At 49.4% G+C, this 57,671-nt stretch carries 44 protein-coding genes, 1 other RNA gene and 1 pseudogene (1 of these 46 running past the window's edge); 26 read left to right on the top strand and 20 right to left on the bottom strand.

What is annotated here, in order from left to right; genetic code table 11:
- Together BZG76_RS15390 and BZG76_RS13980 are read left to right on the top strand one after the other, a co-directional pair.
- Positions 1–787: pseudogene (locus BZG76_RS15390) on the top strand (VWA domain-containing protein); the annotation flags it as partial.
- Positions 788–800: 13 nt separating this feature from the next.
- Positions 801–1,415 (top strand): OmpA family protein, encoded by a 615-nt coding sequence (locus BZG76_RS13980; RefSeq protein WP_077461807.1) that lies wholly within the window; start codon positions 801–803, stop codon positions 1,413–1,415.
- 101 nt (positions 1,416–1,516) lie between these two features.
- Here the strand turns inward: BZG76_RS13980 and metE are convergent, their stop codons facing one another.
- Entirely contained in the window at positions 1,517–3,787 is a 2,271-nt protein-coding gene (metE, locus tag BZG76_RS13985; protein WP_077461808.1) for a 5-methyltetrahydropteroyltriglutamate--homocysteine S-methyltransferase, read from the bottom strand.
- 102 nt (positions 3,788–3,889) lie between these two features.
- Between metE and BZG76_RS13990 the strand changes: the two genes are divergently transcribed.
- The 7 genes from BZG76_RS13990 to BZG76_RS14020 all read left to right on the top strand — a co-directional run bounded on the left by BZG76_RS13990 (position 3,890) and on the right by BZG76_RS14020 (position 18,360).
- Positions 3,890–4,786, top strand: a complete 897-nt coding sequence (locus BZG76_RS13990) for a LysR family transcriptional regulator (protein WP_077461809.1) — start codon at positions 3,890–3,892, stop codon at positions 4,784–4,786.
- Positions 4,787–5,029: 243 nt separating this feature from the next.
- Entirely contained in the window at positions 5,030–10,744 is a 5,715-nt protein-coding gene (locus tag BZG76_RS13995) for an Ig-like domain-containing protein (RefSeq protein WP_077461810.1), read from the top strand.
- Between the two features lie 62 nt (positions 10,745–10,806).
- Positions 10,807–12,972 (top strand): type I secretion system permease/ATPase, encoded by a 2,166-nt coding sequence (locus BZG76_RS14000; RefSeq protein ID WP_077461811.1) that lies wholly within the window; start codon positions 10,807–10,809, stop codon positions 12,970–12,972.
- A complete protein-coding gene (locus BZG76_RS14005) occupies positions 12,969–14,363 on the top strand; it encodes an HlyD family type I secretion periplasmic adaptor subunit (RefSeq protein WP_077461812.1) in 1,395 nt (464 codons plus the stop codon). The genes BZG76_RS14000 and BZG76_RS14005 overlap by 4 nt, the downstream gene beginning before the upstream one ends.
- A gap of 25 nt (positions 14,364–14,388) precedes the next feature.
- A complete protein-coding gene (locus BZG76_RS14010; protein WP_077461813.1) occupies positions 14,389–15,777 on the top strand; it encodes a TolC family outer membrane protein in 1,389 nt (462 codons plus the stop codon).
- Positions 15,777–16,379: an OmpA family protein gene (locus tag BZG76_RS14015; protein WP_077461814.1), complete on the top strand. Its 603-nt coding sequence runs from the start codon at positions 15,777–15,779 to the stop codon at positions 16,377–16,379. Before BZG76_RS14010 ends, BZG76_RS14015 begins: the two co-directional genes overlap by 1 nt.
- 58 nt (positions 16,380–16,437) lie before the next feature.
- Positions 16,438–18,360: a bifunctional diguanylate cyclase/phosphodiesterase gene (locus BZG76_RS14020; RefSeq protein ID WP_077461815.1), complete on the top strand. Its 1,923-nt coding sequence runs from the start codon at positions 16,438–16,440 to the stop codon at positions 18,358–18,360.
- Between the two features lie 8 nt (positions 18,361–18,368).
- Here BZG76_RS14020 and rimI read toward each other — a convergent pair whose 3' ends face one another.
- From rimI to BZG76_RS14035, 3 genes are read right to left on the bottom strand one after another with little or no spacing between them, the layout of a single operon-like run.
- A complete protein-coding gene (gene rimI / locus BZG76_RS14025; RefSeq protein ID WP_077461816.1) occupies positions 18,369–18,830 on the bottom strand; it encodes a ribosomal protein S18-alanine N-acetyltransferase in 462 nt (153 codons plus the stop codon).
- Positions 18,823–19,215, bottom strand: coding sequence for a DNA polymerase III subunit psi (locus tag BZG76_RS14030; protein ID WP_021023633.1), 393 nt, complete (start codon positions 19,213–19,215; stop codon positions 18,823–18,825). Before BZG76_RS14030 ends, rimI begins: the two co-directional genes overlap by 8 nt.
- 16 nt (positions 19,216–19,231) lie before the next feature.
- A complete protein-coding gene (locus BZG76_RS14035; protein WP_021023634.1) occupies positions 19,232–19,633 on the bottom strand; it encodes a hypothetical protein in 402 nt (133 codons plus the stop codon).
- Positions 19,634–19,966: 333 nt separating this feature from the next.
- Between BZG76_RS14035 and BZG76_RS14040 the strand changes: the two genes are divergently transcribed.
- A complete protein-coding gene (locus tag BZG76_RS14040) occupies positions 19,967–22,063 on the top strand; it encodes a sensor domain-containing protein (protein WP_077461817.1) in 2,097 nt (698 codons plus the stop codon).
- A gap of 79 nt (positions 22,064–22,142) precedes the next feature.
- Here BZG76_RS14040 and nlpI read toward each other — a convergent pair whose 3' ends face one another.
- Both nlpI and pnp read right to left on the bottom strand, forming a co-directional pair.
- Positions 22,143–23,021 (bottom strand): lipoprotein NlpI, encoded by an 879-nt coding sequence (nlpI, locus tag BZG76_RS14045; RefSeq protein ID WP_077461818.1) that lies wholly within the window; start codon positions 23,019–23,021, stop codon positions 22,143–22,145.
- A gap of 68 nt (positions 23,022–23,089) precedes the next feature.
- Positions 23,090–25,237 carry a polyribonucleotide nucleotidyltransferase gene (gene pnp, locus BZG76_RS14050; RefSeq protein WP_077461819.1) on the bottom strand — a complete coding sequence of 716 codons (2,148 nt, stop codon included), beginning with the start codon at positions 25,235–25,237 and terminating at the stop codon, positions 23,090–23,092.
- Positions 25,238–25,653: 416 nt separating this feature from the next.
- Here pnp and prfC point away from each other — a divergent pair, with 416 nt between their 5' ends.
- The 7 genes from prfC to deoB all read left to right on the top strand — a co-directional run bounded on the left by prfC (position 25,654) and on the right by deoB (position 33,764).
- A complete protein-coding gene (prfC, locus tag BZG76_RS14055) occupies positions 25,654–27,243 on the top strand; it encodes a peptide chain release factor 3 (protein WP_021023638.1) in 1,590 nt (529 codons plus the stop codon).
- A 156-nt stretch (positions 27,244–27,399) separates the two neighbouring features.
- Positions 27,400–28,170 carry a TatD family hydrolase gene (locus BZG76_RS14060; RefSeq protein WP_077461820.1) on the top strand — a complete coding sequence of 257 codons (771 nt, stop codon included), beginning with the start codon at positions 27,400–27,402 and terminating at the stop codon, positions 28,168–28,170.
- 210 nt (positions 28,171–28,380) lie between these two features.
- Positions 28,381–29,667: a NupC/NupG family nucleoside CNT transporter gene (locus tag BZG76_RS14065; RefSeq protein ID WP_077461821.1), complete on the top strand. Its 1,287-nt coding sequence runs from the start codon at positions 28,381–28,383 to the stop codon at positions 29,665–29,667.
- A gap of 133 nt (positions 29,668–29,800) precedes the next feature.
- On the top strand, positions 29,801–29,971 hold the full coding sequence (locus tag BZG76_RS14070; protein WP_021023640.1) for a XapX domain-containing protein: 171 nt from the start codon (positions 29,801–29,803) through the stop codon (positions 29,969–29,971).
- 369 nt (positions 29,972–30,340) lie between these two features.
- Positions 30,341–31,117: a deoxyribose-phosphate aldolase gene (gene deoC / locus BZG76_RS14075; protein ID WP_077461822.1), complete on the top strand. Its 777-nt coding sequence runs from the start codon at positions 30,341–30,343 to the stop codon at positions 31,115–31,117.
- An 83-nt stretch (positions 31,118–31,200) separates the two neighbouring features.
- Positions 31,201–32,532: a thymidine phosphorylase gene (gene deoA / locus BZG76_RS14080; protein ID WP_077461823.1), complete on the top strand. Its 1,332-nt coding sequence runs from the start codon at positions 31,201–31,203 to the stop codon at positions 32,530–32,532.
- A gap of 11 nt (positions 32,533–32,543) precedes the next feature.
- Entirely contained in the window at positions 32,544–33,764 is a 1,221-nt protein-coding gene (gene deoB / locus BZG76_RS14085; RefSeq protein WP_021023643.1) for a phosphopentomutase, read from the top strand.
- Between the two features lie 98 nt (positions 33,765–33,862).
- Here deoB and BZG76_RS14090 read toward each other — a convergent pair whose 3' ends face one another.
- Positions 33,863–34,456, bottom strand: coding sequence for an AhpA/YtjB family protein (locus tag BZG76_RS14090; protein ID WP_077461824.1), 594 nt, complete (start codon positions 34,454–34,456; stop codon positions 33,863–33,865).
- Between the two features lie 131 nt (positions 34,457–34,587).
- On the opposite strand from BZG76_RS14090, the gene serB reads away from it, so the two are divergent.
- Complete coding sequence (gene serB / locus BZG76_RS14095; protein ID WP_077461825.1) at positions 34,588–35,562, top strand: phosphoserine phosphatase; 975 nt, start codon at positions 34,588–34,590, stop codon at positions 35,560–35,562.
- Here the strand turns inward: serB and BZG76_RS14100 are convergent.
- Positions 35,559–37,916: a PilZ domain-containing protein gene (locus BZG76_RS14100; protein WP_077461826.1), complete on the bottom strand. Its 2,358-nt coding sequence runs from the start codon at positions 37,914–37,916 to the stop codon at positions 35,559–35,561. The genes serB and BZG76_RS14100 overlap by 4 nt on opposite strands.
- 123 nt (positions 37,917–38,039) lie before the next feature.
- On the opposite strand from BZG76_RS14100, the gene radA reads away from it, so the two are divergent.
- Positions 38,040–39,416 (top strand): DNA repair protein RadA, encoded by a 1,377-nt coding sequence (gene radA, locus BZG76_RS14105; protein ID WP_077461827.1) that lies wholly within the window; start codon positions 38,040–38,042, stop codon positions 39,414–39,416.
- Positions 39,417–39,431: 15 nt separating this feature from the next.
- Here the strand turns inward: radA and BZG76_RS14110 are convergent, their stop codons facing one another.
- From BZG76_RS14110 to ettA, 3 genes are all read right to left on the bottom strand, one after another.
- Complete coding sequence (locus tag BZG76_RS14110) at positions 39,432–40,436, bottom strand: peptidoglycan DD-metalloendopeptidase family protein (protein WP_021023648.1); 1,005 nt, start codon at positions 40,434–40,436, stop codon at positions 39,432–39,434.
- A gap of 48 nt (positions 40,437–40,484) precedes the next feature.
- Positions 40,485–40,865, bottom strand: coding sequence for a PilZ domain-containing protein (locus BZG76_RS14115; RefSeq protein WP_021023649.1), 381 nt, complete (start codon positions 40,863–40,865; stop codon positions 40,485–40,487).
- 209 nt (positions 40,866–41,074) lie between these two features.
- Entirely contained in the window at positions 41,075–42,742 is a 1,668-nt protein-coding gene (gene ettA, locus BZG76_RS14120) for an energy-dependent translational throttle protein EttA (protein ID WP_021023650.1), read from the bottom strand.
- Between the two features lie 207 nt (positions 42,743–42,949).
- Between ettA and sltY the strand changes: the two genes are divergently transcribed.
- Complete coding sequence (sltY, locus tag BZG76_RS14125; RefSeq protein ID WP_077461828.1) at positions 42,950–44,956, top strand: murein transglycosylase; 2,007 nt, start codon at positions 42,950–42,952, stop codon at positions 44,954–44,956.
- A gap of 41 nt (positions 44,957–44,997) precedes the next feature.
- A complete protein-coding gene (trpR, locus tag BZG76_RS14130) occupies positions 44,998–45,312 on the top strand; it encodes a trp operon repressor (protein WP_025744414.1) in 315 nt (104 codons plus the stop codon).
- Positions 45,313–45,383: 71 nt separating this feature from the next.
- On the opposite strand, the gene yjjX is transcribed toward trpR, so the two are convergent.
- Both yjjX and BZG76_RS14140 read right to left on the bottom strand, forming a co-directional pair.
- On the bottom strand, positions 45,384–45,899 hold the full coding sequence (gene yjjX, locus BZG76_RS14135) for an inosine/xanthosine triphosphatase (protein ID WP_077461829.1): 516 nt from the start codon (positions 45,897–45,899) through the stop codon (positions 45,384–45,386).
- A gap of 5 nt (positions 45,900–45,904) precedes the next feature.
- Positions 45,905–46,744, bottom strand: coding sequence for a sterol desaturase family protein (locus BZG76_RS14140; RefSeq protein ID WP_077461830.1), 840 nt, complete (start codon positions 46,742–46,744; stop codon positions 45,905–45,907).
- 343 nt (positions 46,745–47,087) lie between these two features.
- Between BZG76_RS14140 and BZG76_RS14145 the strand changes: the two genes are divergently transcribed.
- The 3 genes from BZG76_RS14145 to BZG76_RS14155 all read left to right on the top strand — a co-directional run bounded on the left by BZG76_RS14145 (position 47,088) and on the right by BZG76_RS14155 (position 50,856).
- Entirely contained in the window at positions 47,088–48,995 is a 1,908-nt protein-coding gene (locus BZG76_RS14145) for a S8 family serine peptidase (RefSeq protein WP_198532353.1), read from the top strand.
- A gap of 12 nt (positions 48,996–49,007) precedes the next feature.
- Positions 49,008–49,412, top strand: a complete 405-nt coding sequence (locus BZG76_RS14150) for a hypothetical protein (protein WP_077461831.1) — start codon at positions 49,008–49,010, stop codon at positions 49,410–49,412.
- A gap of 199 nt (positions 49,413–49,611) precedes the next feature.
- The gene (locus BZG76_RS14155; protein WP_077461832.1) at positions 49,612–50,856 is read left to right on the top strand and encodes a dicarboxylate/amino acid:cation symporter; all 1,245 of its coding nucleotides are present in this window, start codon (positions 49,612–49,614) and stop codon (positions 50,854–50,856) included.
- A 61-nt stretch (positions 50,857–50,917) separates the two neighbouring features.
- Here the strand turns inward: BZG76_RS14155 and BZG76_RS14160 are convergent, their stop codons facing one another.
- From BZG76_RS14160 to smpB, 5 genes are all read right to left on the bottom strand, one after another.
- Positions 50,918–51,823 carry a hypothetical protein gene (locus tag BZG76_RS14160; protein ID WP_077461833.1) on the bottom strand — a complete coding sequence of 302 codons (906 nt, stop codon included), beginning with the start codon at positions 51,821–51,823 and terminating at the stop codon, positions 50,918–50,920.
- Positions 51,824–52,389: 566 nt separating this feature from the next.
- On the bottom strand, positions 52,390–53,286 hold the full coding sequence (locus tag BZG76_RS14165) for an alanine racemase (protein ID WP_108743687.1): 897 nt from the start codon (positions 53,284–53,286) through the stop codon (positions 52,390–52,392).
- Positions 53,287–53,437: 151 nt separating this feature from the next.
- Positions 53,438–54,676: a DUF1611 domain-containing protein gene (locus tag BZG76_RS14170; protein ID WP_077461834.1), complete on the bottom strand. Its 1,239-nt coding sequence runs from the start codon at positions 54,674–54,676 to the stop codon at positions 53,438–53,440.
- Between the two features lie 195 nt (positions 54,677–54,871).
- Positions 54,872–55,238: a transfer-messenger RNA gene (gene ssrA / locus BZG76_RS14175) on the bottom strand.
- Between the two features lie 46 nt (positions 55,239–55,284).
- The gene (gene smpB / locus BZG76_RS14180; protein WP_077461835.1) at positions 55,285–55,770 is read right to left on the bottom strand and encodes an SsrA-binding protein SmpB; all 486 of its coding nucleotides are present in this window, start codon (positions 55,768–55,770) and stop codon (positions 55,285–55,287) included.
- A gap of 154 nt (positions 55,771–55,924) precedes the next feature.
- Here smpB and BZG76_RS14185 point away from each other — a divergent pair, with 154 nt between their 5' ends.
- Both BZG76_RS14185 and BZG76_RS14190 read left to right on the top strand, forming a co-directional pair.
- Positions 55,925–56,356, top strand: coding sequence for an SRPBCC family protein (locus BZG76_RS14185; protein ID WP_021024346.1), 432 nt, complete (start codon positions 55,925–55,927; stop codon positions 56,354–56,356).
- Complete coding sequence (locus BZG76_RS14190) at positions 56,349–56,696, top strand: RnfH family protein (protein WP_021024345.1); 348 nt, start codon at positions 56,349–56,351, stop codon at positions 56,694–56,696. The genes BZG76_RS14185 and BZG76_RS14190 overlap by 8 nt, the downstream gene beginning before the upstream one ends.
- A 98-nt stretch (positions 56,697–56,794) precedes the next feature.
- Here BZG76_RS14190 and bamE read toward each other — a convergent pair whose 3' ends face one another.
- Together bamE and recN are read right to left on the bottom strand one after the other, a co-directional pair.
- The gene (gene bamE, locus BZG76_RS14195) at positions 56,795–57,151 is read right to left on the bottom strand and encodes an outer membrane protein assembly factor BamE (RefSeq protein ID WP_021024344.1); all 357 of its coding nucleotides are present in this window, start codon (positions 57,149–57,151) and stop codon (positions 56,795–56,797) included.
- A 242-nt stretch (positions 57,152–57,393) separates the two neighbouring features.
- A protein-coding gene (gene recN, locus BZG76_RS14200; protein ID WP_077461836.1) for a DNA repair protein RecN crosses the window boundary here: on the bottom strand, positions 57,394–57,671 show its 3' portion. It continues 1,390 nt past the right edge of the window; 278 of the gene's 1,668 nt are visible here — the last part of the coding sequence; the start codon falls outside the window, past its right edge; it ends in the stop codon at positions 57,394–57,396.

The raw sequence follows: 57,671 nt of genomic DNA on the forward strand, positions 1-57,671 counted from the left end.
ATATAATATTTCGTATAAGAATAATAAGATTGCCATTGTTGGTTTTGACTTTTACACGAGCAGAAGGGTTAATGGCGATAGATTGTTTTATAGTCATCTAATATGTCGTAATTCTAAAACCAATAAAGATAAAACGCGTTGTGATTCAAGATACCCAGGAAACGATCATGTTGTGGGTTAWGGTGCGGATAAAAAACACATACAGATAAATGAGGGTGCGACGATTAGAGATGTTTTTGATTTAAGTTCAATTGCAAACAAATCTTTTAAAAAAAACGTCACTAATGTTTCAGTTTTTGAGGATATTACTCTTACAGATGATATGGATGAGGTTAAACGTAAGATTAGATCAACTAAGTTTAATGTTTCACAAGCTGTAGGAAGTGGCACATCATCCTATGCGGGAATAATTCGAGGGGCGCAGATCGCAAAAGAAGGTGATAACTCGAGACGATTAATAATTTTATTGTCAGATGGAGAAGATACTTTTCAAAAAACAACAAATAAGCTTATTAACCCCTCAAACCCAGGGAGCGCGCCTGAAAATTCGACGTCATTAGGGCTATGCAACAAAGTGATAAACGTATTGAATTCCCAGCAAACCCCCGAGGGGCATAATGTAACAGCTCGTATGGTGGCTGTAGGGTTTGGTTATGACATCAATAAGTTTCCACAAATGAAAAACTGTGTTGGGCAGGATAATGTGTTCAAAGCAGAGAATCGCGAAGATATAAAAAATAAAATCCTCGAGCTTATTACTGAAGAAATCGGCCATCTCGCCCCATAACAAGGAGCATTCAATGATTAAATGGATCAAAATTGCACTCGTACTGAGCCTTCCCAATATCGTGTGGGCGAATGACGCCTTATTTGATACCTACTGCGTCATGCAAGAAGGGGCGGCACGTTATCAGGTGACGACCGGTGAGGGCGTCATCGCGCGCACCTATCAGGATAATAAACTACTCGCGGTTGTCCCCCAAACCACCGCCAATCACCAGTGGCTGGTCGCACAAATTGATGAACTTGATGTGTCGCCACAGTGTGCCAGTTTTATTAAAAGTCATGCTTACTGGCAGCAAGCGCCCAATTCGCCGGTAGCGCGTGTGCATTTTGACTTCGATACGTCGCGTGTCTCTTCCCAAGGCCAAGCGATTTTGCAACGCTTAGCGCAGACGTTAGCAAAGCACCCATCACAGATCTCGGTCACCGGCCATACCGATAATATCGGCAGCGCACACTATAACCAGCAATTGTCACAACAACGAGCGGATGCGGTTGCCCCTTTTATTTCGTCGGATGGTGTCAATACAGTGACGCTAAGCGGCCAAGGTGAGTCACGGCCTGCTGCGACCAATCACACCGAGCAAGGGCGTGCTATTAATCGCCGCGCTGATATCCGTATTAGCCAATAACGTGTGAATAAAAAACGCGCCACCGGAAAAATCCGTGGCGCGTTTTTTGTTTGACGATGTTTTGGTATTCGCGCTACTGACGCAGTATCACTGACGCAGTGTCACTGACGAAGCGCTTTCGCTGCTGCAACCATATTTTCTAATGCCGGGATCACCTCATCCCACTGGCGGGTTTTTAGGCCGCAATCTGGGTTCACCCACAATCTTTCTGCAGGAATACGGGCGGCGGCTTTTTCCATTAACCCAACAATTTGCGCTTGGCTTGGCGTATTGGGGGAGTGAATGTCATACACGCCAGGGCCAATGTCATTGGGATAGTCAAAGTGATCAAATGCGTCCAACAGTTCCATATCCGAGCGAGAGGTCTCTATGGTGATCACGTCGGCGTCCATATCCGCGATGGATGCGATGATATCGTTAAACTCGGAATAACACATATGGGTATGGATTTGCGTCTCGTCACTCACGCCGTTGGCGGCAATTTTAAACGCGTTGATTGCCCAATCGAGGTAATTTTGCCACTCACTGCGACGCAAAGGTAAACCTTCACGCAGCGCCGCTTCATCTATTTGAATGATTTGAGTGCCAGCTTTCTCAAGATCCTGCACTTCTTGGCGGATCGCCAGCGCCAGTTGGTTACAGGTCTGTGATCGTGGCTGATCGTCACGCACAAATGACCAATTAAGAATGGTGACCGGTCCGGTAAGCATGCCTTTCAGCGGCTTATCAGTCAGAGATTGCGCGTACTGGGTCCATTCCACCGTCATCGCTTTAGGGCGTTCAATATCACCAAACAAAATCGGCGGCTTCACGCAGCGAGAGCCATACGATTGCACCCAGCCAAACTGACTGAACACATACCCATCCAGCTGTTCGCCAAAGTACTCCACCATATCATTACGCTCAGCCTCGCCATGCACTAACACATCGAGCCCTAACGCTTCTTGCTTTTCCACTGCATGGGCGATCTCTTTGCGCATAATGTCTTGATAGGTGGCGGCATCAATGTCGCCCTTCTTGTATTGTAAGCGCGTTTGGCGAATGGCACTGGTTTGTGGAAATGAGCCTATGGTGGTGGTTGGGAAGCGTGGCAGATTGAGCTGCTCGTGTTGCAAGCGAATGCGCTCGGCAAACGGACGCTGCCGTGTCCCTAATTGCGGTGTAATCGCTGCTAATGCGGCTTGCACCTTAGGGTTGTGTACGCGTGGTGATTGCTGACGGCTTTCGATTGCCTCACGGTTATTGTCCAGCGCGGGCTGAACGGTTTGACGGCCGTGATTAAGCGCGCGCGCGAGTACATCCAGCTCCTCGAGTTTTTGATGGGCAAAGGCGAGCCAGTTTTTTACTTCAGGGTCGAGCTTTTGTTCGCTCGCCAAATCGACCGGCACATGAAGCAAAGAGCAAGACGGCGCGAGCCAGAGGCGATCCCCCAGAGATTGATGAATCGGTTCGAGCCATTCTAACGTGGCATCAAGGTTAGTTTTCCATACATTACGACCATTAATTACACCCAGAGACAGAACGTGTTGATCGCTAAGCGCTTCACGGTATGCATCCACATCCCCTCGGCCACGAATCGCATCTAGGTGCCAGCCGTCAACGGGCAACGATTGCGCCAATGGACGATTTTCAGCTTGCTCGCCGAAGTAGCTCGCCAGCAATAACTTGACCTTGGTTTGGCTTAATGCACGATACGCGGTTTTTAGCGCCGTCTGCCATTCAGGCGCGAGCTCCGTGACTAAGATCGGTTCGTCGATTTGGACCCACTCAACGCCTTTTTCTGCCAGTTTGCTCAGCAGTGTTTGATACACGGGCAAGAGCTTATCGAGCAGATCCAGTTTGTTCGATGCATCTTTTTCTTTGCCCAGCCAAAGGTAAGTCACGGGGCCGACTAAAACTGGCTTGGTGTTTATACCGGTTATTTTGGCTTCTTCTATTTGTGTCAATAGATTTTCAGCATGAAGACTAAACGTTGTTTGCGCGGTAAATTCGGGCACGATGTAGTGATAATTGGTATCGAACCATTTGGTCATTTCACCGGCATGCACGCACTGGCAAGCACTATCGTTTGCCGAGCGGCCACGAGCGACGCGGAAGTAGTTATCCAGGGTGTTATCTTGATGGGCAGCCACACGGTCAGGGACATTGCCGACTAAAAAGCTGGTGTCGAGTACATGGTCATAAAATGAAAAGTCGCCAACGGGAGCGATGTCGAGTTCACTTTGTTGTTGCCAGTGACTGCGGCGCAGATCTTTCGCAAGATCGGTTAAGTTTTGTTGGGATGATTCGCCACGCCAGTAACGCTCGAGTGCAAATTTAAGTTCGCGCTGGGCGCCGATACGTGGAAAGCCGAGATTATGAGTTTTAGCCATCTATACGTCCTCCTTTTTGATTGAATTCAGCATAGGGCTTTCTCGTTATGAACTAAAATGGCATTATTTCATCAATCAATGAATTTTAGTCATGGAATAGACATGTTAGAACGTCACCACCTTCATATTTTGCGTGCGATCAAAGAGCAAGGGTCGCTTACCGCAGCCGCAGAGACGCTTTATCTCACCCAGTCCGCGATTAGCCATGCGATGAAAAAGCTAGAAAGCCAGCTCGGGATTAGCTTGTGGCAAAAATCCGGACGGCAGCTTCATTTCACGCGAGCGGGTGAGTACTTGCTTACGCTGTCTGAGCGTATGCTTCCTCAGTTCGAGCACGCTGAACAGCAGCTTAAACAATTTGCTCAAGGCCAGCGCGGTACATTGCGAATCGGCATGGAGTGTCACCCCTGTTATCAGTGGTTGCTTAAGGTGGTTGAGCCTTTCTTACATCAATGGCCGGATGTGGATGTTGACGTCAAACAAAAGTTCCAATTCGGTGGTTTGGGCGCATTGTTTGGCCATGAGATTGATGTGCTCGTCACGCCCGATCCCTTACTTAAACCAGGCATAGAATACGTATCCGTGTTTGATTACGAACAGGTGCTGGTGGTGAGCGGACGAAGTGCACTCGCGGCGTTTGACCATGTTGATCCTGAGCAAGTAACACAGGAAGTGCTGATTACCTACCCTGTTGATCAATCGCGTTTAGATGTCTTTACCCAGTTTTTGGCGCCGGCGCACTGTGCACCGCGCAAACACAAAACCATAGAAACAACCGATATCATGCTGCAAATGGTTGCCGCTGAGCGCGGGATCGCGGCACTCCCCAAATGGCTGGCAAAAGAGTACCAACAACGACTAAACCTTCATATCCTTCGTATAGGCCAACAAGGTATTCATAAGTCGATCCATTTGGGTGTACGCGAGGGACAAAGAGATGATTACATCCAGAACTTCATCGAAAAAGCCAGTTCAACCGTCATGCAGCGATGTGACTAAGAGATAAAACACTCAATCCCGTTAATAGTGACATTTAAGCGCATACTTTAAGGGCATGGTCTATGGGTGTAGTTTGGCGCCGTTTCAAACACCGATCTATAATTACGTATTGTCTCAATGTTGAGCCGTACAAAGTGCACATTTCGGAGTAAAATTACTTTCGAAGAAGTCTAATTCCTTAGATAATGCAAGTAATAGACTTTGAATGCACCTCACATTTTTTATGGATAAAGAGTCCCGGCTATGAAATCAATCTCGCTCTCTCGCAATGTAAACGTCGAAAGTATCCAAGGAAATGGTGTACTGCTTGTCAATGGCACGCCAACGACAGTGACCGAAGGTACGTCTTTTCCGTCTGGAACCGAGCTGGTTCTACCAGATAACAGTGAGGCTGTTATTGTACTTAGCGACGGAACGTTACTCGCCGTTGAGGCTCAGGGAGAGCAGCCCGGCGCCGTGCTCGATGGATTGCCGCAAGATGTTCAAGATGAAATAGCCGAGATTCAGCAACAAATCCTTGATGGTGAAGGCGAGATCACCATTGAAGATGACCAAGCGACCGCCGCTGGTGGTGACGCTGCAGCTGGCAGTGGCTCATGGAGTTATGTCAATGTTGAGCGTGATGGAAGCGAGACCATTGCGAGCTCAGGATTTGATACTGATTCGCTTGCAACCAACAACGGGGCGATTGGTAGCGATGCAGAAGGCGGAGCGGGGCTTGCGATTGACACCACCGCTCCCGGAATCCCTGGCGTGACCATTGTTAATGATGCTAACAACGATGGCATTATTAGTGGGCAAGAGCTTGGTGATGGGATCCAGGTATTGATCGATCTGTCCGATACCGGTGCTAATCCGGGCGATGTATTAACGATAAATGGTCAAACCTCGACGATTACCGAGCAAAATATCATAGATGGCACCGTCACCATCACACTGCCAGACACTCCTGCAGACGGAGAAACATTAACCGTAGAAGCCACCATTACCGACACCTCCGGCAACACCTCCGCGCCGGGGAGTGATCAAGCAGACATTGATACTAGCGCCGAGGCCGGCACGGTCAGCGTGAACAACATCACCAGCGATGACGTGATCAACGCGCAAGAAGCGGGCGAGACCATCACGGTCACCGGCAGCGCGAGCGGCGGCGACATCGCCGAAGGCGATACCGTTTCGATGACCATCAACGGCGAAGAGTACGAAACTACCGTGGATGAAAACGGCGAATGGAGCGTGGACGTGGCCGGCAGCGACCTGGCGGCGGACACCGAGTTCGAGGTGGTCGTGAGCTCGTCGGATGACGCGGGCAATACGGTAGAGAGCACCAAGACTTCTACGCACTTTGTTGGCCCAGTAGCGGCAGGCGATACGGCTACAGGTTTAGAAGATAGTGGCGCTATCGTTATCGATGTCTTGGCGAACGATATTGATCCCGATGGCGGAACGTTAACCATTACTAATGCGACTGTGCCAGCGGAGCAAGGTACGGTAGAAATCTTAGATGGAAAACTAGAGTTCACCCCAGCAAGTGATTTTAATGGCGAGGCCACGCTCACCTATACCGTCAGCGATGGGGTTGCTACTGATACTGCTAATGTCACTGTCACTATTGAAGCAGTGAACGATGGTGCGACCATCACAGGCGATGCGGTCGGTGCGGTGACCGAGGACGATACGCAAACGGTACTGAGCGACACAGGCACCCTGAGCATCACCGATGATGACACTGGCGAGGCGGTGTTCCAGACGGCGCCTTCCAGCATCACGGCGAGTGAAGGCGCGTTGGGTAGCTTAACCATCACGGAAGCGGGCGAGTGGACGTACAACGTCGACAACGCGGACGTGAACTACTTAGGTGAAGGCGAAACGAAAGTAGAAACCTTCACGGTGAAATCGGAAGACGGCACGACTCACGACATCGAGGTGACCATCACGGGCACCAACGACGCGCCAGTGGCACAGAACGACACATCTACGGCTGAAGAAGACACTACACAGAGTGGCAATGTACTTACCAATGATTCAGATGAAGAGGGCGACCTCACCGTCACCACCTTCACCATTAACGGCGAATCCCACGCCGCTGGTCAGTCAGTCACGATCGCTGATGTCGGTGAAATTACCATTGGCGAGAATGGTGATTATACCTTTACGCCGGTAGAGCATTGGAGTGGTGACGTACCAGCTATCACCTACACCGTTAAAGATGAATATGGAGATACCGCGGAAGCGACACTCAATATCAGTGTGACGCCGGTGGCTGATGCGCCTGAGTTATCACTAGGCGAGTTTGAACTGGACTTTGTGTCCACGAATCTTAATGTCTCAACCTGGAATTCAGTTGACGTTGGTACGCCTAATGGCGATGGCCAGGGAGTTGATTCTGAAGCTTTAGTGAGTGCGGTAAACAGTGCTGGGGAAGCAGACGGTACATCGACAACCGAAGACGTCGCCGTTGATATCGGCTCAGGTTTAGACGGTGGTCAGGCGATGCTGACGTCAGGGCTGATTTATCTAGAGGCGGGCAAAAACTATAGCTTTGGCGGCTATGCGGATGATAGTGCTGCCATCGTCATTGGTGGAGAAGTGATTGCCGAAGGGCGATATGGCAGTCAAGGTACCTCTCCAGGTGGTGTGAGTGGAAGCGGCCGATTCAGCGGCGAATTTACGCCATCAGAAAGTGGCTACTATTCGTTAGACATTTATACCCACAACCAAAATGGTCCTGGTGGCTTTGATATTGAAGTCGCCGTAGGTAGTGACTCGGCTATTGACCTAAACGCGAGCAACTTTAATCTCGCGCCAAATATCGATGCGTTGGAAGATGGAGGCTTAGGTGTTAAGGGGTATCACGGTGATGGAGACGGTGGTTACTACACGCTTAATGAGCCAGGAAAAGGGCAGGCGGGTGAGCCGATTAAGTTACCACCAATCAATGCGAGCTTGGTAGATCAAGATAACTCTGAGACGCTGAGCCTCACGTTAGGTAATGTTCCTGAAGGATCGATACTGTCCGACGGTAATCACAAGGTGATTGTCGAAAATGGCTCTGTCTCTATCAAAGATTGGGATTTGTCTAATCTTTCGATCTCGGTGCCTGAGCAATTTACGGGCAAGGTCAATCTTCAAGTGACGGCAACCAGTACAGAGAATGGCAATGGTGACACAGCGAGTGTTACGGAAGAGATTTCAGTTTCTGTGCTGCCGATCTCGAACGGTTTGTCGGTGTCTGCTTCATTGTCTGAATTGCCTGATGGCGCGCATCCAGCGGATGGACTAATTGATTATGCTGAGGCGCATAACGGTGGATCATCTGAGGACTATGCCCAAATCGTTATTGACACTAGTATCCTCGGTGGATCTGTAGAACTCACCGGTGGCGCAGGTGACGACCTCATTATAGGGGGAACGGCAGACGGCAGTTATGATCTACATGGAAAAGGCGTTACCGATTTATCCAGCGGTGATAATGTCTTTGTGTCGCGTAACCCTAATGCGACAACTGCATATTTCGGCGGTGAGGGAAATGATGTCGCCTATCTACAAGGTAGATATGACGATTATCAACTGCTACTGCCGCAAAATAATGCTGTCTTGAGCTTGTTATATCAGGGTAATGTAGGCTCGAGCCATAACTTTTATTCCGTGGAAACCATCTACTTTGCCGATGGTAAATATCAAGTAGATAACGGTGAGCTGACCAAAGTCGCGGATATTGTCCAGCTGGATGTTGATGTGACGTTGAACGACAACGATGACTCTGAAGAAATCACATCAGTGATTGTATCGGGCATCCCTGAAGGGGGCAGCGTACCAGATGGCGAGCAGCTTGATTCAGGTGACTGGCAAGTGCCGATTGATGCACTGCAGCCTAACCCAGGCTCAGATGCTGGCTTCTCGGTCACGCTTGAGTTGCCAGAGGGGGGAGCCCCTGATTTATCGGTGACCGTTGGTGCCGCTGAGGTCGATAATGGTGCGCCTGTCGATTTGCCTGAGTATGCTACTACCCAGCCGGGTATGACGAGCTTGCCGGCATCCTCTCCGAACGCTGATAATCAAGTGAGTGGTGGCTCTGGCGATGATGTCGTGATGGGAGATACCGGTGGCTTCACCATTGAAACGGTGCCGGGACAAGCTTATAACATTGCGTTGATTATCGACCGCTCAGGGAGTATGGATGAATCGATCACAGGCAGTGGTTACAGCGAGCCGAGCCGCCTTGATGTAGTAAAAGAGTCACTGACGAAATTAGTCGATTTATTAGCGAACCATGATGGTCCGGTCAACGTGAACCTTGTTGCGTTTAACAGTGAGGCGACGGGTAACAGTTTTAATTTAGAACTCGACAGTGTTGATGGATTAAAGGCGCAAATTGCGCAAATGTCGGCTGAGGGTAATACCTATTATGATGAGGGCTTTAAAGAAGCGTCTGGATGGTTTGAAAGTGTCAGCCAGGCTAACACTGAAAACCTCGCCTTCTTCCTGACTGATGGTGAACCCAATAGCAATCCGTCAAAAAACGCAGCGGCATTCGAGAAACTCGCCAACTTGGCTAGCGTGAATGCCATTGGTATTGGCGATGGGATCTCGGTGTCTACACTTGCAAATTACGACAATACAGGTGGAAATGAGTCCTTGTTCGATTTCTCATCAGGCAATCTAAATGGTGACATTCGTAGCGGGGGAATAGGCGACGAGATTGAAGTGGATCGATCGGGAAATAGATTAGTATTCACCGATAAAGATCTGAGTGGGCTCTCTGACTTCAGAGAAAATCAACCATCATGGGTCAGTGAAGAATTTTCCCTAAATCAACCCGGTTTGGTGACCTTGGACGTCGATATTTTCGGTGGCGTGGGCGAAGTTGTCGTCGACATTGTGAGTGCTGACGAACGTTCTGTTGTTGACTATAAATACAAAGATGAGGACGGGAGTATTTCGCTAAACGTTGAGCAAGCGGGAAGCTATAAACTAAGAGTATGGTATGATCATCAGTATAATGTTCTTGACAGCGATTCATCCGCATCCCTGAGCGGTTTCACATTCGAACCATTTGACGTGGATATCGTTCACTCTGGCGACGAATTAGATGTTGCGTTGCAAAGTGGAGAAACTATTCGTCATATTGCCGGTATGGGGAGTGACCAAGTCACTGGAAATGAAGGCGATGATGTGCTCTTTGGTGATTCGGTGAATACCGACAACTTACCGTGGGGTATCGACGGAAATCCAGAAAGACCTGCTGACCTACCCGATGGCGCGGGACTTGAGGGGCTGAAAGTCTTCCTTGAAGCGTCGCAGGGTCATGAGCCATCCGATATCGAGCTGTATCAGTACATTAAAGACAACCACGCGTTGTTTAATGTCGAAGGGGATATCCGCGGCGGCGACGATACCCTAGAGGGGGGAGAAGGTAATGACATCCTTTATGGTCAAGGCGGTGATGACACCCTCAGTGGTGGCCGAGGTGATGACACTCTTATTGGAGGACGAGGTGAAGACACCTTAATCGGAGGCACCGGTAGCGATAAATTCCAGTGGTCGTTGGATGATATGCCATCGTCTGCCGATGGCGATGGGACGGAAACCGATGTTATTGTCGATTTTGATAACCAAGGTGACACGCAAGACACCCTCTCGTTTGTCGAGGATTTAACCCAGCTCATCAAAGACGTGCAAGTGTCGATTTCATGGCAAACCACTGACAGTGGTGATACAGAGGCCACCTTAACGATTGGCCTTGATGCCGATGGCGATAACCAAGTGGATCAGCAGATTAACATTGAAAGCTTGAGCGTCGTTACCAACGGTGGTCAGCAAGAAGTGGTGATCAACACCTTGATTAATGGTGAGGAAGGGGAGCTACGACTCACACAAGGTGATGATAATGCCGACCTTTCAATGGGGAATAATTCAGAAGATTTAGAAATCAAAGTCGATACGGTAGACTGGTAATCACCCTCAGGCAGCGGCTATCATGTCGCTGCCTTTTGTTTTCGGTCAAAAGAGAGATGTAAGTGACTGACCCTTCAAATAATAATCAATCGGTGCAGTGGCGAATCGCAGCGGGCGAACAGCCCACCGACGATCCCTTGCTAGATTGTTTGGTATTGCTGACCGAACACTATGGCACCCCCTGCTCGGGGGATGCGTTAGTTGCGGGCTTGCCGATGACCAATGCGCTACTCACGCCCGATATGTTTCCACAAGCGGCAGGGCGCGCCGGTTTGGCCGCACGCTTGTCACGTCGCAACCTGGATAACTTAGGGCCGTTATTGCTCCCTTGCGTGTTACTGTTAGCAGACCAAAAAGCCTGTGTGCTGCGTGAGATTGATAATGAGGCAGGTACTGCCCTGATTCAGTTGCCCGAAAATGGCGGCGAGCAAACCATGCGGCTTGAAGCCCTTGAGGCGATGTATGTCGGGTATTGCTTTTTTATTAAGCGCCAGTACCGCGGTGATCAGTCGGTCGATTTACACCTGCACGACAATAAAATCCACTGGTTTTGGCAAACGGTCAAAGACGCTGCGCCTATTTATCGCGATGCGTTGCTCGCCTCGGTGTTGGTGAACCTCTTTGCTTTAGTGTCGCCGCTGTTCGTCATGAACGTCTATGACAAGATCGTTCCTAATTTGGCGTTTGAATCCTTGTGGGTGTTAGCTAGCGGCGCCACCTTGGCCTACTGTTTTGACTTTATTATGCGCAAGTTGCGCTCCTACATGATTGATATGGCCGGGAAGAAAGTCGATATTATTGTTTCGTCTCGATTGTTTGCACGGCTGATGGGTACGCCGCTGGCCAATCGTGGCGGCAGTGTGGGGGCCACGGCCAAACAGTTGGGTGAGTTCGACTCTGTGCGAGACATGCTCACCTCGGCTACGATCACCACCTTGGTTGATTTGCCGTTTGCGGTTTTCTTTATCACGATTATTTATCTAGTCGCGGGCGATCTGGCCATGGTGCCGGTCGTGGCTGGGTTACTGATCTTGGGCTACACCATCTCGGTCCAGCCCAAATTGCGCGCAGCGATTGAAGAGAGTAATAAATACGCATCTGAACGCCATGGTCATCTCATTGAAAGTTTATCGGCGTTGGAAGGCATCAAAGCCAATGGCGCCGAAGGCATCGTGCAGCGCAGTTGGCAGCAAATGACCGCGCACACGGCGAATTGGAACTTTAAAGTCAAACAAATCACCAATAACGTTTCTTACATTGCCACTTTCATCACCCAGATGATGGCGATCGCCGTGGTGATCCTGGGGGTGTATCGGGTGGCGGACGGCGATATCTCCATGGGGGGGATCATCGCGGCAGTGATGCTTTCCAGCCGAGCGGTATCACCCATGGCGCAAATGGCGAGTTTGCTCAACCGTTGGAATCAAACCAGCACCTCGCTGCGCCAACTGAATGCGATGATGGAGCAAGAGGATGAGTTTGCTGATAAAGGGCACCTTGTCAGTCGTAAACGCCTTAAAGGTGAACTCAGTGCCGACAACTTGGCCTTTAATTATCCAGAGACGGAAAAACCGGCGCTTTATCCATTGAATTTTCGCGTTCAGCCGGGTGAAGTAATCGCCATCTTAGGTAAAAATGGCTCGGGTAAAACCACGTTACTCAAACTGTTAGCCGGCCTTTTTCAGCCCAACCAAGGCAGTTTACGGTTTGATGGCGTCGATAGCCGTCAAATCCATCCTTCAGATTTGCGTCGCAACGTGGGCTATTTGGCACAAGATGTGACGCTGTTTCATGGCACTATTCGCGAAAACATTATGTTTGGTACGCGCCAAGTCACTGAGCACCAGCTGATGCGCGCCGTGCAGCTGTCAGGCGTGAGCTTGTTTACCGCGCAAGACCACGAAGGCCTAGATAAACAGGTGGGAGAGCGTGGCGAACGCCTTTCTCGCGGTCAGAGGCAGGCGGTGTCTTTAGCACGGGCGTTGCTTAATGAGCCGCCTGTGCTGGTGATGGATGAACCGACGGCGAGTTTAGACGCACACGCTGAAAACCAATTTATTAAAGCGATGGAAGTCGCAGCCAAATCACGAACACTGGTGATGGTGACCCATAACATGTCACTGCTCAACCTCGCGCAGCGGGTGATTGTGATGGACAAAGGACGCATTGTGATGGATGGTCCGCGCGACAAAGTCCTCAGTAAGCTCAACAAAGGAAATGCGTCATGAGCAAGGTCGTTAAAAAGGCCAGCCAACCCGCTGATCTCGACATGATTGACGATGTTTATGGCGCGATGATGACAGATACCCCGCTCAAGTACCGTGCGGTGGTTTGGGTTGCCTTGCTGTTGATTGCAAGCTTTATTGTATGGGCCGCGGTGGCGGAGCTGGATCGGGTCACTCGGGGCAGTGGTAAAGTCATTCCTCCTTCTCATGTCCAGCTGATCCAAAGCCTAGATGGTGGCATTTTGCAGGCGATGTATGTTGATGAAGGGCAATTGGTTGAAAAAGGAATGCCTCTCGCGCGTATTGATGCCACCCGCTTTCGTTCCGATCTGGCTCAGCAAGAGCAAGAAATTGACAGTTTGCGGGCTTCGGTCACGCGCATGTACAGTGAACTTGATAGTGTCATTCTGCAGCCACCTAGCCAGCCATGGCAGCAACAGATTGAGATTGTGCCGCGTCCCATCAGTTTTCCTGATTCACTCACCAGCCGTAAACCCCAGTTAATTGCACGGCAAAATTCGGAATATCGGAGCCGACTGGACAGTCTGCGTAATCAACTGGAGATTCAGGGACAACAAATCGTTCAGAAACGCCAAGCGTTGGAAGAAGTGGCGTCCAAGATAAAAACGCTGACTAACTCGTTATCGATTATGGATCGTGAGATCAATATCACACGTCCTTTGGTAAAAAAGAAGATTGTCTCAGAAGTGGAGCTTCTCAAACTGGAAAGACAGATCAATGATATGCAGGGTGAGCTGACCAACTTAAGACTGTCGCGGCCTAAAATTAAAGCAGCGTTAGATGAATCTATCTTAAAACGCCGTGAGGCTGCTTTGCAGTTTATTGGTGAGACACGGGCCAAGCTGAGTGAAAGCGAGGCACGGCTGTCTCGACTCACAGAGGCGACCGTCGGGGCACAAGACAAAGTGAACAAAGCCGTGATTACTTCACCTGTCGATGGCACGGTGAAAACGGTGCACATCAACACATTGGGTGGTGTCGTGGGCCCTGGGGAAGATGTGATAGAAATTGTACCCACTGAAGATCAGCTGCTCGTACAAGTGAAGATTTTGCCCAAAGACATTGCATTTTTACATCCTGGGTTACCGGCCGTTGTAAAAGTCACCGCGTATGACTTTACCCGCTATGGCGGGCTAGACGGTAAAGTGGAGCACATTAGTGCCGATACCACGCAGGATGAAGAAGGGAATAGCTTTTACCTCGTGCGAATCAGGACTGAGGCATCGCACTTAACGCGGGATGATGGCACGCCGATGCCGATTATTCCTGGCATGCTGACCTCGGTTGATATTATTACCGGCAAGCGCACGGTGTTGGATTATCTTCTCAATCCTATTTTACGGGCAAAAGAAAACGCACTACGCGAGCGCTAAATAATTACAAACAAGGAGAAACAAGATGCCGACCCTTTCGCATCTGTGTCATAAAACGCGCATAACGGCTATCGCGCTAGCCATGGGTTTGATTTCACCCGTTGCAATATCGCAAACATTGGAGCAAGCGGTGGCTCGCTCACTCGAGTCTCATCCACAAATACGTGAAGCCTTTGCGCGCTATAAAGCGCGTGAGCAATCCATAGACCAAGCCAAAGCCGGTTATTATCCCACACTGGATGCGACCGCTGGTGTGGGGCAGGAGTGGACGGACTCACCAGGCACTCGCCGTGATACCAGCACGGATGATGAAGTAGACCTAACTCGTCGTGAGCTTGGGTTATCATTACGCCAAATGCTTTTTGATGGCTTTCGTACCCAACATGAAGTGGCGCGGACACAAAACGAAGCCACGGCCGAGCAGTGGGGCTTGATTGCCACCGCAGAAGATAAAGCGTTGGAAGTGTCACGCATTTATCTGGATGTGCTCGTAGCTGAAGAGATTGTGATCCTGGCAGAAAAAAACCTAGATAACCACCAGGAAATCTACGATGCGATTGAAGAAAGCAATCAAGGTGGATTTGCCAAAGCCAGCGACTTGTCTCAGGTGACAGGACGCTTGGCGCGTGCGAACGCAAACTTAATGTCGGCGCGCAATAACCTCGCCGATGCGCGTAGTGCTTTTATGAAGGTCGTCGGTATCGCACCTGAGGATTTACACTTACCTAGACCCGACGCCGCGATGTTGCCTCAATCACTGGATGCTACCTTGGATATGGCGTTAGATAACCATCCGCGTTTGCAATCTGCACAAGCAGATATTGCGGCGGCGAATGCAGCCCGTGATGGCTCTCGTGCTGCGTATTTACCGACCATCAACATAGAAGTCGATGCTAATTGGAACGAAAACATTGGTGGCGAAGATGGTGCGGGTCCGCCGGACGTCGGTGGCGAGAATAATAATGTCCAAGCCATGGTACGCATGCGCTATAACTTATTTAATGGTGGTGCCGATCGCGCCCGAGAGCGACAAACGGCTTATCAAACTATCGAGGCACGAGAAATCAATGAGATGACCCATCGCCAAGTGGTTGAAGGGGCCACTTTAGCCTGGAACGCGCGAACCTATCTTGAACAGCAGCGTGACTTTATGCGCCAACATGTCGAAGCCGCTACCGATACCCGAGATGCCTATCGCGAAGAGTTTCGCCTCAATGCGCGGACGCTTTTGGATGTATTGGACTCGCAAAATGAGTTGTTTGAAACACGCCGTGAATACCTAAGTAAAGAAGCCGATGAGCGGTATGCACAATATCGAATATTAAACGCTACCGGGCAATTACTGGCCTCACTAAGAATCGATACGCCTGCAAGCTGGGACACGGCATCGCTGTACAGTGAGGGGAGTGAATAATGAAGCAGTTGAGTTTACTTCTTTTTACCGGGCTCATGATCAGTGGCTGTGCGCCACAGTCGGTTGATCCCATGGAAACGAAGATCACACAAAGCCGTGACCTCACCGATCAAGACAAAGATGGTGTAATTGCCGCGCGCGATCAGTGTAACGCGACGCTTGAACAAGCTCGAGTTAATAATGAAGGATGCCCGCAAGAGCGAATAGAAACCGCATCGTTCGAGCTGAATGTCCAATTTACTACGGATTCGGCCCAGGTTCGTGAGAGTCAGTATGGCGATATCCGTGATCTTGCCGAATTTATGCGCCGTTATCCTAAGGCGTCGGTACTCATTGAAGGTCATGCCAGTAAAGTGGGTGCGGCGAGCTACAATTTAGCATTGTCACAGCGACGCGCAGAGGCGATTGCGGACGTGCTCGTTAATCAGTTTTACCTTGACCGCAGTCGTGTTAGCGCGCAAGGCTTCGGTGAGACACGCCCATTAATCGATGCTGAGACAGACAGAGCCAATGAAACAAATCGTCGAGTGGTCGCGACTGTTTCTGGCGAACACGGCATAACGGAGAAACGATGGACTATTTATTCATCGGAATCAGATTAGCGGCTACGCCAATGGCCACTTCGATAGTCATTGCACGCATCGGCTGGCGAGGCGCGCAATGACACTGCATCAACGTGTGCTTTCGTTTGTTGTCGCCGCCACTGTGGTCACTGTATTGGTGACCACGGCAGTGGTATTTCAGTTGGGCGTGGAGCAACGTAAACAACAGCTGCAACAACAATCAAACTTACTCAGCAAGACGCTGGCTGAAGCGCTGCCCGCGGTACTTGAACAAAGTGATGGACAACGACTCACGCAGTTAGCTTCCCAGTTTATCAGTATGCCCCAAGTGAGTCAGATCACGATCGAGCCCATGCTATCTGGGGAACGCCAAGTATGGGAATCTGACCGCCCGGCAATGCATGTGCCGAATTGGTTTGCGACAGCGACGGGTTTAACGGTGAACACAACCTCCGTCTCGGTGAGCAACGGCTGGACACAGTTAGCGAAGCTGACCATGACGTTCGATCCTCATCAAGACATTGCTGAGTTATGGCAACGACTGGTGCGATTAGTCGGTTGGTTATTGGCTGCGGGTGTGGCCGTTATTGTCGCTGCGTCTTTTATGTTCCGCCGTGTTACCGTCCCTCTGGGGGAGCTCAGTCAGCGACTGACGTCGTTAGGACATGGTGATTTTCATCCGACGCAAGTGGCAACCAGTGTGAGTGATTTATCGGCACTGCAAAACGCCTTTAATCTTGCCGGGCAACAAGTCGCACGGATGCAGCAATCACAACAAGACGAATTGGCACGCTTGCGCGATAAACTCATGGTTGATCCGGTATCACGCTTACCGAACCGTGGCTATTTTCAGCACCAGCTGCAAAGCTTTATCAACGATGAAGTCGGTTGCAGCTTAATTCTGTTAGAGGCGGATTGGTTATCACGTTTACGTGCGCGTTACGGATATCAATACCGGGATCAATGTTGGCGATTACTAGGAGAAGCGTTAACGCAGGAGAGCTTAGCCAGCACGCATCAAGTCGTGGCAAGGTTGAGTCATAATGAAATCGCGATCTTGCTGGTTACCGATGAAGAGAAAGTATTACGGCGTTACTTACGCCAGTTATTACGGGTGATCAATCAAGAGCTAGAGAATATCTCGCTACCGGTCAATCAAGGCTTTCACTTAGGTATTGCGCAAACGCGTACCGACGAGACGATGAGCCTGATGGCGAAAGCGGATAATGCATTACAACACGCGAAGCGCCAAAACGAGGTTTACTTTTGGCCAACGGATGAACAAGTTGATAGCCGGACCCGAGAACAATGGCGGCATATTTTGCTTGATGCGTTGCACAAAAACCCATTAGCGTTTTATGCCCAACCGGTTCGTCATCGTGATAATCAATATAATTGGCATCAAGAGGTGTACGCACACCTTTGGGTGGACGATAGCTGGTTATCTGCGGGTCAGTTGCTCAACCGTATTGAGATGTATGCATTAGGCGAAGAGTTTGATATTCATGTGCTAAATAGGGTGAGTGACTACCTTAATAAAAACCCTCACAGTGACAAGCTTGCGATCAATCTCACCATCGAAAGTGTCCAAAGCCAAACATTCTATGATTGGTTAAGTCACTTTTTACTCAAAACCCATCTCGCCGATAAACTGGCGTTTGAAGTGTCAGAAAAAGCGGTGCATGCTGATCCTGAAGCTTGCAAGGCATTGTTTCGTTTAATCCGTGGTCAAGGCTTTGCCGTTGGGGTTGATCACTTTGGCCGTAATATGGATAACGTCGACTACATCAAAAATATCGAGCCTGATTATGTCAAATTGGATATCGGGTTTGGTCAGCAGTCGAGCGATGTGGATGATGTATTCATTCGCATGCTAGTCAATATTGCGCTGGGACGAGAGATCACTGTCATTGCCACTGGGATTGAACAATCAGAGCAGCACCAGTATTTTCATCAGTTAGGTTGTCAGGGCTATCAAGGCTATATTCTGCCACCGATCAGGTTAGATAGTGGTGAGTAGCCTTAGTTTCAATCGGCTATTTTTTGCATCACCCACGCATCTTCTCGTCGACCGTCGGCACACGCATAATAGTGTTTTCGGCGGCTGACGGGCTTAAAGCCATATTTTTGATACAAGACTTGCGCCGCGATGTTGCTTTCGCGTACCTCCAGCCAGATACTCTCCGCACCGGCTTCATTCAGGCGTTTGATCATCGCCTCAAGTAAAATACTTCCCCATCCTTGCCCTTGATAGGTGGGCTCAATCGCAATGTTCAATAATTCTCCCTCCCCGGCGACACAGCGCGCGTAAAAATACCCAATCAGTAATGCGTGTGGCTGCATTAAATGAAGCCCATACGCGTGGTCAAAACGGCCAGTTGGCGCCGCCAGTTGGGTATCTGACCAGGGTGAACTGTGGGCGCGCTGCTCGATTGCGCTGATGGCTGTGATGTCATCGTGCGCCAGCGGACAAAGATAATAATCAGTCATATTGGCAAATCTGCCGCCACAGATCGCGTTTGGCGGTTGGGTTATCGTGCATCTGCGCTAAGGGAATCGAATCTAAACGTCGTACGCCATCAATAATCACGTCCGGTGTGTCAATATACCAGCACCAGGTTAAGCGATGTTCACCCAGTGCCGACAACGCTGCATGCGGTAATTGACGCGCCTGCTCGGGACGCAATTTCATGCTCTTGAGTATATTGCCGAACAACCACGCATCTTTTTCACTGAGCGGCGTATCACAGACCAGCAATAATTGGCAGGCGTCTGGTAACTGAATAACTTCGTGCGTTTGGTCATAAATGGCTGGATGACGTAACTGCCAGACGTCTAGGCCCATCGCTTGTAAACGTTGAATGTCGGTTAACATCGTTTTGGCATCCGTATTAAGCGGTCGCGGCGGCTAATTGCTTATACCACCAGGTATCGTTGGTCTGTATCGGGGCAAACTCAGCGCGCGCCGCCTCAGCACTAGGCATTATTTTAAGCCGGGTATAGCCAAACTCAAAGAGGGTGGATTCCGCTTCGTCCAAGAGTGGCATTAAAAGGTCGGGGTCTGGGCTGTGCCATAACGCGATTTCTTGGCTGTTGTTATCCATTTGCGCATCAATCACCACAATATGGCCCTGGACCTCTCCCATATCGCTGGTCGCGAGCAACGACAGAGAAATAAGCCCGGCTTCACGCCATTGCTTGAGTTGGTCGGCTTGATAAGGACGCGTGATATCGTCGCGCCACCAACGATCCAGTTTAACCAAGTCGGCGGGCGCTTCTGAGCGAATAAGCATAAGACATACAGCGGTGAGTAAATGTTGTGGTCAGGATAACCGATTCCCGATCCGGTGCAATAGTGACAGTGAGTCTCGCACAGATTGTTACGCAGCTAAATGCATAAATAGCCGCCAAATTGTGTGATTTGGCAACACACTCTCGCTTTTTTGCTGATTTTGAGTGCTTTTTCTCTTTTTACCGATAAATATACGGTATATAGTGAGAAAAGCTTGAACCTATGACGTGTGCCTCATAAAGTGCTACTGACAACAAAGTTAAAAGTGTCTAATATATGAGACGCTTGTCTCGATGATGATATAATCGAGCGTGATTACCCAATGTGAGCCCCCATGCCAATATCGTCGTTAAATGATTGGTTTTACTGCTTAACCGATAACAGTCCGTTCCTTTTTGCCATTCTAGATAGTACCGATCGCTACGTGTATGCTAACCCGCGCTATTGTGAGTTGGCGGGTCTCTCCTCTGTCTCGTTAAAGGGGCTTTGTGATAAAGACACGCTAGGCGAGGCGTTTTATCAAGCGGTAAAACCGCATTATGAGAAAGCAAGACGCGGGGATGGCGCGGAAGGAGAAGTGGTGATTGCGGATGAGTATCATAGCTCAAGCTTTCATTTCAGTGTGGCACCGCTTAAAAACTATAAGGATGAGCAAGGAGAGCCTTGTGTTATTTTCCATGCAGTTGACACCTCGGAGCGTCAAATTTTAGCCAGCGCGCTGGAAGAAGCGGATGAAAAATATCATCGTTTAAGTTCGTTGATCGACGATGGCTGTTGCCTGGTGGAGGACGGTTGTATTCTCTCCGCGAACCCTGCTGCAGCGACCTTGCTAGGGGTGGCATCCGCAGACGACTTGCTCGGTGAGCCGGTGGCGAATTATTTAGCGCTTGCCGATCAAAACCATTCGGTGATAGAGCGCTTAGCGAGTGCCAATGATCGCGAGTGCATTGACGCATTGAGTAGTAAAAAAGGTGTGTCTGTGCACCTTTCTCAGTCGCCGATTCAGGTATTAGGTAAACAAGCCACTATGTTGCGCTTACACGCGCCTTATACAGAGGTGAAGCGGCTGCAACCCGCACAGCACGATGAAATAAGCAAAGTGGGCGAGCCGCAATGGGCCAATATCGATGCCTTAACAGGATTGTATAATCGCTATGGCTTTAGCAGTGAACTGGATAAACTGATCCGTGCGCAGACGCCTTTAGCCATGTTATATCTTGACGTGGATAATTTTAAAAACATCAATGACTCGCTAGGCCACCACGTGGGTGATCGGGTGTTGCAAGATATCGCACAACGTTTACGCGCACTGCTTTCCGCCGACACCATTATTGGTCATTTGGGGGGCGATGAATTTGCGGTGATCCTACCCAAACCTGCCACTGAAGACATGGTCGAGCAGTTAGCTGACAAGGTTGTTGGCGCGATTAGCCAGCCTTTTGAACTGCACTACTTTAGCAAATATTTGGCCTGTTCCCTGGGGATGGTGCGCTACCCTGAAGACGGCAAAGATGCCAGACAATTACTGCAAAATGCCGACACGGCAATGTATGAGGCGAAAGAGCAAGGCCGAAACCGTGTGGTTGAGTATAACGACAGTATGAGCAAAGAAGCGCGTATGCGTCTGTGGCTGGAAATTGAGCTGCAAAAAGCATTGCAAAGCAAAAGCCTAGAAGTCTGGTATCAGCCCAAAGTGAATGCGGGTGATTTTCGTATCAATGGCGCAGAGGCTTTGGTGCGCTGGAAGCATCCAGTGGAAGGTTACATCAGTCCAGGGCGTTTTATCCCTGTGGCTGAGCGCTGCGGCTTGATAGAGGCGCTTGGGCGCCATGTGATGCGGGAAGTGTTTCAAAATGTTCATCGTTGGCGGCAACAAGGATTATTACCGGGCCGGGTCGCGATCAATTTATCGCCTGAGCAATTTAGTAGTCCTAAGTTAATTGAACATATGGAAAAGCTATTAAAAGCAACCGGCGCCAATCCTGAAGATATTACCTTTGAACTTACCGAAAGCGCGGTAATGAGAAATGATGAGCACGCGCTGACCATGTTGAATGCGATTAAATCATTAGGGTTTGCGTTATCGATTGATGATTTCGGGACAGGGTACTCGTCGTTGTCCTATCTCGCGCGCTTTCCGCTTGATGAGCTCAAAATCGATCGCGCCTTTATCCATGAGATGGATGCGCTCAGTAAGCAGGTGACGCTGGTGGAAAGTATTATCCACCTTGGGCGAGCGATGGAGATGACGGTGGTGGCTGAGGGCGTCGAAACTCGCCAGCAAGCATCGGTGTTAACCAACTTACATTGCGACACCATTCAAGGCTATTACTTTCACGCTCCAATGCCGAAGCAAAAGTTTGAACAATTGCTGCATAAAAATAAGCCGCAACGTCAACCGCCACCGCTATTAGCGCCCACCCACCCGTGATGATTATGTGTCAGTGAAAATAAAAAAGAGCAGGAAAACCTAGCTCTTTTTAGTGGTGCATATGGGTCGCAAGCATGGGCTATGGCTGACGGTAAGCCAGGCGGTTGAGTTCAAGTAGCGCGTAACGATGCTCAACAAATTGATAGACATTGCCTGACATGGCGAGCTTATAAAGCGCGACAGCGCGATCGTTATCGCCTTGATATTGGTACCGTTTGGCGAGATAAAAATACGCTTCACACAAGCGCTCTGCTAATTGTTGGTTATCTTTGCCCTGAGCGGCTAATTGTTCAAGCAACTCGCGTTCGCTGATCACCCCCAGATACATGTCTATCAGTTGCCAGCCCCAGCCGGTTGTCTCGGCGTTTGCTTTGCGGGTTAACAATGCTTGTTGAGCTTGGGATTCACCTTGCCAATCGCGCTCCACTAAATAAAGCCAAATCAGGCGATAAGGATCGTCGCGATCTTCTTGGTAGTGATTAAGTAAGTCTTGATAGGCCAGACGATAGCGCCCGCCATAATACAGGGCAATACCGCGGTTACGTTCGGCATAACTATGGTTATCATCAAGCTCTAACGTTGAGTCAAACGCTTCGTAAGCCGCATCGTAATGGCCATTTTGAGTAAAATAGACACCGAGAATATTGAATACATCGGGTTGGTCAGGCTTTAAAGATAAAGATTGGTTGAAATCTAATCGTGCTAAGTCGCGCATGCCAAGATTATCGTGCATTAATCCACGTTCATAATGCAGTTGCGCACGTGCCTCGTTGCTTAAATCCTTTCGTGCGAGTAATTGATCGATGCGTGCCAAGTGGACTTCCTGTTGCAGTGTTGGCTGCAAGGGAACGGCCATCGGTGGGAAGGTCCACTGACTGCTACATCCTGTCAGCAACAATGACGCCATCATCAGCAATAACAGCGCCACATTGGTCAGTGGTTTATAAAAAACGGTCATGAAGGCGCATCTCCGTGTAAAAAAAAGGGGGCCTCAGCCCCCTTTATATCATGAATAACTCGATGACTCTAAGCGTCAGTACTTGGCGCTTGCTCCGCAGGTGCAGCGTCTTCTGAAGGCTTGTCTGAGCCTTTTTCAGATGCGGCCTCTTTCATGCTTAGGCGGATGCGTCCTTGGCGATCAACCTCGAGCACTTTGACGTCCACTTCTTGGCCAACTTCAAGATAATCGGTCACTTTCTCAACACGCTCATCGGCGATTTGAGAAATGTGAACCAGGCCATCTTTACCGCCAATCACAGAGACGAACGCACCGAAATCAACAATGCGCTGGACCTTACCGGTATAGATGCGGCCCACTTCTACTTCGGCGGTAAGCGCTTCGATACGAGAGATCGCATCTTTTGCCGCGTCGCCATCAGTAGCAGCAATTTTTACCGTACCATTGTCGTCGATTTCGATCGTAGTGCCGGTTTCTTCGGTCAGCTGACGGATCACCGCGCCGCCTTTACCAATCACATCACGGATCTTATCAGGATTGATGCTCATGGTATGGATACGAGGGGCAAACTCAGAGATATCATCACGGGCTGAACCAATCGCTTGATCCATGACATCCAAGATGTGCAGACGTGCGCCTTTTGCTTGGTTCAGGGCGATTTGCATGATCTCTTTGGTGATCCCTTCGATTTTAATGTCCATTTGTAGCGCAGTCACACCGTCGTCGGTACCGGCCACTTTAAAGTCCATATCACCGAGGTGATCTTCGTCACCCAAGATGTCCGAAAGAACAACAAACTCGTCGCCTTCTTTCACCAGACCCATGGCAATACCTGCAACGGATTTTTTCACCGGTACACCGGCATCCATCAGCGCAAGCGATGTACCACAGACAGATGCCATGGATGACGAACCGTTAGATTCGGTGATCTCAGACACCACACGCAATGTGTACGGGAAATCGTCCTGGCTTGGCATCACCGCAGCGATACCGCGTTTAGCGAGACGGCCATGGCCAATTTCACGGCGCTTTGGTGAGCCAACAAATCCAGTTTCACCCACACAGTATGGAGGGAAGTTGTAATGCAGCATGAAGCCTTCTTGGCGCTCACCCATGATCGAGTCAATAGTTTGCGCATCACGCTGAGTACCCAAGGTCGCCGTTACCAGCGCTTGCGTTTCACCACGGGTAAACAAGGCACTGCCGTGTGTACGTGGCAATACGCCAGTACGGACATCGAGGGCGCGAACCATGTCTTTTTCACGGCCATCAATGCGCGGTTCGCCGGCGATAATACGACCACGAACCACGGTTTTTTCTAGGTCGCCAAGCATGCCGAGGATTTCACGTTCATTGAGGCTTTCGTCTTCACTCAGCAAAGCGGCAACCACGTCTTGCTTCACCTGGCCAACTTGCTCGTAACGGGCCATTTTTTCAGTGATCTGGTATGCCTGAGCCAATGGACCTTGTGCCATTTCTGCCACACGGGTTTGTAGGGCAGCGTTAACTTCAGGTGCTTTCCAATCCCACTGAGGCGTGCCGACTTCAGCCGCGAACTCTTTAATGGCATTGATAGCGGTTTGCTGTTGCTCGTGACCAAACATCACGGCTTGCAGCATTTGCTCTTCGCTCAAGCGATCAGCTTCTGATTCAACCATCAGTACTGCGCCTTCTGTCCCTGCAACAACCAGGTCCAGCTTACTTTCGTCGAGTTGCGCTGGGCTTGGGTTAAGAACCAACTCGTCGTTGATATAACCTACGCGTGCCGAGCCAATCGGGCCGTTGAATGGGATGCCTGAAATCGCTAGGGCGGCAGAGGTACCCAGCATGGCGACAATGTCAGGGCTAACGGCTGGGTTAACAGACACAACCGTCGCAATGACTTGTACTTCGTTTTTGAACGAATCAGGGAAAAGCGGACGGATTGGGCGGTCAATTAAGCGTGCGGTGAGGGTTTCTGACTCAGATGGACGGCCTTCACGTTTGAAGAAACCACCTGGGATTTTACCTGCTGCGTACGTACGCTCTTGGTAGTTGACGGTCAGAGGGAAAAAGCTTTGGCCTTCGGCGGCTTCTTTTTTACCTACAACAGAGACGAATACCGAGGTATCGTCCATGCTAACCATGACAGCACCATTGGCTTGACGTGCCATCACGCCCGTTTCCAATGTCACAGTATGATTGCCGTATTGGAATGTTTTTACGATTGGATTCACAGATTATTTCCTTGTTGCTGAGGGATAAACCCTTTGATTTATCTCACTAATTGTCGGCTTTCAGCTGTTCACCATCGCGACTAATGAAAGCACGCTGCGCGGATGGTTGATCTTGATGGGCAGTATGCTGTCAATAGTCGCGACCTAATGGTCGACGTTGTTGACTGTTTTACAGCTGAAAGTGGCGCTAATTATACACGTGCTTGGCAGATAACGACACCACGGGGCCGTCAATTGACGACATTTGTGATGGGTTTGGCAAGCAAACTTGACCCTAACGTGTGCAGATAACCGTGCCAAGTCAGATTTGTGAATTGAAGCTGGCTACAAGATCAGCGAAAATACGCCACCTTTGTGATTTACCTCCTCAGTTGGCGCTCGATTGCCGCCTGAATCAAACAAGAAGATAACCTGCTATGTCAAATACACCGCTGCAACAGGAAGTTGATAAACGACGCACCTTTGCGATTATCTCGCACCCGGATGCGGGTAAAACTACCATTACTGAAAAAGTGCTGTTGTTCGGACGTGCGATTCAAACAGCCGGCACGGTCAAAGGGCGCGGCTCTAACCAGCATGCCAAGTCAGATTGGATGGACATGGAAAAAGAGCGTGGGATCTCGGTGACCACCTCGGTGATGCAATTTCCTTACAACGACTGCTTGGTAAACCTGCTTGATACCCCAGGGCACGAGGATTTCTCGGAGGATACCTATCGAACATTGACGGCGGTTGACTCTTGTTTGATGGTCATTGATGCCGCGAAAGGGGTTGAGGACCGGACCCGTAAGCTGATGGAAGTGACTCGCCTTCGTGATACGCCGATCATCACCTTTATGAACAAATTGGATCGAGATATTCGCGATCCGATGGAGCTGCTTGATGAAGTCGAAAGTGAGCTCAATATTGCCTGTGCGCCAGTATCATGGCCAATTGGCTGCGGCAAAGGCTTCCAAGGTGTTTATCACATTCACCGTGATGAAAGCATTCTCTATCAGTCTGGTCAGGGGCATAAAATCCAGGATGCTCGTATCATCAAGGGCTTGGACAACCCTGAGCTGGATGACGCAATTGGCGCTGACATTGCGCAAGATTTGCGTGACGAGCTGGAGTTGGTGATGGGGGCCTCGCATGAATTTGATCGTGAGCTGTTCTTAAGCGGTGAGCTGACGCCGGTATTCTTTGGTACCGCACTGGGTAACTTCGGTGTGGATCATATGCTGGACGGCTTGACCGAGTGGGCGCCTAAGCCGATGGCGCGGTCAACTCATGATCGTGAAGTGAGTGCCGATGAAGATAAATTCTCAGGCTTTGTGTTTAAAATCCAAGCCAATATGGATCCACGTCACCGTGACCGTATTGCCTTTATGCGTATTGTCTCCGGTAAGTATCAGCAGGGAATGAAGCTGCGCCATGTACGTTTAGGCAAACAAATCAATATTTCTGATGCGGTGACCTTTATGGCAGGGGATCGGTCACGGGCTGAAGATGCGTTTGCCGGCGATATTATTGGCCTGCATAACCATGGCACCATTCAGATTGGCGATACCTTTACCCAAGGAGAAGATCTTAAATTTGCCGGGATCCCGAACTTTGCGCCTGAGCTATTCCGTCGCATTCGTCTCAAAGATCCATTGCGTCAAAAGCAACTATTGAAAGGCCTCATTCAGTTATCTGAAGAGGGCGCGGTACAGGTATTCCGCCCGATGCAGTCGAACGATCTAATTGTTGGCGCGGTCGGTGTCCTGCAGTTTGATATGGTGGTGGCGCGCTTGAAAGCCGAGTATAACGTTGACGCACTCTACGAGCCGATCAATGTCGCCACTGCGCGTTGGGTTGAGTGCAAGGATGAGAAGAAGCTGGATGAATTCCAGCGCAAAAATCAAGCTAATCTCGCGCTGGATGGCGGCGATAACCTGACCTATATCGCGCCGACGATGGTCAACCTCAACCTGACGCAAGAGCGTTTTCCAGACATTGATCTCAGAGCCACCCGTGAGCACTAAGTGATTTTGGCTTATGTCAAAGACATCGCAGTGAGGTAGGCAGAGCGTCTTGCCCCACTGTGAATGAGGGGTAAACCTTCTATAATGCCGTCTATATAGACGGCATTCTACTCTCGAGAGGACAGCGATGATGAAGGTGGTTTTGGCGGTTAAAGCATGATTGATACCCATTGTCACTTCGATTTTTCCCCTTTTAATCAGGCGCCGGATCAATACTGGCAAGCGGCGCGTGAGGTGGGCGTCACGCGCATGGTGGTACCGAGTGTCAATGAACAAAACTGGCCGGCGGTATTAGCGCTGACGGAACGTTTTGCTGAGATGTATGCTGGCTTGGGGTTACATCCATGTTTTCTCGATACGCACACAGACAACAGCCTCGCCGCATTAGAAGACGCGTTGGTATCACGGCCATTGTCCTGCGTGGCGGTCGGCGAAGCCGGTCTGGATTATTGTGTCGCGCACACTCCAGAGATGAAGCAGCGCCAGCACGCCTTACTTGATGGTCAGTTATGGCTTGCTCGCCGTTATGACTTACCCATTATTTTGCATAGCCGTCAATCTCATAACGACTTGCTGCGTCTGGTGAAAGCGTATCCTGGCGTCCGCGGTGTGCTGCATGCGTTTAGCGGTAGCGAGCAACAAGGCAAACAATTTATTGATGCTGGGCTAATGCTCGGCGTGGGGGGCACCGTCACCTATGAGCGGGCGAATAAAACGCGTCAAGCTATCGCGCGCTTACCGCTCAACCATTTGCTCTTGGAAACCGATGCTCCTGACATGCCGCTTGCGGGATATCAAGGAAAACCCAACACACCCGCCCAGGTATCTCGGGTGGTCGATGTGGTCACCGCGTTAAAAAGCTGTGATAGAGATCACCTGGTGGCTGAAACATCAGGCAATGCTGAAAGAATGTTTGGCTTTCACTAAGCGCGAACGTGCGTGAGACAAACGTTTGCGGTTGCATAAGCTCACAAAACTAGATCAAAGTCATACTTATTGATGCATTGCAAAATAGTTTTACAGCGAACTGTGATTGGAATATTACTTTAATGTGACTGCTCTGCGTATAATCCCTCCCCGGAAGCCAAATTCCACTCTGTCGAGACGCCAACTTTTTACTTTGAGGATGCCAATACTATGAGCCTGCTGATGAGCGTAATCGGGATGGTTGTACTGCTAGGAATAGCTGTTCTCCTTTCTGATAATCGCAAAGCCATTAACCTCCGTACCGTGGGTGGCGCATTTGCTATCCAACTCTTTTTCGGTGCTTTCGTACTGTATGTCGACGTAGGTCGTGACATTCTTTACGGCGCATCACAATACGTTGCCAACGTCATCGCATATGGTGACGAAGGGATCAGCTTCATCTTTGGTGGACTGGTTTCTGACAAAATGTTTGAACTGTTCGGCGGTGGCGGTTTCGTCTTCGCACTGAAAGTTCTGCCTGTTATCGTATTCTTCTCATCACTGATCAGTGTGCTTTACTACCTGGGTATTATGCAGGTTGTGATTAACGTACTCGGTGGTGGTTTGCAAAAAGCCTTGGGGACCTCGCGTGCCGAATCCATGTCTGCGACTGCGAACATCTTCGTGGGTCAAACAGAAGCGCCACTCGTGATTCGTCCCTTTGTCCCGCGCATGACCCAATCAGAGCTGTTTGCCGTGATGTGTGGTGGTCTTGCCTCTGTCGCCGGTGGTGTATTGGCCGGTTATGCGTCAATGGGTGTACCGCTTGAGTACTTGATTGCCGCTTCATTTATGGCGGCGCCTGGTGGTCTGTTGTTTGCTAAAATCATCAAGCCAGAAACTGAAGAGCCAGTTGAACAAATGGCCGATGCCACCGCAGAAGGCGTTGAAAAGCCAGCTAACGTCATCGATGCCGCTGCTGGTGGTGCCTCTTCAGGTATGCAACTGGCCCTGAACGTGGGTGCAATGCTACTTGCCTTTATCGGTTTGATTGCTCTTATCAACGGTATGCTAGGTGGTATCGGCGGTTGGTTTGGTTATCCAGACATTACGCTTGAGCTGATCCTGGGTTACTTGTTTGCCCCATTTGCGTTCCTTATCGGTGTGCCATGGGAGGAAGCAGTGGTTGCCGGCTCTTTCATCGGTCAGAAGATCGTCGTCAACGAATTTGTCGCTTACCTCAACTTCACCCAATATCTTGGCGATAACGCACAAGTTGTTGCGGCAACGGGTGTTGAGATGACGGAGAAAACCAAAGCGATTATCTCATTCGCATTGTGTGGTTTTGCTAACTTGTCATCGGTGGCCATTTTGCTTGGCGGTCTCGGTGGTCTGGCGCCTAGCCGTCGTCCAGAGATTGCACGCTTTGGTGTCAAAGCGGTGGTTGCTGGTACCTTGTCTAACCTGATGGCGGCAACAATTGCGGGTCTATTTGTGACGCTAACCATGGCTGGTTAATCGTTTACGCGCGAAAAAATCGTGCCACATAGAACGCCACACAGTGAATCTGTGTGGCGTTTTTTTATAGGGTGTATACTCAGGGAGTATCCGATAAATAAAGTGAAGCTGGTTAACAAAATAAGGAAAAACGATGCAGGAAGTGCTCCTTGCGGTAGTCGCCGGGTTTTTAGTCGGTGTTTTGTTTAGTGCGATCAAGTTACCTATCCCCGCGCCACCGGTTTTGTCGGGCGTGATGGGGATTGTTGGTGTCTACTTAGGTGGGATCGGCTACCAGTGGATTATCGAACGGTTTTTCAGCTAACCCGTATTGATTCTGCCAAGCAACACTGTATTTTCCAACAGAAACGGTAAAAACTAGTTTTGCCGAAACGGCGTTGGTAAAATAAGTGAAGGCCGTCAAAGTTTGGTGGCGCCACAATCTTTATTTTCCTCTTATGGTTAGCAACAAAGGTGTGGCTAGCCCCAATCGAAAACGTCCAATGGTAGAACTGCGAACACAAATGTGTTTGCACGCGGCAACAAGGATGGTTGGTTGAAGGCGGCGCAAGGTCCAGCCTCAAACTTCATGGAGCCAAGTCCGCTGAGCAGCAACCGGCTACAAGTGACGGTTGCCAACACAGTGGCCAACCCAATACCTGTTTGGCAAAAGAATGAGGACTGGAGATATCCAATGAACGAATTACATACCGCGGCCCTACGCGCACTCAAATTAATGGATCTGACCACGCTGAATGATGATGACACCGATGAAAAAGTGATCACCCTGTGTCAGAACGCGAAAACGGCTGTTGGTAATACGGCTGCTGTCTGCATTTATCCGCGCTTTATTCCGATTGCGAAAAAAACATTACGCGAACAAGGCACGCCAGATGTCCGTATCGCGACCGTGACTAATTTCCCCCATGGCAATGATGACATTGATATTGCGGTAGCAGAAACTAAAGCTGCCGTTGCCTATGGCGCCGATGAAGTGGACGTTGTTTTTCCATACCGTGCGCTGATTGCTGGTGACGAAAGTACTGGCGCTGAGCTGGTGAAACAGTGTAAAGCGGCATGTGGTGACAAGGTGTTGCTTAAAGTGATCATCGAAACCGGTGAACTTAAAACTGAGGCGTTGATCAAGCGCGCCTCGGAGATTGCCATTGAGGCGGGGGCCGACTTTATCAAAACCTCTACCGGTAAAGTGGCTGTCAATGCCACGCCTGAAGCGGCTGAGATCATGCTGAATGTAATCAAAGACAAAGGCGTTGCAGCACGTGTTGGCTTTAAGCYAGCCGGTGGCGTGCGCACCGCAGAAGATGCGCAGCAATACCTGGCTATGGCCGATCGCATTCTCGGCGACCAATGGGCCGATAACCGCCACTATCGTTTTGGCGCATCTAGCTTGTTGGCGAACTTACTCCACACCTTGGGTGAAGGCGAAAAAGCGGCTGAAGGTGGCTATTAAGTAAGTTGCCACTCACCCAAACGGTAGGGCGAGCGAGGATCGTGTACTCGGTCGCTCACGTATTGTGCTGGTAAGGAGGATGCATGATCTTACCTCAGGAAATTATTCGTAAGAAGCGCGACAACATCGCGTTAAGCAAAGAAGAAATTTATTCGTTCATCCAGGGTGTTGCGAATGACTCGGTGTCGGAAGGCCAAATTGCTGCATTTGCGATGGCGATTTACTTCAATGATATGACCATGGATGAACGTGTGGCTCTGACCTGTGCGATGCGCGATTCCGGTATGACCATCGATTGGTCACACATGCATTTTGATGGCCCAATCGTGGATAAGCACTCGACAGGGGGCGTTGGTGATGTGACCTCGTTAATGCTGGGCCCAATGGTGGCGGCATGCGGCGGTTATGTGCCGATGATTTCAGGTCGTGGCTTAGGCCATACCGGCGGCACACTTGATAAACTGGAGTCTATTCCCGGTTATAACATCATGCCAAGCAACCAGGTGTTTGGTGATGTCACACGTGATGCTGGCGTAGCGATCATTGGCCAAACTGGCTCTTTGGCACCGGCCGATAAACGTGTGTATGCCACCCGAGATGTCACCGCCACCGTCGATAATATCTCATTGATCACGGCGTCAATCTTGTCGAAAAAGCTCGCGGCAGGTCTCGATGCTTTGGTTATGGATGTCAAAGTAGGATCGGGGGCGTTTATGCCCACGTATCAAGATTCAGAGGCGCTGGCGAAATCGATTGTGGGCGTGGCCAATGGCGCCGGCACCAAAACCAGTGCGTTGCTCACTGATATGAACCAAGTGTTGGCATCGTCGGCGGGAAATGCATTGGAAGTGAAAGAAGCGGTCGACTTTTTGACCGGTCGTTACCGCAACCCTCGCCTGTACAATGTGACCATGGCACTGTGTGCGGATATGCTGGTGGTGAGCGGACTAGCGTCAGATGTGACGCAAGCGAAACAAAAATTGGATCACGCATTGGATAGCGGTCGTGCTGCCGAGTGTTTTGCCAAAATGGTCGCAGGCCTAGGGGGTCCCTCTGACTTTGTCGAGTCGCCGGATCAATACCTGGCCAAAGCGTCAGTCATTAAGCCTGTCTATGCCGACCGTGCTGGAACGGTCAACGCGATGGATACGCGGGGATTGGGCATGGCTATTATAGAAATAGGTGGCGGCCGTCGGGTTGCCAGCGATAAAATTGATTATGCCGTTGGGTTGAACGAAATGATTCGTCTGGGGCAAAACGTGGATGAGCAAACACCGCTCGCCATGCTCCACGCTCAAACTGAAGAGCAATGGCAACAAGCGGCCAATGCGGTGCGAACCGCAGTAAAAGTAGCTGATGAGGCACCCAATTCTACGCCGGACGTATATCGTCGTATCAGCTTACAAGACGTCTAATGGAGGCGATCATGAAACGCGCAATTGTATTAGTTTTAGACTCATTTGGTATTGGCGCCACTGAAGACGCCGTAAAATTTGGTGACCAAGGCGCTAACACCCTTGGCCACATCGCACAAGCGTGCGCAAAAGGTGAAGCCGACAACGCCGATCGCAAAGGTCCACTGTCTTTGCCTAACATGACCAAACTTGGACTCGGCAAAGCCTGTGAAGAATCATCAGATTATTTCCCTGAAGGACTGGATCCTCACGCCGAGATCATTGGTGCTTATGCGCATGCCAAAGAGCTGTCGTCAGGGAAAGATACCCCATCTGGCCACTGGGAAATTGCCGGTGTGCCTGTCTTGTTTGAGTGGGGGTATTTTTCTGATTTGACCAATAGCTTCCCAGAAGTACTGCTTGACCGCATTGTTGAGCGTGCAGGGCTACCGGGTTATATCGGTAACTGCCATGCATCGGGAACGCAGGTGCTCGACGATCTTGGTGAAGAGCACATGAAAACCGGGAAACCGATCTTCTATACCTCGGCAGACTCTGTGTTCCAGATTGCCTGCCACGAAGACACCTTTGGGCTAGACAATCTGTATGACCTTTGCCAGATCGTGCGTGAAGAGCTGGAAGACTACAACATTGGCCGTGTGATTGCGCGCCCGTTTGTTGGTCCAGGTAAAGGCCAGTTCGAGCGTACCGGTAACCGCCGTGATTTATCGGTTGAGCCACCGTCAGCCACCGTACTGCAAAAAATTGTCGATGAGAAAGGCGGTGATGTCATTTCTATTGGTAAGATTGCTGATATTTATGCTCACTGCGGGATCACCAAGAAAATCAAAGCAACTGGCCTTGAAGCGCTGTTTGATGCCACTAAAGATGCGATCAAAGAAGCGGGCGACAATAGCTTAGTCTTCACTAACTTTGTCGACTTTGATTCCGCGTATGGTCACCGTCGTAATGTTGCCGGCTATGCAGCTGCACTCGAGTATTTCGACCGCCGCTTGCCTGAAATTATGGCGATGTTGGAAGACGATGATGTGCTGCTACTGACTGCAGACCACGGCTGTGATCCAACCTGGCCAGGTACGGATCATACTCGTGAGCACATCCCGGCATTGGTCTATGGTAAAAAAGTGCCAGCTGGCTCGCTAGGTCGCCGCGAAACATTTGCGGATATTGGCCAATCGTTGGCACAGTATTTTGATACCTCACCAATGGATTACGGCAAGTCATTCTTGTAATCGTCTCCGAGTGATCGCAATAAAAAGAGATGGCAGCATGCCATCTCTTTTTTTGTTGCCTATCTCTAACTGATTAGATTGCCGACACTATGATGGCGTTACCAAGGCAGTATGCGTGATCGGTTGTCGCGCCGTAGTAGCATGGCCATCAATAGCGCGCCGAGAAACAGCGCCAGTCCCAGTAGGGCACGAAGCTCAGTAATGGTCGATTGGATCTGTTGTTTGGCATGATCAATCACCGATTGGTGTTCAAGCGTGAGGCGTAAAAAGCCGATAATATCGCCATCACGGCTAATGGGCGTCATTAATTGCTGTCGTCCTTGGCTTTCGAGTCCAAGCGGCGTGGTGAGGCCCACGGCGGTTTCAAGCGGCAACGCATGGGTAGAGCGGACAACGGGGCGCCCGTTAAGTTGATAAAAGCTGGCATCGCGAATCAAAGGCTCGGTCGCTAGCTGGTCGGCGAGGGTTTGCAGTGGCTGGTAATTTTTGTCGACCAATGCATCATAGGCTTGCGCGCCGATTTGACGTGTCATTAACTGGGCGAGCTGATCGGTTTGCTGATAAAGCGCTTGATACTGGCGTTGGCTTAAGGTCGTACTATAGAGCATTAACGCCGCAATGGCACTGAATGCACTGATCAGAATCCCCCACCGAGTGGTTCGCCGTAGCGCTTTGCGCGAAATTGAAAACATACCTACCTCAAAGCCGTGTTGACGGCGTAATTAGCACTGGAGCTGAGTACACTTTTTATGGTATCACAGCCTCATCTCGATTGTTTTATTGACGAGGCTCTGCTTGAGAGCTGAAAAGGAAAATACTGACCATGGATAAGGCTAAGCCCTTGGCAATTTACCGCGCATCCGGACTGTATCGTCGCTTTCCCACTGTTACCCGCACGCTTCCCTATCGTCGCCGAAACGGTGGCTGGATTCTCTTCGCTGAGACCATTAGCGTTGATCATTTAGACAATATTGCTTTTTTTACCGGTCACGTAGTCGACGTCATGGATGCGTGGTGTGTCGGCCCGTATCAGGTTTTATTAATGAGTGGTGAGCTCACGCCCGATCACCGAACCGTGATTGATGCTCTCGGATTAGATTGTGCAGATCTACACGCATTGCCAGATTTAAGTAAACCTGGATTGGCTGTGTTTGATATGGACTCAACAGCCATTGAGGTTGAATGTATTGATCAAATTGCCGCACTTGCAGGTGTAGGTGAGGCGGTCTCGGCGGTGACAGAGCGGGCAATGCTCGGAGAGCTTGATTTTGAGGCGAGCCTGCGCCAACGTGTGGCTGCGCTTAAAGGTACAGATATTGCTGTTYTTGATGAGGTGAAAGCGCATTTACCGTTAATGCCAGAAATGGCGGCGTTAGTCGCAAGCTTAAAAGCACACGGCTGGTACGTGGCAATCGCGTCTGGCGGCTTCACTCACTTTTCTGATCACCTTCAGCATCAGTTAGGGCTAGATTATGCCGAATCAAACCAGCTTGGCGTTGACGAGGGGAAATTGACTGGCGACGTGGTAGGGGCTGTTGTTGATGCCCAGCGCAAAGCGGATATTTTAACCACACTGTCGCAGCAGTATGATATTGATCCTGAGAATACTTTAGCGGTCGGGGATGGCGCCAATGATCTGGCGATGATGGAGGCGGCTGGACTCGGCATTGCCTATCACGCCAAGCCAACCGTGAATGCTCGAGCACAAACCGCAGTGAAACATTGTTGGCTTGGGGGCGTGCTCTGCGTGCTCTCTGCGAGCTTGCGAGCGGGGAAAATTAGCTGGCAACCGCGTTAACGGCCCAAGCGCATCAATACTTCGTCGGTGACATCCACTAATTCACCGTACGCACACAGCGAAATAAATTCGTCTTCGAGTTGGCGTGCTTTATGGGTGTCACGCTTGAGTAGCGCCGATAATTGTGATGGATCAATGTCTTGCTCTGCGTGAGTCAGAGGCGTCATGCGATTGCGTATCACGGCAAACGTGCCGCCTTTTTGTGCCAACTGAACGAATTTACGGCGTGCATCGTCCGATTCAAACTCGCTATCGGCAAAGGTATGTACCGCTCGCACTTTGTCGGCTTGGATATCTATCCACACAAAGTACTCACGGACTAATTCATTGAGCGGTTGCGATGGGCGAGTGACTTCATGGGTTCGCGTTAAAATTTTATCGCCGAAAACCGGATAAAAAGATAATTGACGTCCGCCACCCGCCCGTTCGAGAAAACGGTGTAAGCGGCTCGGTGGTAAGTTGATCCCAACAGCAGACACCGACAAAGCGCCATTATCTCGTTGGACAAAATAGGGCTGTACGGTCAAACGCGTCAGCAACAGCTGGTGCATGGCCCAAACCAGAGGCGGATCGGGTAAGCGTTCATCGAGTACCGTTAACTTATCCTGATTATGTTCAATCAATCGGCGTAAGTATTGTCGGCGCCGGGTATTTGGCGACTCGGTGGTCAGTTTTAGCTGAATATTGTCTCTTTTCGGACTCACTCGAATCACTTGATACGGCATATCGACCAAGGGAGCGCGCGGGTCAATATTGACAAATGCATCGAGCGATACCGAGACAATATCATCTCTTGCCCCTTGGAACGGTTGCTTCAGCGTCACATTGAGTCCCCCAGAGGAAAAGTCAATCAGCTGACCTTTAAGAGGCCCTTGTTCAGCGTGAACCATTGATACTTCCGATCGATAAGCGTATCGGGGCTCCCGTCGTTGTGGCTGGCGATCGGATGAGATGAGCTGTGCACGGCAAACGGGGTTGCGCTGGTGTAAAAAACGTCGCAGGACCTGACTAGAGCATTGAGGTTTTGGGTGTTCAAGGTAACTGCGTCTTCCGTCGGCATGAGTGACATCTTGTACCAGCGCAACATGGGTCAGCGTTTTGAGGGTGTTAAGCCAATCGGGTGACACATCTTGGAGGCGTTCAATATCTGTCGCATTAATGGCAGACATCGTCACTTTAAACACGCGCCACGAGGCGCGCTTGGCTCCCAGGTGCCAAAAAAGCTGGCGCTCTTCTTCGCTCATTTCACTGGGAGAGGCGGAGTAGAAAAAACGCTGTTTGTTTTTTTCAACAGAAAAGCAATACAGCAACAGCTGGCTGGTGGAGGCTCCGTCGAGTTGGAGCAGTGATAACCGTTCAGTGTTAAACAGGTGATTGATCACGGGTTGATTACGGTTATCGTGCCAGTAGGCCCATAGCCCCTGATTCTGTCGCGTTTGTAGCACATATTCCATTTTATCTTGTGCGAAATAGAGCGGTAACACACTGGTATGATGCAAAAAAGATTGCTCGTAACTTTGCAGTTTTAACGTGAGCAGTTTGTCTTCGCCATCTTGCTTGCCGCGAAAATCTGGCGCGGTCATTTCTGCTTCTAATGCTTGTTTTATCGCGTCACTGCTCGTGTCTAGCCGCAACCGCAGCCAGACATTGCTGGTCGAGTCTTTGTTGTCATCGACGCCGATAATCCGATAACTCAACCCCTGTTCAAGATCGGGGTCCGGGTATGTTTGTGCGAGAGTGGTAAAGCGAACCACCACCTCTGAGCTCGGTGGATAATCGAACGCAGCAGGCACACGAACCCGACAGCCCGAGTTCGATAAATCACTGGTCACTCCATGCACTTCATGGCCAGTGTTGAGCGTAATTAAGACTTGTGTAGCAAAATGAATGCGGCTTTCACTGCGTGATAAGTAATGACCAAATGTCAGCTTTTCGGGTAAGAGTGCCGACTGTGACGCATCGCTGACCGGCCCTTTTCCTTGCTGTTGGCGCTGTTTCTCTTTTTCGTGCTTCACCCGAAAGTTATTCGGTGTGTTATGCAAATCTTCCCATAATCCTTGGGTGAGTTGGCCGTTATACATAGGGAGGCGATCGTAGTAGCGGTTAATCGCCACATCATCGAGCCAGTGCTTTTGACCGTGCAGGCTGTATTCGTGGCAGTCGCCATCCACTTTCCCGCGTAAGTCGATGGCGCGATTGCATGGGGTCATCAGCCGTCTGATCTCCATTTTGATCAGCAGCTTTGCGGAGCTGGGCTCGTTAGCCGTGAGCTTATCGAGCAACACCTCAAATTTTGGGGTTTGGGACAGAGGAAGCAGTTGCTCAATCAGTCCCTGGTAATCATCCTGCTTCATGGCAAAGTCTGGTAAAGTAATCGCTTACTTTGTTAACGGCATCTTCTCTGAAAAGTGTCGGGATAATGAATAAGATAGCAATCATTTTGTGAATTAGCTGACATCATACGTATTGGAGAGCGAATGGCAAAAACAAAACGAGCCTACGTGTGTAATGACTGTGGGGCAGATTTTCCGCGTTGGCAAGGGCAGTGTTCTGCATGCGGGGCGTGGAACACGATTACCGAAGTGAGGTTAGCGGCTTCACCTCAAGTCACACGCAATGAAAAATACGCCGGTTATACCGGCAGTGCCGAGGGTGTCGTACAAACCTTACAAGATATTAACTTGCAAGAAGTACCGCGTCTGAGCAGCGGTTTTAAAGAGCTTGATCGGGTACTCGGTGGTGGCATTGTGCCGGGGGCGGCGATTCTTATCGGTGGTAACCCAGGCGCGGGTAAAAGTACCTTACTATTGCAAACTATGGTGGGCTTAGCACACCACTTTCCGACACTGTATATCACCGGGGAAGAATCGCTCCAACAAGTCGCGATGCGGGCTGACCGACTCGGGTTACCCAAAGATAAGCTTAAGTTATTGTCTGAAACGGGCGTTGAAACCATTTGTCAGGTTGCGAAAAAAGAGCAGCCTAAGATCATGGTGATCGACTCCATCCAGGTGATGCATGTCGCCGATGTGCAATCGGCGCCTGGGAGCGTGGCACAAGTCCGTGAATCTGCCGCCGCCTTAACCCGTTACGCCAAACAAAACAATGTGGCCATTTTTATGGTCGGACATGTGACCAAAGATGGTTCACTGGCAGGCCCGAAAGTGCTTGAGCATTGTATCGACTGCTCGGTGTTATTGGATGGATCGAGCGATAGTCGCTTTCGCACTTTACGCAGCCACAAAAACCGTTTTGGGGCGGTGAATGAGCTGGGCGTGTTTGCCATGACAGGTCAGGGATTGAAGGAAGTGAGTAATCCGTCGGCGATTTTTCTCTCCCGTGGTGAGGAGCAAACTTCTGGCAGTTCGGTCATGGTCGTCTGGGAAGGCACGCGCCCATTATTGGTCGAAATACAGGCGCTGGTGGATTATTCGCAATTGGCTAATCCCCGTCGGGTGGCTGTGGGGTTAGAGCAAAATCGTCTAGCGCTGTTATTGGCGGTGTTACACAAGCACGGCGGGCTGCAAATGTCTGATCAAGATGTGTTTGTGAATGTGGTTGGTGGCGTCAAAGTGACTGAGACCAGCGCGGATCTGGCCTTGTTGCTTGCGTTGATCTCAAGCTTTAGAGACCGGCCTTTGCCAAGAGAATTAGTCGTGTTTGGCGAAGTCGGTTTAGCCGGTGAAATTCGCCCGGTACCCAGTGGGCAAGAGCGGTTAATGGAAGCGGCGAAACATGGCTTTAAAAAAGCGGTTGTCCCTAAAGCCAATATGCCCAAACAGACGCTTGAAGGCATGACCGTGTACGGTGTGAGCAAATTATCAGATGCGTTGGCAGTATTAGAAGAGTTATAGCGGCGGTTGCTTGAGCTACATAGCGGCATTAGCCGGGGCGCGATCATCCTCTGCGTCACGCTGCTGTGCGGTGCTTAACGGTGGGTTAGGGGCGGGCATATTGGCGACTTGGACCTGGGTTTGGACCAAGTTTTCAACCACTGCGACCAAATGTCCCCAGCTCACGCGTTTTTCGTTTTCGAGTAAGGAATCGAACTCTTCAGTGCTCCATTTTATAAAGCGACGAGGGTCAAGGGCGCGGCCCAAAAAGCGCACTTCATAATGCAAATGCGGGCCAGTTGATAGTCCGGTGTTACCCGACCATGCAATTAAATCCCCTTTTTTCACAAATTGCCCGCTCCGGACATTGAATTTATCCAAATGGGCATAGAGTGTCATAAAGCCAAAGGCGTGGTCGATTTTGATGAAGTTACCATAGCCTTTGCGGCGGCTGGGACGGACATATTCGACGACGCCATCCGCGGGGGCATACACCGGCGTGCCGACGTCTGAGGTCAAATCTAAGCCCATATGGAATTTTTCTTTCCCTGTCACAGGGTGAGTTCGTGAGCCATATCCCGAGGAGCGTCGGTAGCTTTCAAGCGGTTTACCATTCGGGATTAGCTGGAGCATGGTGTAACGCACCGCTGAGTTAATCGCTGCGACATCGAGACGGTGAGTAAGCGAGGCGTCTTTGGCCACTGATTCTAGCCCGAGCATATCTTCAACCGTGACCACGCGTTGTGTCAGGGCGGTGAGTTCAACATCTTTGTTCTCGATGGTTTGTGACAGCGCATCACGTTTTTGTTGCAACATCGCCACCTCGTTATTTAAGGTCGCGCGCTCTTGGCGTAATCGTTCAACAGCCGCTTCGGCCTCGGTCGAACGCTCAGAAAGCAGGTACAGGCTAGCAAAGGTGATGGTGAGAGCCGCGAGTATCACTAATGCAAGGGTTTGCACGACCTTTTTACGGGTCGGGCAGAGGGTATAGTGTTTCACCCCGTTCGGGTGCGTTACGGCAATATGGATATGGTCTGTCATGACTGGTTACTGCTGGCCTGCATTAAATACCGTCCATGACCGTGCGGATTAAGCGTTCGGTTCCGCCATGTGGTCAGTCAATTGCGCAAGCTCGCGATGAAGCAGTTCATCGTTACCCACGTTCAGTTCAACGAGCCTTTTTAAATGACTGGCGCTATCAATGTCAATGTGATCGATGTAAAGATGGAGATAATTTTCGCAGTTATTTACCAGAATGCAGTCCATGTCTAATTCTACATCCGAGTCATGGAGGTAAAACACCAGTAGAAACGCGTTATGTTCGGGATCAGCTTGCCAGTTCTCAGGGCGGCTGAGCAACACGCCTTTGAGAGATAGATCCAGTACCTGTGCGTGCCACTGCTGCTCGTTTTGTTTGAGTATTGCCGGCACACGATACATGACGCGGGAAAATTTTCTACGCTCTGTCATGATGACATCTCCTCATTCACTGTCTCTAGTGTAGGTGATATGGGGCAATCACAATACTGATTTAGTGGCTTGTCTCACATTTAAAACGTTTTCGTGGTTCTGCTGAGCTAAGTACAGGCGGCAATACGGTTTATTGAGATGACGAGTGAGAAGATGAAGAGTGGGAAGGTAAAGGGCAGCCGTCGCTGCCCTTACCGTGGTATGCGTTATTATTTAACTGCACGCTTGTACTTGATCCGGTGCGGCTCCGCCGCTTGTGCACCCAGTGTTTTTTTCAACCAATCGGTGTATTCAGCAAAGTTACCTTCAAAGAAGTTCACTTGGCCTTCATCTCGATAGTCAAGAATGTGGGTCGCGACACGGTCAAGGAACCAGCGGTCGTGCGAGATCACCATGGCACAGCCTGGGAACTCTAAGAGTGCCTCTTCAAGTGCACGGAGCGTTTCCACGTCCAAGTCGTTAGTCGGTTCGTCAAGGAGCAACACGTTACCGCCAGCTTTTAGCAATTTGGCGAGGTGGACGCGGTTACGCTCACCGCCTGACAAATCACCAATGCGTTTTTGTTGGTCACTGCCTTTAAAGTTAAACCGTGACACATAAGCGCGTGCCGGTAACTCAAAGTTATTGATGCGAATGATGTCCGCCCCTTCGGAGATCTCATCATAGACGGTGTTATTATCGTCCATACTGTCTCGGAACTGATCGACCGAGGCCAGTTGTACGGTATCGCCTACTTCAACGGTGCCGCTATCTGGGGTTTCTGTGCCACTGAGCATCTTAAATAGGGTTGATTTACCCGCGCCGTTCGGACCAACAATACCGACAATTGCCCCTTTGGGCACGCTAAAGGATAAGTCATCGATCAAGATGCGATCACCAAACGACTTGGTCAGATTATTGACCTCAATGACTTTTTCACCCAGACGTGGACCTGGTGGGATAAACAGCTCGTTGGTCTCGTTACGGCGTTGATAGTCCGTGGTGTTGAGCTCTTCAAAGCGGGCCATACGGGCTTTTGATTTCGCCTGACGGCCTTTTGGATTCTGGCGAACCCACTCAAGCTCTTTCTCAATGGTTTTCTGACGCGCTTTTTCTTGCGACGCTTCTTGCTTTAACCGTACATCTTTTTGTTCGAGCCAAGATGAGTAGTTGCCTTCCCACGGAATACCTTCACCACGGTCAAGCTCAAGAATCCAGCCCGCTGCATTGTCGAGGAAGTAACGGTCGTGCGTAATAGCAACGACGGTACCAGAGTAGTCGACTAAGAAACGCTCAAGCCATGCAACGGATTCAGCGTCTAGGTGGTTAGTTGGCTCATCAAGCAGCAGCATGTCGGGCTTTTCGAGTAGCAAACGGCAAATAGCAACACGACGACGCTCGCCCCCTGAAAGGTGCTTGATTTGCGCATCCCACTCGGGCAAACGCAGTGCATCTGCTGCACGCTCCAACGTATTATCGAGGTTATGCCCGTCTTTAGCTTGGATCAGTGCTTCGAGTTCACCTTGCTCTTGCGCTAAGGCATCGAAGTCGGCATCTGGATCAGCGTAAGCGGCATAGACACCATCGAGACGCGTTAATGCATCTTTGACGTCACCGACCGCTTCTTCAACGGTTTCCCGGACTGTCTTTTCTTCATCCAGCTTCGGCTCTTGCGGGAGATACCCGATCTTGATCCCGGGTTGCACACGGGCTTCGCCCTCAATCTCGGTATCGATACCGGCCATAATGCGCAACAGGCTCGATTTACCGGCACCGTTGAGACCCAACACTCCAATTTTGGCGCCTGGGAAGAAACACAAAGAAATATCTTTAAGAATTTGACGCTTAGGTGGCACGATCTTGCTCACCTGCGACATGGTATATACGTACTCAGCCATTTCTGCTCACGTTAATCGTTGTGGTATAAAAAACGCTATTCTAACGTTAACTTTGCCAAGTTTAACAGTGATTGTCATATTCGGTCACTAATATGGCGAGACGTGCCGACAAACAACGCTTACCACCTACAGGGAATTTGCGGGCGGAGCTGTTGTCTACTCGGTGTTACACAGTCGGTGTTGCATACAATAGGAGCGATCTTTGACATGGAACGATTCATCGCATTATCCGGGCCAATCAAGTCAGCATATCGAGCGGCTTTTCGTCACGCCCGTGCCTTCTTTCCTCTATGGGTGTCAGGGTTCGTGTTGATTTCCAGCTTATCAGTCCCGATGGTTGAGGCTTCCGCCAGCCCTGATAGTCGTCAAATGACACCGCACCAGCGCCAGTATGAAGCGGCAATCGATGCGATTGAAAGCGGTGATTTGCATCAGTTTCAGCGCTTAAAAGCACAACTGCGTGATTATCCTTTGTATCCGTATCTCGATTATCGTGATTTCACTCGTAATCTTTCTAAAAAGCCTCACCACGCGGTCACTAACTTTATTCAGCGTTATAGCACTATGCCATTCACGAATAGTTTGCGTGCGGATTATCTCACCCTGTTGGCGGACAGAGGAGATTGGAAGACCTTGATCGCGTTCCAGTCTGATGTGCCACGGAGTGATCGTTATCAGTGCCAATATTATTATGCGCACAGTCAAGCGGGGAATCAGGCTTTAGCGCGCAGTGGCGCCAAATCGCTCTATTTGTCGGGTCAATCCGTGGATAGCAGTTGCAATGACTTATTTGATTTTTTATCGGAACAAGGGCTGCTGACCGGTGACTTGATATTGCAGCGTATGCTTCTAACATTCGATGCGCGCAACCGCAGTTTGATGCGTTATTTGTTACGCCAGTTACCCGAGGCGGATCGTGCGGTTGGCAAGCAGGTGTTGGACTTATATGACCAACCTGAGAACGTGGCCGACTTTTCGAAGCGCAGTTATGTGACGCCGTTTAATCAAAAACTGACTCGCTTGGCGTTTGAGCGTTTGGCTCGCAAGGATGAAGCGCAAGCCATTCGCCATTTTCGTCGCACGGTCGAGGGCCAGCATTACGATAAACGAGAGCGACAAGACATTGCCGATTACTTGATTGGCCAATTAATGAATGATGACGAGCCTACATTGGCTGGCTGGCGAGATCGTATGCTGCGTCAGAGTCATGATGATGGTTTATTGGAAAGACGGTTTCGCCTTGCACTTATCGAGGGTGACTGGCACGCGCTGGATCAGTGGCGCGCATTGCTCAGCGAAGCGGCTCAGCAGTCTTTAAAGTGGCGGTATTGGCGGGCGAGAATCAAGCTAGAGCTTGGTGATAGTGCGTCAGCAAATCAAGCATTTGCTTCCATGCTTGGTGAGCGTAATTTCTATAGCGTGGCAGCGGCGCAGCATTTAGATAAACCGATTTCAATACCCTCACGCACAGCAGTCCTAAAAGAAGCAGGGTTAATGCCGATCAATGATGTATTGGCAAGAGTGAATGAGCTTATCGCGCTCGATAAAATCTATGCGGCTAAGCGTGAATGGTATTATGTATTACAACGTGCCAGTGATGAGCAGATTGCCTTACTGGCGGCCTATGCCAATAAAAAACATTGGTACCACTTCGCGGTTCAAGCCACGATTGCGGGAAAAATGTGGGACCATTTGTCACTCCGCTTCCCGTTAGCACACCAGTGGTGGTTTGAGTTTTTCAGCCGCGAGCGTGGCGTAGACAAAACCACACTGATGGCCTTATCGCGTCAAGAGAGCGCCTTTTTTACCCGCGCAGTATCCCATGTGGGTGCAAGGGGCTTGATGCAATTAATGCCAGGCACGGCACGCGAAACCTCTCGTCAGCTGGGATTTGATTATCAAGGCCCTGCTAGCTTGAGTGATCCGGGCGTCAATATTCGTCTTGGCAGCGGCTACTTAAAAATGATGTTAGATCGTTTCGACAGTAATCGTATCTTGGCATTCGCGGCTTATAACGCCGGCCCGCATCGGGTGTCGCGTTGGTTGGAACGATCGCAAGGTCATATGGATGCGATTGCTTTTATTGAGTCAATTCCGTTTTACGAAACGCGCCATTATGTACAGAACGTCTTGATGTTCGACATTTATTATCGTCAGCTATTAGGTGAGCCGGTGCAATTTTTAAGTGCGCACGAGCTGGCTCAGCGCTATTGATGTTATCATTGCTGTCATCACGTAAAGAGCGAGAGGAAACCATGTCGCAATCGCCTGCATTCTCTGGTTGGCAAGATGTTATTTCTTTAGTGCGTTTAGCAGGAAAAGACGATAACGATGATGCATTACTGACAGCACTACTGACGCCTGATGAGCGAGATACTCTGGTCGCTCGGATCAATATCTTGCACGAATTATTAGAAGGCAGAATGAGTCAGCGCCAGCTCAGTCAGTTACTTGGGGTAGGGATCGCGACCGTGACCCGAGGCTCTAACGAATTAAAGCGGATGGATGAGGATACCAAAATTTGGCTCGCCGACTTGCTCAAGCGCGAGGCGGAGCAAACCCGCTCTTGATCCCCTGTCTATCAAACAAAAACGGAGCCCACGGGCTCCGTTTTTAGTGCTGGGTTTTTAGCGCTGGGTTTTTAGCGATAAAGGTGTGGATGCATAAACGGGATCAGTGCCATGATCAAAGCTTGATGATACACGCTTGATCGCGTTAATCGGTGTCCGGTAAGCATACCGATGGCGCCCCCTTTTTGTTTTACATTTTGTTGGCTAAACATTCGATCCATCACATCACCGAGCTCCTCGCCTTGATGCAATGCCTTGAGCGCGTCTGGTGGAAGGGGAAGTGACGCTGAGCGTGCTTCGCCGTGCGCGTCGTCTTTTGCTATGATCATCCAAGCAAAGGTATGTTGGCCATCCAAGCCGGCTTCTATCCCCACATAATAATCGCCTTGATAACGTCCTTGTGCATGCCGAACCCGATTGCATGCGCCTGAATAGGTTTCTTTCTCTGTCATGGGTTGGTCGGCGACATCACTGGGTACGGACACGCCGGTAAACGTGAAGTCGGTATTGGGAAAAACGTCATAAAATGCTGCTTTAACGGCAGAAATCTTGGCAGGGTTTTGTGAGGTAACGATTACGTGGGTCATACGCCCTAGCGCTCCTTATCGTGTTGGTAGGCGCGCTGCAGTATACGCCAGCGTAAAGGTAAGCGCAGCATGCCTGTTATGCGACTCGCATCATTGGCTTGCGCCACTTCATTTAAGCCAATTCGCATTCCCTGATGCCCTTTGCGAGGCTGAGCAACATAGGTATTAAACCAGCGATCCCAGCAAGACAAATTAAAGCCATAGTTGGCATTGCACTCATGAAAACGAGTGGAATGATGAACGCGATGCATATCGGGCGTGACGACGATACGGCGCAGCCAGTCATCGAGACGCAGTGGTAAACGGACGTTGCTGTGGTTAAACATCGCCATGCTGCTTAATACGGTTTCAAACAGAATCACGCCTAAAACAGGGGCACCTAATAAGGCTACCAGTGCACATTTTATCGCCATTGAAAGCCAGATTTCGACGGTGTGAAAGCGCGCGCCAGTGGTGACATCAATATCCATGTCGGCATGATGAACCAAGTGTAATCGCCATAACCAAGGGAGCTCATGGAACAGCTTGTGTTGATACCAAATCGCCAAATCCATGACAATTAGCGTGAGGACTACCGTTGCCCAAAGCGGCAAAGAGAGCTGATTAAGCAGTCCCCACCCTGATTCATCGACAAGGCTGGCAACACCAACGGCTGAAAGCGGTGCCAGTAGCCGAAGCGTTAGCGTGTTAAACGCGGTGAGCGCAATATTGCCCCGCCAGCGTTCACGTCGAGTACGGGTTAACTGACGTTTGGGCCATTGCCACTCGGCGACCAGCATGATCACGAGTACGAGCACGAATAGACCAAGTCGAAATCCCGCTTCATGTGCTTCAATCCAGTTCATTATCGCTCCTTATTCGCCTTTATATTACGCGAAAAGCAGATAATACGTTTAGTCAAACAGCAAAAATTGCCGAAGTGGTTACGATGGTGGATGGGGCAGCATCAATAGATTTATGGTTGGGCATAGGCTCAGGGATTCTCTTATATTACACGCCTTGAATATGAATGTAACGTAAACGTTAATTTTGCTGGCCGTGTTCAACGAATTAGATTACTTGCTCTAAAAATTAGGCACAAGATCACGTTTATACTAATAGGCTGTTTCTATTAAGTTTGTTTCTTTTTACTAATGATGAGTATCTCATGAATGAGACATCTCTCGTTAGTGTAAAAAGGAATGATAAATGCACAAACATAGCTCTCTTGCGCTCATTATCGGCGCGCTCTTTCATACCTCCGGGGCTTGGGCGATGGCAAAAGTGCCTGAACCCGTTGAACCACCGACGGAACCAGACTCACAAGCCTGTATTGTGTTAACAGGAAGTGAACCTATCGATATTGGGCGCACCAGCGCCGAGCGCTGTCTACCGGGCGACGATCCTTTTACCGCAGAGCAATGGCATTTGCTAAATAGTGGACAGAATGCATTTGCTCGCGAAGGAGGGCAGCCAGGGAATGACTTAAATCTTTGGTGGGCTCATCGACAAGAGATTTTAGGCCAAAACGTCAATGTCGCCGTGGTTGATGACGGGTTAGAGATCGCGCACCCTGATCTAGTGGCGAATATGCGTGCAGGAAAATCTTACGATTTCGTTGATCGTGATGACGATCCGACGCCTGAAGGGTGGAGCAATCGAAATACAGCTCACGGTACTTCGGTGGCCGGTATTATCGCGGCGGCGCGTGATAACGGCTTGGGAGGGATGGGTGTTGCACCGCTTGCCAATCTACAAGGCTATAATTACCTGGCATATCAGAGCCAAAAAGCATGGGAGATCAGTCACGGGCGTGAAGGTTATTCAGATGATGTCCGAGTCTTCAATCAAAGCTATGGTGGCTCAGGGGTGCGCAGCTATCCTTATAGTGATGATCCTATGAGCTATGATGGTCGCCAAAATGCCCAATACAAGACAATGACCACGGAAGCTTTTGGTGGGCGTGGCGCAGTATTTGTTAAGTCAGCGGGAAATGGCTTCAGTCGCACCTCGTTTAACCGAGAGCGATTTGGCCCTGTGGGTAATAATGATGGATTGCCATGGCAAAACAGTAACCAGTCATCTAGCAACGCAAATTATTGGAATGTGACGGTCAGTGCCTTGAATGCAGATGGCAAACGATCGTCGTATTCTTCTGTCGGTAGTAACGTATTCTTGACGGCTCCAGGAGGCGAATACGGCACCAATAAACCCGCACATATCACCACAGATTTGACCGGTTGTACCATGGGCTATAACCGCAATGATCGTATTCCTTATGATTCGCATGACCTACACGGTGGCACTGAAATAGACAACACGTGTGACTTTAATAGTGTCATGAATGGCACATCATCGGCTGCACCAAACACCTCGGGTGCGTTCGCGCTACTAATGTCAGCCTATCCGAACCTTTCCCAGCGTGATATTCGCCATTTGTTAGCGACGACGGCTACACGTGTGGATACGAATAGTGATGATGTACGCTTAAGCTACCAAACGGCACAAGGGCAGACTCGCACTGTCACGGGACTAGAAGGTTGGCAACAAAACGCGGCAGATCGTTGGTATAGCCCAACCTATGGGTTTGGCTTAATTGATGTCAATGCGGCGCTTGAGGCGGCAAAGACGTATCAACCTTTGCCTGAGCAAGTGTTTACGGATTGGACTTGGTCTTATCACAACCAAAATGGTGACACAGGGCTACCGATTGCTGACGCAGGAGTAGCCGCCACCGCCGATAGCGTGCGAGTGACAGATGATCTCACTATTGAGGCGGTGCAAGTACGTAGCTTAATTGATCATAGCCGTATGTCCGATTTGTTGATCGAGCTCGAATCGCCATCTGGCACACGCAGCGTGCTTATGTCGCCGCGTAACAGCATGTTATCGAATGCGCTGGATAGCACTTATCCAGAGGGTTTTACCGATCACTTAATGCTCAGCCATAAATTCAATAGCGAAAGTTCAGCGGGTCAATGGACGTTACATGTTACTGACACCGATGGTGAAACACGTCAATACAGCTTGGGAGGGGAAGTGAAATCCCTACCCAATAACAGCGCTGATGGCAAACTAATGCAATGGTCATTGCGTGTTATTGGTCACCGCGGTTAATAGGAGAAAAGTATGAAAAAGTTAATTGCAGTAATCGCAGCGATGGGGCTGACAATGAGTGTCCATGCCGCTACGGTTGAATTAAATGGTGACCGCTATGTTGTGGTCGATACGGCCGATAATGCTCGCAATATGAATGGCGAGCAAATGGGGGTGATGGTCGGTGACAAGGTTGCCTTGTCTGCTCAGAGCACACCATTAACAGTCACTGGTTCTATTTTGGTGAAAGCGAGTCAAGCACGAGCGGGTCAACTCGCTGATCAATATGGTCTGGATCTGGTGAGCTATATGGATGGTGTCGCGCTGCTCGAAGCCAGCCCAGGTGTGAATGTATCGGCGCTGGAAAAAGCACTCAATCAATCACTCGAGACGCCGGTCAACCTTGAACTCAATCCTCAAAACCAACAGCCTCAGTAATTCGTGTACTGCTAGCCCGCCAATCACTGGCGGGCTTTTAATCGCATCCAACCAACGATTTTGTTACTAGATATTCCAGAATGTTCATAACTTTTACATGAGCTAAACGCCTCATCTTGCTATGATTTGCCGCCATTAAACCCCAATAAACTAGACAAAACATCAGCATGTAGACCCGTCTGCAGCGAGGGAAAAAACGATGTGGAAAAAAGTTAAACATTCTTTACCATTGCAAATTGCATTGGCAGCAGCACTGGCTTGGCTGGTGGGGACTGTATTTGGTCCCATAGAAAATGCGGAGCAGACCACTTGGTATCCATTGCTCATGTTGGCCAAAGTCAGTTATATCGGTTTACTGAAAGCCGTCGTCGGCGTGATGGTGTTGCTCTCGCTGCTGGAAGGGATCAGTAATATTGGCAACGTTGTCCGCTTAAAACGTCTCGGTGGTGCCACCCTTTTGTTCTACGGTTTTACCACCACCATAGCGATTATTCTGGGACTTGGCGCAGCGTTACTGATGCCAGAGTGGCAAACGCTTAACAGTGCGCCACCGGTGGATGAGAGCATCAGCTTTATCAATCAAGATGCGGCAGGAGCTGGCGCGATTGCCACCAAGCTTTTTAACATGGCGTTAGTGAATCCCGTTGAGGCGCTAAGCAGTGGTAATCTACTTGCGATTGTCGTTTTCACCATTTTATTTGGTATTTCACTGATTGTGGCTTTGCCGGAAAAACATCCGCTATTTGATACCATTCGTGGTTTAAACCAAGGTATTAACACGCTGGTGGCCGGAATCATCAAACTGGCGCCTTTCGCCGTTTTTGCGATTGTCTTTCAGTTTTCGCATCAAGGCGACAATGACTTATTTGGTCAGCTGTTTAGCTTCGCGGCTTTAGTGTTTGCTCTGACGATGGTACATGGCGTCATTGTATTGCCGCTGATCGCACGTGTCGCGGGAGGCGTTGGTTTTATCGCTTTATTTCGTGCAATCTCTGCGCCTCTGGCGATGGCATTTGCTACCTCATCAAGCGCGGCAACACTGCCGGTATCTATGCAGGCAGCCAAGGAAGAGCTCAAGGTCACCCCATCCACGGCGAGTATGGTATTGCCTTTGGGGGCGGTGATGAACATGGATGGCACCGCGCTGTTTGAAGGGATTGCTGCCGTGTTCCTTGCGCAATTGTTCGGGATTGATTTGTCTACGACCGGTATTGTGATGATCTTCATTATGGCGATGGTGTCGTCGGTGGGCGCGCCAGGGATGCCATCGGGCTCGATGTCTGGGATGCAGTTGGTGCTGCTGGCAGCGGGGATCCCACTTGAAGCCATCGCTATCTTGCTGATCATTGAGCGCCCGCTTGATACGTTCCGTACCGCAGTCAACGTGCAAGGTGATCTGATTGGCGCCACGGTTATCGATAAATGGCAAAAGCGTGTAGGTTAATCTTGCTACCGTTTAAACACTGCAGGCAAAAGGCAGTGAATTTGCCTGCAGTGTGGTGCGATTATTGAATAGTAAAACCTAGGTATGCTTGAAACTCGTTATTGTCAAAGATATCTTTATCACCTTTATTTCCTTTAGCATCTTTGAATTCCCAGTTAAATGCTTCGTAAGAAACACCTGCGTGCCAAGAGAAGTTTTCGTTAACTTCTTTTTTAAACTCAATTTCAGGCTGGATATGTGCATAGGCTATTGTGGTGTCTGAATCTGGTGTGTGGTAAGCCTCTACATAATTCTCAATATTAAATGAGAAACCTGAGACGAGCGGGAGTGAATAAGTTAAATAGTTCTCAGTACCAATTTGGTAATCGTATTCTTCTTCATCCGTATCATAGTAATCGAAGTTATACCAAGCCAGTTCTAGATTCCAGTTTTCAGATAGAGCACCTGACAGATAGAAGTTAGTTTCCACACCACTAATATTTTTTAGGCTCTCATCATTGTTGTTACCCAATTGTGCCCACAGCTCGATACCAAAGGAGAAATCTTTGCCACCAAGGGAGATGTCTTTACTCAAGTATGGGGCAATGATGTACTGCTTTTTATCCGAACTATCGGACTCATCGCTAGCTTTCCATGAGGCATCATAGCGGAATAAATAATACATAGTTGTATTAAAATCCCCTATAGTTCCTATGCCTTGGGCCAAACCAAACTGGGTGTCCCACCCTTCTTTTCTCGCCGCTCCCTCACTATCAATAAAATCTTTATCGACATCAAAAAGAAAGCTGACATCATCGCTTAATTTGTAAGAACCCTTACCTATCGTGACTTCTGTTTTTGTCAGGCCTTTTTCATAGTCGTTGACTTTGACTTCACTGGTCAGTGAACCTAATTCACCGGCAAAGCTTGTTGTGCTGGCAAGAGCCATGGCAGCGGCGAGCGCTGTTTTTTGGATTGTATTGCTCACTTTAAAGTATCCCTTCTTTAATATGTTACCGAGCACTGCCGCTTTATCATTATTCACCAAAAAGTAGGCGCTAATTTTTTGGCTATTACTTTCTGGTGACGGTATCTGTCCATACTTTTCAATACCGGACGACAGCCTATTCCTTGGCATTCACAACATTATTAGCGCCACAAGAAATGTGGTGGTGACTGAGGTGCGAATGTAGATTTATGCTAGCAATGCGTCAGTGCCATGACAATAGTGTTAATATTGAGTTAGTAGTCAGTTAGGTTTTTTGCTCTATTTTATATCTGTTCATTCGAGTCAATGACCATTCAGCTTTTGTTCAGGTCGAATAAACGGCTAAATAAAGATGAAAAAAGAGTAGTATTCGCTATGTAATAAAATATTTAGTAATCGATTACTCGATAAATAGGAGGTTTAACAGTGATAGAGGGATATGGAGTGGTTTTTTATGCATATTTTTTAACTTTAAATTTGCTTATAACGATTAAATACACAATTATTGGCATAATTAATCATTTTTTCTGAGGGTCTTATAAGTTGATAGACTGTCGTATGGTTGGCTATCGATAAACTTTATCGACAAACTCGGACGTCATGGCTGAAAGAAAAGCACTATAGTCCAACCCAAATGTGACGGTTTCACCGACCGCTAGCATTTTTTCTGGTGTCTCAACCATTAAATGATCACTGCATGATGAAACGATTGTCATGCCGCTGGGAGGATGTAATCCGTCAATACATACATCCTGTCGGCCTAAGGCAAGAATGGCCTGGTTGACCTGACCTCTATTTTGTAGGCTGATGGTTTCACCAAAGGCATTAACGCCTCGTTTTCCCCATGGATATGAGGGTTTTTGGCTCGACTCTATGACCTCGGCTGTTAATGTGATCGCTGTGGATGATAAGCCCGATATTTGTGGCTGATTTTTTGGGACTAGGCCTAAAAATATTGCTTCGCCAAGCCGTAAATGGTTAATACGGGTTTGGCCTTGATGGGCGAGTACCCAATTAATCGAGCCCGAGTTACCGCCCGAAATGATGTCTAGCCTTATCGAAAACGTCGTCTCGATGTGTTCAGCAAGATCCGATAAAAGCTGCATATTGATATCGTCTGGCTCAACACCGTAGCGGCAGGTTAAATTCGTACCTATGCCTTTGAGTGTAATGTTGGGCAGTTTAATGACATCGTTGATCAGATTAATAAGGTTGTCGGGCATGGCACCTTCTCTTAAATCTCCCAGCTCAACCATAATGATGATCTGGTGAATACGATTACATCGCCCAGCGGCGTCAGAGAGTTTTTGGATCACGGCAATTTCAGTATTCAGACTGATATCGCAGTCAATGACGACGCGCTCTATTTGGCTTAGCATCGGGGAACGTATTAATAGAGTGGGTACCGTGACACCTGCCTCTCTCATCCGTTTTATATTATCTACTCTTGAGTCAGCGAGCATCGTTGCGCCGGCATTAATGAGCGTATTATAGGGTGGCCCAAACAGCTTTTGATCACGGGAGTGACAGTCACGCCTTTTAAAGTCAGTTGTTCAATCAGCCGTTGGGTGTTGAGGGATATTTTAGCGCAATCGAGTTCTATTTTTGGGTAGCTCACTGCTTTGCTTCAATTTTATCTTCTAGCAGTGGGAACGCTGAAAGTAGGATCTGTACTAATTGCTCTTTCGGTTGCGATAAGGGATCGGTGACCGGGAGTTTAAGTTCATGTGTATACGCATTGATATAAGATAAAGTCTCTCCCATCGACATCCCCTCGTGGTTGAGAGTGATCCCAATGACATGCGTATTGGAAAATGTTTCGATCAGGTTAATTTCGCTTGCGAGCGTCGGTATCGCCATGTTGGGAAAATCGACACGATACAGGCGTTTCGGTGCATGCTGTAAGATAACTGCGGTCGGGCAACTTCCTCGCAGTATGAATGAGCTCGTGGAAAAGGCTGGATGACTCAGAGCACCTTGGCCTTCCACTAAAATAATATCTGGGTTTTCTTGGGTGTAGGCATCGACGATCACGGCCTCTAATTCGCCAGCACAAAATTGAGAAGGAACAGCATCGAGTGCCACACAATAACGTTCACCCTGAATAATACCGGTTTGTCCGGTGGCGATCATGACGACGTTTAACCCTAGCTTTCTGAGCTCTTGAGCCAATATTGTCGTAGTGGTCCGTTTCCCGAGCGCACAATCTGTTCCCAAAATAGCGACAATGGGACAGGTCACACTATGGACTTGTCCAGTAAATGTTTTTAACGCCTCTTTTTTCTTGGGTTTGCGAATATCCAGTATGTGGACGTTGTTCTTCTTGCTCGCATCAACAAAAATGGCATCGTCATTGAGAAATTCATGTAAACCATTAACGATATTGAGCCGTTTTGACATGGCGTCGAGGATGACATTTTTATCTAAATCAGACAGTAAGCCTGTGGACGGCGCGACACCAAAAATAAAATAATCTGGTCGTGTAGACTCATGATGTAAAGCCTCTTCGAGGTCGGCGAAAATAGGGATGTTATTTTTGGTTTTGTCGAGAACGTCGCCCGCGTCTTTGTTTGCAAGGGAGCTGTCTATAACGGAGAGAATACGATATTTTTGAGAGTGTCGGACAAGACCATTGGCAGTTTTCCCATCAATTTTACCAAAATGACCTTCACAATAAACAATTGCCGTCGGGGTTAATGCCCCTTGGCTCTCGATTAACCTCTCTTGGCTCTCGAGTAATGTTTCTTGGTTATCGAATCGAGTCGTTGGTGATGCTAAATCGACGTCTTCGTGCGACGTTTTACCTGCTACTAATCGAGTTGGAGTGTGTGCTGATTTTGGTGATACGGACATTATTGAAGCCTGGTTAGGCTTAGAAGGGCCGCTAAGGATTGCCGAGTCTTTCGCCCAGTAAAGAAAAGAGCTCCTACTAAGCTGTAGGAGAGAACTAAACAGTAGCACAGTTTCTGAGAAGGCAAAGGGTTATTTGTTTAGGGACGAGTTTTTAGGCAATAAAAAAGACGCCCTAAGGCGTCTTTTCCAATCGATTGGTGGAGCTGGCGGGAGTTGAACCCGCGTCCAGAATCAGTCTAACCGATGGCGCTACATGCTTAGTTTGTCTTTAGTCTCGTCAGAGTGCTGCGGACAAACACGCCACACAAAGACATACCCAACTTATGTTTAACGCTTCAGCTCTTGGGTCAAAGCCTCCACGCGATCCTGTTTGGTTTTGACTATCCTGATTCCCCGTCCTACAGGCGAAGGCTAGAGAGGATAGGCACTCAGCAGGTTATTAAGCTGCTAGTGCGTAGTTTTCGTCGTTTGCGACTATTTTTTTGCGGCTTTTTACGAGGCCAACCGCCCCTCGGCATGCTCCACGGGCCTTCTCAATCCTGTCGAATCCTGAATCAGCCCCAGAGTGTTGCGGCAGAGTCTAACACATTGATCTGCCGCGTCAACGATTACCGCGCTGAGTGTTTCATGATCCTGGATTTTTGACGCTGCCAGTCTCTGTCTTTCGCGGTATCACGTTTATCGTGTAATTTTTTACCTTTCGCTAAGCCTATTTTGAGCTTAGCAAATGATTTTTTCCAGTATAAAGACAATGCCACCACGGTGAAACCGTCTCGATTAACCTTACCCAGTAAGGTATCAAGCTCCCGCCGTTTGAGCAAGAGCTTACGGGTGCGCTGTGGATCAGCGACCACATGCGTGGAGGCGACATTCAGCGGGGTGATCGTTGCCCCGAACAAAAAGGCTTCCCCGTCTTTGAGCAACACATAGCTTTCGCTGATATTGGCTTTGCCCGATCGAAGTGCTTTCACTTCCCAACCTTGCAGCTCTAGCCCCGCTTCGAAGTCATCTTCAATAAAGTACTCAAAGCGTGCTTTTTTATTCAGCGCAATGGTGTTGCTATTTGCTTTGTTCTTTGCGTTTTTCTTAGCCATAGTCCGCGCATTATAAAGGCGATGTGTCGAAGAATGAAAGGATTATCGCATGCTGTTAGACAAACCGCATGACTTTCTTAGATATGCTAGCCGCTAACATTGGTGAAAGGCGACCTCAGTGGTATTATCTCGCGGTTAACTTTAAGGAGTCCCTATGCCGCAAATCATCCGCTCGGCTTTAGTGCCGTTCAGTGCTGAGCAAATGTTTGCCTTGGTGAACGATGTTGAAGCGTACCCCGAGTTTTTGCCCGGATGTGTGAGCACTCGATTGATAGAGCACACAGACTCAACCATGGTCGCTTCACTGGACGTGGCCAAAGCGGGCATAAAGAAGACGTTTACAACAAAAAATTACTTAACCGACAATGCGCGTATTGATATGACCTTAGTTGACGGTCCGTTTAAGCGTTTAAGTGGGGGGTGGCAATTTACGCCGTTGTCGAGTGATGCGTGTAAGATAGAGTTAAACCTTGAGTTTGAATTCACTAACCGTCTGGTGGAAGCAGCGTTTGGGCGCATTTTTAGTGAGTTAACCAGCAGTATGGTAAAAGCGTTTACAGAGCGAGCGAAAGCGATTTATGAGTGAAGAGACTCTGGTGCATGTGGAAGTGGTGTATCCGCTACCGAATGAGCAACGCATCTTTAATTGTGTCGTTAAGGCTGATACAAGTGTTGAAGAGATTATCCGCCAGTCGGGTATATTGAGCGCGTACCCTGACATTGATTTGTCCACCAACAAAGTGGGTATTTTTAGCCGACCGGTGAAGCTTGACGCGCAAGTAAGAGAGGGTGATCGGATTGAGATCTATCGGCCACTCCAAGCTGATCCGAAGGAAATTCGCCGCCGTCGAGCTGAACGAGCGAAGCAAGAGGGCAAGGCCGATCCTGTGACAGGTGGACGGGTTGATACCAAGCGTAAGCGCTAACCGTCGAACACCGATGCTTGGCCTTGCTCAAGCGATAAATAATCACAGTAAAGGCGCCGATATCCGGCGCCTTTTAACGAGCCAATGGCTGTCACTGCTTATTGCACAGCCTCAAAAAACTGGTCGCCCGGCTCATAGTCACCACTCATGCTGACTAATTGATTATTATCATCAAACGAGAGCACTAAATCTTTTTGCGTTGGATCTTGGTGGCCCGGCTGTTGCCACTGTACGAAGTACCAAGTGTTTGGGTAGCCAGACTCAACCAACATCGGTGGGCCGAGAAGGAATTTGACCTGCTCTTTCGTCATGCCAAACTTCAATGAGTCTACGGCCTTTTCTTCAATATAGTTGCCTTGATTGATATCTACACGATAAACCAGTTTTTCGGCATAAGAGCAACCCATAATGGCAATCGCCATTAGAGAGGCAACGGCGGCTTTTTTCCAACCCATAGTTAATATCTTCACTGTCTCGTTGAGGGCAAATCACGTCACTCAGTACGTTTTGCAAGCGGTGCCTGCGGTGCAWAGCGCGTCGAGTATAAACAAGCAGAGAATATATGTAAAAAACCTGCCAACGACTAGCGTTTGGAGGGTCATAACGTGAAAAAGTTCGCAATGGGAAAAGAAATAACCGAGGAAAGTGAACGTTGCACACTTCCCTCGAGCAAGCATGTGATCAATGCTGTGTTTTTTTAAGCCGCAATGAGCAGATCTTCGGCATTCGCTAAAGTACGCTCGGTAATTTCACTGCCACCAAGCAAACGGGCCAGCTCATTAATACGGGCCTGGTAATCGAGTGGGTACATGCGAGTGGTCGTCGTGCCTTGGTCAGTCTCTTTGGCGACAAACATTTGTTGATGACCACAGCCGGCAACTTGTGGCAAATGGGTGACACACATAACTTGGGTCGATTCGCCAAGCTGACGTAATAATTGACCCACAATGGCGGCGGTTGGCCCGCTAATACCGA

It is taken from the genome of Salinivibrio sp. AR647 (assembly GCF_001995415.1).
GTDB lineage: Bacteria > Pseudomonadota > Gammaproteobacteria > Enterobacterales > Vibrionaceae > Salinivibrio > Salinivibrio costicola.

Bases quoted from the DNA above. Each gene is read 5' to 3' on its own strand.
- BZG76_RS13980 (WP_077461807.1), top strand. From the start codon at position 801: ATGATTAAATGGATCAAAATTGCACTCGTACTGAGCCTTCCCAATATC.
- BZG76_RS14035 (WP_021023634.1), bottom strand. From the start codon at position 19,633: ATGCTTATTCGCTCAGAAGCGCCCGCCGACTTGGTTAAACTGGATCGT.
- BZG76_RS14015 (WP_077461814.1), top strand. From the start codon at position 15,777: ATGAAGCAGTTGAGTTTACTTCTTTTTACCGGGCTCATGATCAGTGGC.
- BZG76_RS14010 (WP_077461813.1), top strand. From the start codon at position 14,389: ATGCCGACCCTTTCGCATCTGTGTCATAAAACGCGCATAACGGCTATC.
- BZG76_RS14140 (WP_077461830.1), bottom strand. From the start codon at position 46,744: ATGAACTGGATTGAAGCACATGAAGCGGGATTTCGACTTGGTCTATTC.
- prfC (WP_021023638.1), top strand. From the start codon at position 25,654: ATGTCAAATACACCGCTGCAACAGGAAGTTGATAAACGACGCACCTTT.
- BZG76_RS14110 (WP_021023648.1), bottom strand. From the start codon at position 40,436: ATGACAGACCATATCCATATTGCCGTAACGCACCCGAACGGGGTGAAA.
- BZG76_RS14150 (WP_077461831.1), top strand. From the start codon at position 49,008: ATGAAAAAGTTAATTGCAGTAATCGCAGCGATGGGGCTGACAATGAGT.
- bamE (WP_021024344.1), bottom strand. From the start codon at position 57,151: ATGGGTTGGAAAAAAGCCGCCGTTGCCTCTCTAATGGCGATTGCCATT.
- radA (WP_077461827.1), top strand. From the start codon at position 38,040: ATGGCAAAAACAAAACGAGCCTACGTGTGTAATGACTGTGGGGCAGAT.
- BZG76_RS14155 (WP_077461832.1), top strand. From the start codon at position 49,612: ATGTGGAAAAAAGTTAAACATTCTTTACCATTGCAAATTGCATTGGCA.
- BZG76_RS14070 (WP_021023640.1), top strand. From the start codon at position 29,801: ATGCAGGAAGTGCTCCTTGCGGTAGTCGCCGGGTTTTTAGTCGGTGTT.
- deoB (WP_021023643.1), top strand. From the start codon at position 32,544: ATGAAACGCGCAATTGTATTAGTTTTAGACTCATTTGGTATTGGCGCC.
- rimI (WP_077461816.1), bottom strand. From the start codon at position 18,830: ATGACTGATTATTATCTTTGTCCGCTGGCGCACGATGACATCACAGCC.
- deoA (WP_077461823.1), top strand. From the start codon at position 31,201: ATGATCTTACCTCAGGAAATTATTCGTAAGAAGCGCGACAACATCGCG.
- BZG76_RS14190 (WP_021024345.1), top strand. From the start codon at position 56,349: ATGAGTGAAGAGACTCTGGTGCATGTGGAAGTGGTGTATCCGCTACCG.
- BZG76_RS14185 (WP_021024346.1), top strand. From the start codon at position 55,925: ATGCCGCAAATCATCCGCTCGGCTTTAGTGCCGTTCAGTGCTGAGCAA.
- nlpI (WP_077461818.1), bottom strand. From the start codon at position 23,021: ATGACCGTTTTTTATAAACCACTGACCAATGTGGCGCTGTTATTGCTG.
- BZG76_RS13990 (WP_077461809.1), top strand. From the start codon at position 3,890: ATGTTAGAACGTCACCACCTTCATATTTTGCGTGCGATCAAAGAGCAA.
- yjjX (WP_077461829.1), bottom strand. From the start codon at position 45,899: ATGACCCACGTAATCGTTACCTCACAAAACCCTGCCAAGATTTCTGCC.
- BZG76_RS14145 (WP_198532353.1), top strand. From the start codon at position 47,088: ATGCACAAACATAGCTCTCTTGCGCTCATTATCGGCGCGCTCTTTCAT.
- BZG76_RS14060 (WP_077461820.1), top strand. From the start codon at position 27,400: ATGATTGATACCCATTGTCACTTCGATTTTTCCCCTTTTAATCAGGCG.
- BZG76_RS14005 (WP_077461812.1), top strand. From the start codon at position 12,969: ATGAGCAAGGTCGTTAAAAAGGCCAGCCAACCCGCTGATCTCGACATG.
- metE (WP_077461808.1), bottom strand. From the start codon at position 3,787: ATGGCTAAAACTCATAATCTCGGCTTTCCACGTATCGGCGCCCAGCGC.
- smpB (WP_077461835.1), bottom strand. From the start codon at position 55,770: ATGGCTAAGAAAAACGCAAAGAACAAAGCAAATAGCAACACCATTGCG.
- BZG76_RS14115 (WP_021023649.1), bottom strand. From the start codon at position 40,865: ATGACAGAGCGTAGAAAATTTTCCCGCGTCATGTATCGTGTGCCGGCA.
- sltY (WP_077461828.1), top strand. From the start codon at position 42,950: ATGGAACGATTCATCGCATTATCCGGGCCAATCAAGTCAGCATATCGA.
- BZG76_RS14040 (WP_077461817.1), top strand. From the start codon at position 19,967: ATGCCAATATCGTCGTTAAATGATTGGTTTTACTGCTTAACCGATAAC.
- BZG76_RS14020 (WP_077461815.1), top strand. From the start codon at position 16,438: ATGACACTGCATCAACGTGTGCTTTCGTTTGTTGTCGCCGCCACTGTG.
- ettA (WP_021023650.1), bottom strand. From the start codon at position 42,742: ATGGCTGAGTACGTATATACCATGTCGCAGGTGAGCAAGATCGTGCCA.
- BZG76_RS13995 (WP_077461810.1), top strand. From the start codon at position 5,030: ATGAAATCAATCTCGCTCTCTCGCAATGTAAACGTCGAAAGTATCCAA.
- BZG76_RS14100 (WP_077461826.1), bottom strand. From the start codon at position 37,916: ATGAAGCAGGATGATTACCAGGGACTGATTGAGCAACTGCTTCCTCTG.
- BZG76_RS14090 (WP_077461824.1), bottom strand. From the start codon at position 34,456: ATGTTTTCAATTTCGCGCAAAGCGCTACGGCGAACCACTCGGTGGGGG.
- trpR (WP_025744414.1), top strand. From the start codon at position 44,998: ATGTCGCAATCGCCTGCATTCTCTGGTTGGCAAGATGTTATTTCTTTA.
- BZG76_RS14165 (WP_108743687.1), bottom strand. From the start codon at position 53,286: ATGCTCGCTGACTCAAGAGTAGATAATATAAAACGGATGAGAGAGGCA.
- BZG76_RS14170 (WP_077461834.1), bottom strand. From the start codon at position 54,676: ATGTCCGTATCACCAAAATCAGCACACACTCCAACTCGATTAGTAGCA.
- BZG76_RS14065 (WP_077461821.1), top strand. From the start codon at position 28,381: ATGAGCCTGCTGATGAGCGTAATCGGGATGGTTGTACTGCTAGGAATA.
- BZG76_RS14030 (WP_021023633.1), bottom strand. From the start codon at position 19,215: ATGTTAACCGACATTCAACGTTTACAAGCGATGGGCCTAGACGTCTGG.